The following is a 57,516-nucleotide window of genomic DNA, read 5'->3' as shown; positions in this document are numbered from 1 at the left end:
TCGTCGGTTATGACGGCAACTTCAGCCTCGAAGTCTATTCCGTAGTCTTCAGAGATGATTTCAACAGGAGCATGGGGACCGATCAGATGGTCAGATCCTCCCTGATACATCAGGGGATCGTGCCAGTAGCTTTCGGGCATGTCTGCGCCACGGGCTTTACGGACCAGTTCGACGTGATTGACATAAGCCGAACCATCAATCCATTGATAACAACGTGGAATGGGGGCCATACAGTCTGTGGCGTGAAAGGAAGCGTGTTCAGTTTCTTCCCCGGCATTCAGGCGGTGATATGCGCTTTCAAGACCAGGGGCTGTTGCTTCCCAGTCATCGAGGGCTTCTTGCATCGTGCCACATATTTCGGGCACTTCAATATAGCGGGAGAGCGTTCTGTCAACAACGACGAGCTTGCCATCCCGGGTTGGTTTCCCGTTTCTTCCTGTGTATTTCAGAGTAGCCAGTTTCATGCGGGTCCTCCAGTTATCTACTCCCCCGGCAGGAGTGAACGCCAGCCGGAGGAGCGGTTGTACTGTTCAGAAAGACTGATCAGACGGGTTACTCATCCTTGAGCACACCGCGATCAATCTGGTCCTGTTCCATGGATTCAAACAGGGCCTTGAAGTTTCCTTCCCCAAATCCTTCGTCTCCCTTGCGCTGGATGATTTCAAAGAAGATCGGACCAACACAGGTTTTGGTAAAGATCTGCAAGAGAATACCACCGTCTTCAGTCGGGGCACCATCCAGTAGAATACCGTGTTCTTTCAGACGGTTGACATCTTCGCCATGACCCGGAACACGTGTATCAAGATTGTTATAGTAGGCTTCAGGCGGTGCTGGCATGAAATCGACACCATTTTCACGCAGCTTGCGCACGGTTTCATAGATATCATCGGTTCCCATGGCAATGTGCTGGACACCTTCACCGTTGTAATCTTTCAGATACTCAGCGATCTGGGACTTATCATCGGCGGACTCATTAATCGGAATGCGGATGTTACCACAGGGGCTGGTCATGGCCCGGCTGTGCAGCCCGGTCAGTTTTCCTTCGATATCAAAATAGCGGATTTCGCGGAAATTGAAGAACTTCTCATAGAACTCGGCCCAGTAGTTCATCCGGCCCTGGAACACATTGTTGGTCAGATGGTCGATGTAGGTAAGGCCGACATCCTGCTGACTGCTGTCTTCACCAACGAGAGGAATAAAGTCGATATCATAAATCGTGCGGCTGCTCTGACGGTCCACGAGATAGACCAGACTCTCCCCCACCCCTTTGATTGCGGGGATGTTGAGCTCCATTGGCCCCACTTTACTTTCGTAAAGTTCAGCCCCAAGGGATTTGAGGTGTTTGGCTGTTTTTCCGGCATCCTGTACGGCAAAAGCAACAGCACAAACAGAAGAGCCATGCTCATTGGCAAACTCGGCAGCAAAGCTGTCAGGTTCTTCATTCAGGAGAAAGTTGATATTGTCCTGGGTAAAGAGGGTGACCTGTTTCGAACGGTGACGGGCTTTGGCCTTGAAGCCAAGGCTGGCCAGAAGTGCGCGCATGGGGGCTGGATTTTTGGTTGTGAATTCAACAAATTCAAAACCAAGCGTTCCGGCTGGATTGTCCCAGTGTGACTGTCCAACTGGTGTCGTTACGTTTTTTGAAGCTGTGTTAACCATTAAAATCTCCAACGGGAAGAGGAAAAACTAGTGTGTAAGAGTATTTGCGGAAGCGGGCAGGATCTCTTGATTGATGCTGCCAAGTGCCTTCGCTTCATCCATGATCGGAATCAGGTTTGATGTGATGGTTTCAAACAGCTGCTCGAAGCTGTCGATCACATAGTAGATCGGCTGGAATACATCGATCCGGTATTCGGTTCTGAAAATACTCAAGGGATCAAAATCCAGTTTGACCGGGACCGGACTGTCCATGCAGTAAACCGCCTCGCCGGAAGAAGAGGCCAGTCCAGCACCATAGATCCGCAGCCCTGCTGTGGTTCTGAGAAGTCCAAATTCGACAGTGAACCAGAAAAGTCGCTGCAACGACCACATGTATTTTTTGTCGACCGAGAGGGCAAGTTTGCCATACTCCTGAACGTAATCGGCGAAGGAATTGTTGGTCAGCATGGGGCAGTGGCCGAATATCTCATGGAACACATCAGGTTCCTTGATGTAATCAAAATCCTGGCGCAGACGGATAAAGGTTGCTGCGGGAAAACGTCTGTTCGCAAGAATGGAAAAGAAGTCTTTTGGCGGAATAACAGCGGGGACAGATTCAACGCCAAAACCTGTTGCCTCATAAAGGCGGGCGCTGACTTCTTTGAGCTGGGGAACCTTGTTGGCAGACAAACCCAGCAGATCAATTCCCCTGAGGAACTCTGGGCAAATCCGGCCATCAAGGATTTCGTGTTGCCGGGTTATCAGATCGTGCCAGATCTGGTTTTCTTCACTGTCGTAATGATACAAGCCCTGTTGGTCAGGTGTTTTTGATTCATAGACAGAGCCTTGATGCCCCATTTTATTCTCCCCAATGATCCAGCAGTTCTTCCTGGCCAATTCCGACTAAATTAGCTGGGTTTATTTTATGTTCAGCTTTGGGGAATGTTATTTCTATTATTGGGCGTTTATGTTTAAATACGCATAAAATATCCAATAATATATGGTAAATGGAATTGTGATTGATCTAGACCCCATCGATATTAAAATCCTGAGCCTGCTGCAGAAGGATTCTACCCTGCCGACAGCAGATATTGCCGAACGGGTTGGATTGTCACAGTCTCCTTGCTGGCGGCGGATTAAACGTTTTCGCGATGAAGGACTGATCCGCAAGGAAGTTTGCCTGCTTGATCCGAAAATTGTTGGCTTGGGTGTTACGGTTTTTGCGACGGTAACCCTGTTGCGTCATAGTGAGGAAAACGCGCGGCAGTTCGAGGCCATTGTTGCCCGGCGACCCGAAATCATGGAATGTTATACGGTAACTGGAGACAGAGATTATCTGTTGCGTATTGTGGCCAAAGATATTGAAGCCTATGACCGGATGATCACAGATCAATTCTTGCATCTGTCGATTATTCAGTCTGTCAGCTCACGCTTTGCCCTGCGTAGTCTGAAGTACACAACTGAATTACCACTTTAAAAAAGGTCTGTTACGGGTGATCGAGATACGACAGGAAGAACTGAAAGACCGGGGGGCGGTCTTACAACTTGTTCATGATGCTTTTGGGCAGTGGGATGAAAGCGACCTGATCAAGCGGCTCTATCAGGAAGAAGAGGTCTTGTTTGGTCTGGTTGCAGAAGAGGAGGGGAAAGTGCTCGGCCACATCCTCTTCAGTATTATGGAGGCCAAATCTCCGGAACTTATCCTTTCGGCTGCGGCCTTGGCTCCTTTGGCTGTGGATCCGGAGCGCCAAAAAGAAGGGATCGGCAGTAAACTGGTTGAGGCGGGGATTCAGGTCTGCAGGAATAATGAAGAACTGGCTGGAATTATTGTTCTGGGCGACCCGGATTATTATGAACGTTTCGGGTTTTCTTCAGAGTTGGCAGAAAAACTTGATGGACCTTTCACTGGCGAATGTTTTATGGCTTTGGAGTTTCGCAAGGGAGTTCTGCCGCTGGGGGCCAAAATCAGTTATGGCAAGGCCTTTGGCCTGGACGAAAAATCAGAGTAGGCGCGTCGCTGCTAGCAGCATTTGGGAAAGGCTTTGCTGAGCTCATCTTCCTGTTTACAGCGATTATTCAGCTCTTCCGGTGAAAGAGAAGGCCGGAGAGGGGGAATTATAACTTTTTTCCAGGTGCCTTGCTGACCTCGCTGTTTTGTTCCTCAGTTGGAGGGACGATATCGTCATCAAAAACTGCGCGATAGGCGGCACCGTCAAGATCGTCAAACTGCCCACTGCGCAGAGACCAGAGAAAAGCTGCCAGACCGAGCAGGCCCAATCCGAGGGCTACGGGAATAAGAAAGACAAGGGCAGACATGGTCAGCTTTCCTTTTCTGACAGGCGTAGACGCAGCGCATTCAAAGTGACAACAATCGAAGAACCAGACATGGCAAGTGCGGCGATCAGGGGGGTGACGTAACCGGCCATGGCAAGAGGTACCGCGACGGTATTATAGAGGATCGCCAGACCAAAGTTCTGAAAGATCAGAGCCTTTGCTTTTCGGGCGATAGAAATTGCCTCGATCATCGGTTTCAATCTGTTGCCCTGAAAGACAAAATCGGCGGCCGTTTGACTGATATCGGAGGCGGTTGCCGGAGATGCAGAAACAAAGGCTGTTGCCAGGGCAGGTGCATCGTTCAGGCCATCGCCGATCATCAGGACCTTTTTATTCTCCCGGGCGAGTTCTTCCAGCCGGATGATTTTATCTTTGGGATTGGCTTCTGCTCTCCAGATTTTTAATCCGAGTTCTTTTGCAGCAAGGGTGACTGTTGCCTTTCGGTCACCTGAAAGAAGTTCGGCAGACCCAAGATAATGTCTGGAAAGAGCAACGGCCCCGACGGCATCCTCCCGCAGACTGTCGGTAAAGGTAAAGCGTACCGATATCTTGTCACCACTGCTGAGCCAGAGTTCGCTGACTGTCTCGTTTTCATCAACTGCTTTGTCAAAACCACACCAGTGCCGATTACCTATTCTAACGCGTTGGTTATCCAGATACCCTTCCAGACCTTGCCCGGCTTCTTCATGAATATCTGTGAGGGGGATCAGCTTTCCAGTAAAAGCCTTCACCACTGCTTTTGACAGAGGATGTTTGCTGTGAAGGGCAAGAGAAGCAGCAAGTTGAAGATCGTTTTCTGTGACACTTTCCCGGTTGGTCAGGGTCGGTTTGCCTTCGGTAAGGGTCCCGGTTTTATCAAAGACGACGGCATCGGCATCGGCGAGACGTTCCAGCCCGTCCGCTGCCTTGACCAGAATTCCCCGCTTTAGCAACAGGCCACTGGCGACGACCTGAACCGTCGGCACGGCAAGCCCGAGGGCACAGGGACAGGTGATGATAAGAACGGCAACAGCGTTCATCAAGGCAGGGTGCCATCCACCGTCTCCCAGGATCCACCAACCGGCAAAGGTCAGGGCAGAAAGCAGATGGACAGCCGGGGCATAGATTTGGGCTGCCCTGTCTGCAAGCTGGACGTACCTGGCACGTCCCTGTTCCGCCGTTTCCATCAAACGGACAATCTCGGACAGAAGGGTCTGGTCATCCCTTGCGGTCACCTTGACCTCGATCGGGGCTGAAAGATTGAGTGTTCCAGCAAAGACGGCATCACCTGTTCCGGCGATCTGGGGCAGGGATTCCCCGGTTACCAACGCAGTGTCCAGTTCAGATTTGCCGCTAGTTATCTTGCCATCGACTGGAATTTTTTCCCCGACAGAGATGGCAACCTTCATCCCGGGTTCGATTGCCTCGACAGGCAGGGAAATTCTGCTGCCATCTTCTTTGATAACTGTCGCTGCGATCGCGCGGAGCGAGAGCAGATTTTGGGCCGCAGACTGGGCCCGGCTCCGCATCCGGCGATCCAAATAACGCCCGATAAGCAGAAAGAACAGCAGCATGACCGATGCATCAAAGTAGGCGTGTTTTGCACTTTGCAGGGTTTCGCTGACACTCATTCCGGCAGCCAGCAGCACCGCCAGGGAAATCGGCACGTCCATATTCAGGCTGCGGGCTTTCAAGGCTGCAAAGGCAGAGCGGAAAAAGGGTTGTCCGGAATAGGCCACGGTGGGCAGGGCGATCAGGGCAGATACCCAGTGCATGAGATCCCGGGTGGCAGGACCCATTTCATCCGCACCTGACCAGACAGCCACGGAAAGCAGCATCACGTTTGCCGCAGCAAAACCGGCAACCCCCATGGCTCGAAGCAGAGCCTTGTCTTCTTTTTCCGAAGCCGAAGTCAAAAGGGCAGGGTTGAAAGGTGTTGGAGGAAAATCCAGCTCGTCCAGCTTGTGGATGATTGCCTTGGCAGGGGTAACAGTTTCATCCCACAAAACAGAAAGCCGTTTGGTAGAAAGGTTAACCCGGGCAGATCTGATCCCGGGGAGTTTTTTCAGATTACCTTCAATCAGGCGGATGCAGGAGGGGCAGTGAATAGAGTCTATGATCAGGTTCAAAGACGAAAGCCCGTCTTCGGAGGTAAGGACATAGGCGGTAGGGTCAATACTGGGCTCGACGGCTGATTCGTACACAGCCTTGGCTGGAGATATCGGTGAAGCCGGTTGGGGCAGGGAAGAGGAGCAACCCGCTGTTGCTTCCATCATCTGACCTGTCTTTTCCTTTGAACAGCAGTTCTTGGCAGGCGGATGAGAGCCCGTCTGTGCAGGTACATTTTTCGATGTGTTGTTACCAGAGCAGCATTGAGACATTTGCGACCTACTTTACGATAAAGCGCTGTTCAAGTTGATAGCTTGTACCGCTCGGAGAAATTGCTTTCAGGCTGACATGCCATTGCCCTGGCAAAGGCAGATCAAGAATGGCCTGATACATACCTTTTGTGCTTTCACCAAGTGTGACGGTCTGGTCGTATTTCTGCAGGGTTGGGCGGCCGATAAGGGCCGTCACGGTGAAGCCGGAAAGGGCCGTTCCTTCCTGATCTGCCAGGGTGAAGTCAAGGCTGTGCTGCTGGCCTGTCTTTGCCAGTACCAGCGTATTACGCCATCCCAGAGCCTGCTGATTTTTGGCGGCTTCAAGCGTCTGATTGTATTTTAATCCATCAACATAGGCTGTCTTGCTCGATAAACCGGTCCAGGTATCTGTCGCCAGAAATATGAAGGCGATGTTTATTGCAATCACAACGCCAAAAAATCCCAGAATCCAGACCAGAAAATGCTTGCCGGTAAATCTTTCTTTTTCCCGATCCGAAGTTTTATTGGTCATAGGTGAGAAACTTTCCATTGAGGTCATTGTCATTTTTCCGGTCCGATAAAGACGCTGTCATAGGTAACAGAGTTCCCGTTTTCAGTATCAGTGACAGTGATGGTGACAGGCTCTGAAGCAGAGGCAAGATCTGCTTCATTAACAGAAATGAAGAGATGGACGCTCCGCAAACTATCTGGCTTGACCTCGACAATCGGTGCAGCTCCATTGTCTTCGATGTCATTTATCTTAAGTGTCTCGACTGGCAGGCCATCAACGGATACGGCAAATTGCCGGACGCTGCGTTCCTTGTTAAGAATCTTAACTGTATAGCCATTGCGGATGCTGCCATCCGACAGCTTGACGAAGATCGGGTTCCGATCTCTGAGAACATTGAGATCCAGAGAAGAGCGGGTCACCAGAACATAGCTCATCACGGCGCAGACGAACAGAATGGCGAAAGCATAGACTACTGTGCGCATGCGCAGGAGCGTAAATTGCTCCGCCTTACCGGCAATCCTCCGGGCGAGATTGGCATCAGTGTCATAGGCAATCAGGCCACGTGGTGTACCCATCTTGTCCATAATGGCATCACAGGCATCGATACAAAGGGCGCAATTGATACATTCAAGTTGGGAACCATCTCTGATATCAATCCCCATAGGGCAGACTACGACGCATTGTTTGCAGTCGATACAATCTCCAAAGCTTTCATCATCGTGGGCTTTTTTTGCCCGGCCCCGCGGTTCTCCGCGATCCAGTTTATAGGTAACCTGAAGTGAATCCTCATCCATCATGGCTCCCTGGATGCGGGGCCAGGGGCACATGTAGATACAGACCTGTTCACGCGCCAGCCCCCCAAGGGTATAGGTGGTGAAGGTCAACAGCGCGACAAAGCTGTAGGCCATTATGTCAGCCTGAAGGGTGAAAAGCTCGACAAACAGGGTCGGTGCATCAGCAAAATAGAAGACCCAGGCACCACCTGTGGCGATGCCGATTAACAGCCATATCGTGTGCTTGAGACAGTATTTTCCAATTTTTTCCAATGACCAGGGGGCCCGATGAAGCTTGATACGGGCATTGCGATCGCCTTCAACCCAGCGCTCGACAGCAATAAACAGATCAGTCCAGACCGTCTGGGGACAGGAGTAACCACACCAGACCCGGCCAAACAGACTGGTGAAAAAGAAAAGCAACAAGGCGGCAACAATCAGAATGCCTGTAATGTAATAGACTTCCTGTGGCCATAACTCGATAAAGAAAAAGTAAAAACGATTACCCGGAAAATCAATCAATACCGCCTGGTCAGGTGCGCCCGGACCACGATCCCATCTGAGAAAAGGAACAAGGTAATAGATTGAAAGGGTGATGATCATAATCAGCCATTTCAAGCGGCGGAACTGGCCTACAGCGCGCTTGGGGAAAATCGGTTCCCGCTTTTTATAAAGCGTCCGGTTTTCTTTTTTATTGACGGCATCCACTTCGATGGTGGCGTCTCTGACGATATCTTCCAGCTTGGTACTCATTCTCTGGCACGGTTCTTTTCTGACGGGTCGTGATTATTTTCTGATTTGAAAGTTCTGAGGGAGTGATCGTGTCACTCCCTCAGGTAAATCTTATTCACCGCCGCCAAGGGCATGAACATAGATACTGAGTGCCTTTACAGTGACAGGATCAAGCCGGGCTTCCCAAGTTGGCATGACGCCCTTCCTGCCATAGGAAATACTCTGAACGATGGTGGCTTTGTCGCCGCCATAGAGCCAGAGGCTGTCGGCAAGGTTCGGGGCACCAAGATCACGGTTTCCAAGACCGCCTTCGGAATGGCAGGCGACACAGTTGTCGACAAACAGTTCTTCACCGCGGCGAGCCGCCTGGGCATCAGTGGCTGTTCCGGAAAGGGACATAACATATTCAGCCACGTCCGAAATTTCGGATTTTTCCAGGATTTCGTCGCGCAGGAAAGCCGACATGTCGTTGACCCGGGTATCCTCATGTGTTGAACGGATGCCATAGGCAATGGTGGTATGGATATCTTCCAAAGAACCACCCCAGAGCCAGTGATCATCGTTCAGGTTGGGATAGCCTTTCCCGCCCTGGGCACCACTGCCATGACAGCCACTACAGTTGTCGCCAAAAGCAGCTTTGCCGGCAGCCAGCGCATACTGGTTCAGGGTGTCATCCTTAACGATTTCCTCCAGCGAGGAATTCAGGATCTGCTGGTCCCATTCTGCTCTGCTTGCTTTGACCGCAGCCAGTTCATTTTGAACGATACTCCTTTGGGAATATCCCAGCATACCTTTGGTGTAGTCGGAGATCCCGGGCCAGGCAGGCATGGCAATCCAGTAAACCACGGACCACAAAACAGAGGCGTAGAAGACCCATAGCCACCAGCGTGGCAGGGGATTGTTGAGTTCTTCGATATCGTCCCACTTGTGACCGGTGGTATCGACGCCGGAAATCTCGTCTTTTCTCGGAGTTCCTGCCATGACTAGTCATCCTCTAGTGGAATATTGGCGGCGTGATCGAACTTGTCCTTGTTCCGGGGCCAGAGGGCATAGACCACACCGGCGAGAAACATGATGACGAGATAAACCAGACCCCAGGTTTGTGAAAAATGTGAAACATCACTGTAATCCATGAAAATCTCCTAACGCAGGTCCGGGCCATCGGCTTTATAGGCCGAAAAGTCCACCAGGGTTCCGAGCATTTGCAGGTAGGCAATCAGGGCATCCATTTCAGAAAGAACCTTTGGATTTCCATCAAAATCACGTACCTGCGCCTTGGGATAACGGGCGAGAAGGCCATCAGTGTCTGCATCAGGATCAACCTGGCTGCGAACATCTTCCATGGCGGTTTCGATCATCTCGTCACTATAAGGCACGCCGACCATGCGGTTGGCTTCCAGATGTTCCTTCATGTCCTTGTAGTACAAAGGAGTATCCAGCAGGAATGGATAACCTGGCATAACCGATTCAGGAACGATCCCCCGCGGGTTGACGAGATGCTCGCGATGCCAGTCATCTGAGTATTTGCTGCCGACACGGGCGAGGTCGGGCCCGGTCCGTTTCGATCCCCATTGGAAGGGATGGTCGTACATGGATTCTGCTGCCAGAGAATAAGGCCCATATCGTTCGACCTCATCCTTCAGTGAGCGGATCATCTGGGAATGGCAGTTGTAACATCCCTCGCGGATATAGATGTTTCTGCCCGCGAGTTCGAGTGGAGAATAAGGGCGCATGCCCTTAACCTTTTCAATGGTGCTTTCCAGAAAGAACAGCGGTGCAATTTCGATCAGCCCACCGATGGAGACAACAATGAGAATGCCGATCAGGAGAATGATCGAGTTCTTTTCGAATACTTCATGTTTTATCATAACTCATACCCTCCTTATGCGGCTGCTACGGGGCTGGGAACAGCTTCAGGCGGTAACGAGCGGCTTTCCACTCTAAGATCGCCACGGGCTGTACGCCAAAGGTTGTAGGCCATGATCAGAGCGCCAACGACGAAGAAGGCTCCACCGATAGCCCGGATCCAGTAGAAGGGGTTCATTGCTTCGACTGTTTCCACAAAGGAGTATTCGAGGAAGCCCAGATCGTTATAGGCACGCCACATCAGCCCCTGAAGGATACCTGACACCCACATGGAGGTGATGTAGAGCAGGATACCGAAAGTCGAAATCCAGAAATGATAGCTTACGAGTTTCAGGGAATAGAGTTGTGTGCGATTCCAGAGCCAGGGAACAAGGCAATAAAGAGCCCCGAAACTGACATAGGCGACCCAGCCCAATGCACCGGAATGGACGTGACCGATGGTCCAGTCGGTATAGTGACTGAGTGAGTTCACGGCCTTGATCGCCATGACCGGTCCTTCGAAAGTGCTCATGCCGTAAAAGGCAACAGAAACGACGAGCATGCGCAGGACAGGATCAGTACGCAGTTTGTCCCAGGCACCTGAAAGTGTCATGAGGCCGTTGATCATGCCACCCCACGAGGGCATCCACAGCATGATAGAGAAAGTCATTCCAAGGGTCTGGGCCCAGTCAGGCAGGGCTGTATAGTGCAGATGGTGAGGGCCCGCCCAGATGTACATGAAGATCAGAGACCAGAAATGCACAATCGACAGACGGTAGGAATAAACCGGGCGTCCCGCTCGCTTGGGCACGAAATAATACATGATGCCCAGAAACCCGGCTGTCAGGAAAAAACCCACTGCATTATGCCCATACCACCATTGGGTCAGGGCATCCTGAACACCGGCAAAAAGAATGTAACTCTTGGAACTGGTCCAGGAGACAGGAACGGCGAGGTTGTTGATGATGTGCAACATGGCGATCGTCGCGATAAAAGCGAGATAGAACCAGTTGGCAACGTAGATATGCGGTTCCTGACGTTTCCAGAGAGTACCCAGAAAAACGAAGAGATACACAACCCAGACAAGGGTTAGCCACAGATCGGTATACCACTCCGGTTCTGCATATTCCTTGCCCTGTGTGGCCCCCATCAGATAGCCGGTGGCGGCAATCACGATAAAAAGCTGGTAGCCCCAGAACACAAACCAGGGGGCAAAGGTCCCTGGTAAGCGGGCCTTACAGGTGCGCTGAACAACATAGAAGGAAGTCGCAATAAGAACGTTTCCACCAAATGCAAAGATCACCGCCGAGGTGTGCAGAGGGCGCAACCGTCCAAAATTGAAAAAAGAAGTATCAAAATTCAGATCTGGATAGGCGAGCTGAAAGGCGATTGTGTCGCCAGCGAGAAATCCTGCGATGCCCCAGAATACGGAAGCAATGACACCCGCTTTGATAATATCAAGATTATACTGGATTGAGGTCCCGGCGGGCTGGTCTGCAAGGCGTTCCGAGTTGTCGAAGTATGCCTTGATGATTCCAAAAAGTCCGAGGATGAAAGCCCCTGCAAAGATGTATGCATGAACAGACATCACCGGGTCTTCTGTGCGTGCGGCTGTCAAGGTGGCATAAAAAGCACCTATAAGCAGCGCGCCGGCTGTTACCCATCCATCGACGGATAACCGAGCATTTGCGGTTATTTCCCGAGTCATTCCTGAAGTCGCCTTATTATTAAGAACGTGGTTTTATCTGGCCGAAGTGGACTTCCGGCACACGTTTACCCTACGCTCTATCTATAAAAAGGCATTGATCTAGGTCAATGTTACGGGTTGACGCACCCGCTAAAGCCATTTTGTAGCGGGTGGGATATATCAGTAGCGAAGCTGCTGTTGGTTAAAGGGATGATCAATTCAGTTTTTTGCACAACCTCGTTGCGTCACAAAGATAGCCTCTGTCTGACATCTGGCTTGGGATAGACTTACTGTAGCTGCTGTGTGGAATGGGACTGTGTTTAACATCTATGGTGATATGAATGGCCTGACAGTCTCGGCTTCTTGCCTGTTCTTCCAGCCAGTTCAGCAGAGTCCCCGAAATATCATTACGGCCTAAAATATCAGCGGCAACGTAGTTGGTAACATCCATAACCCTTTGATGCATAACATCTTCAATTATCTTATAACAGAGTACTCCCATATGATAATTTGTCGCATTCCTGACTGTGATAATACCACATTCCCGGGTGTTGCGGCCGGTGAAGCTGTCAACATACTGCTGCCATTGTTTAGCAGTGATGTCGCTCTTGACCATTTGTATCAGAGGCAGGACTTGTTGACTTTTACTTTGGTCAAGTGGGGTGATGGCAAATTGCACAGCAGTTACTCGCTCAGAGGTTGAACCTTATCAAACAAACAGCTAAGTTCAGGTGTGTCTTTGATGTAGGTCAATATGACGCATGCAAAATAAAGTCTTCACGGTTTGCCAAGTGATGCTGTGGTAGTATCACTGCGACATAACAATCTGTCAGGAATATCAGATATGAGAAGTCATTCTCACACGGCAAACGCTGTTACTGCTCAGTCTGAAGCTTATTCTCCCTGCGAGAATTGTAATGTTGCAGGAATGAGCCTTTGTCATGCGTTGTCCTGTGAAGAGTTGCGCGAGCTTTCTGCGATTTCGACCAGCCTGGAGGTTGGCCGGGGTGTGACAATTATTAACGAGACAGATCCCGCAGAATATTTGTTTAACGTGACCGCTGGCTCGGTCAAACTTTTCAAGCTCTTGCCAGACGGCCGCCGTCAGATGACAGGTTTCCTCTTTCCGGGTGATTTCCTCGGGATTGCCATGAACGATCTTTATGCCTATTCGGCTGAGGCGCTTGAAGATTCCAGACTTTGTCGTTTTCCCCGTGAAAAGCTTGAAGGACTTTTAAACAGATTGCCCCAGCTTGAGCACCGTTTGTTGAATATGGTGTCGCATGAATTGGTTCTTGCCCAGGATCAGATGCTGCTGTTAGGCAGGAAGACAGCTGTTGAAAAGGTCAGCAGCTTTCTGATTTCGCTTGTTAAGCGGGCTGGTAAGCCTTCAACAGAGCGACAACTGGTGGCGTTGCCCATGGGGCGTTCCGATATCGGTGACTATCTTGGCCTGACAACAGAAACAGTCAGCCGGACTCTGACTAATCTCAAGAAGCAGAAGATTATCGCCATTCCTTCGGGGGGCGGTATTGAAATTCTTGATCAGGAAAGTCTGGATGAACTGGCTGAGGGGCTGGATTAGACTATATCGCTGGATAAAGTTTACAGGTAGTCTTGACCAGATAGCCTTGGTTGTCGTGCATCCTTCCAAAAGCTCTTGCCTTTAAGTTTTGGAAATTCTTGAGCATTTATTGCAAATTTGCTACACAACTCAGATTGAGTTTCCGGGAATTTGTTCCCCGGTAAAAAGCTTCGGGAAAAGGTCCCTGTACGCTGCCGGTGGCGCGATTGGGGGTACTTCCTGAAGCAGGCTGCTTATCGTGCAATGTGTAAGCCACGATCCGGGGATGCAAGTGTCATCCTACGGGAGGATGTGTCTTATGGGCACATCCTCGGCAAGCTTGCAGATATTCTGCTGTGATCTTTATTATCACCTGTTTGAGCTATTCCTGGTGAACTTCCCAGTTTCTTTTATCTTTTTTGAAAATTATCCGCTTTCAATTTTAAAGTGTGCTTGTGCTGTAGCTGTGCAAAAAAAATATACGTATATAGCATTAGGATAAAATTATTGTCTTCATAGAGTTAGGGTTAATTTCGTAAAAGGTGTGCTTGTTCTCAGAGATTTTTTTTAATACCCTTGGTAGTGAAAAGGTACTGGGAAAGAACGTGATGTCATATGAAATCAGCAAGACAGCGGGAAAGCTGGAGCGCAGCCATATACGTGCGGTCATGGAGCATGGTTTTGGCAAAGATGGTGTTATCCCTCTCTGGTTTGGTGAGAGTGATGAGCCGACGCCTGAATTTATCAAAGAAGCAGGCAAGGCAGCGATTGACGCCAACTTTACAACCTATCCCCCAAGCGCTGGACTGCCGATCTTGCGACAAGCGATCAGCCGCTACATGACAGAGCTGTATGGAGCGCAGATTTCGGATGAACAGATCACGGTTGCTGCTTCGGGCATGCAAGGGGTGATGCTTTCCTTCCAGTGTCTGCTTAATCCGGGGGACAAGGTAAAGATTATCGGTCCGATCTGGCCGAATGCGGCGAATGCGGCAAGATTATTGGGGGCTGATGTCTCTTCGTTCCTGCTTGATCGGGATGAGGAGGGAAGGTGGTCTCTAAATCTGGAGCGGTTGTTTTCTGACTGTGATGCTGGTTGCAGGCTCCTTTATATCAACTCGCCGAACAATCCCACGGGCTGGGTTGCCACCCGGGAAGAGTTGGCTGCAATACTGGAGTATTGTCGCAATAGAGGCATTTGGCTGGTTTGTGACGATGTCTATGGCCGTATGGTGTACGAGGGAAACTCGGCTCCTTCTGTTGCAGAAATTATGACTGCCGAAGATCAGGTCATTCTGCTGAACAGTTTTTCCAAGGCATGGAACATGACCGGCTGGCGTCTGGGCTGGATTACTGCCCCGCCCGAGATCGGACTTTCTCTGGCCCGGATGACGGAATTCAATATATCCGGTGCGGCTCCCTTTATTCAGAAGGCTGGCCAGGCGGCGATAGAGCAGGGTGAGGAATTTATCCGGGCCAACCGGGCTGCCCTGAAACAGCGCCGGGATCTGGTTTGTAAGGGGTTGTCTGCTTTTTCCCGGGTTTCAATTGCCCTGCCAGAGGCAGCCTTTTATGCCTATTTCTCCGTTAGGGATGTCGAGGACCCCTTTGCTTATGCCATCGACATCCTTGATAAAACGGGTGTCGGGATTGTGCCGGGCAGCGCCTTCGCGCATGATGGCCCTTACTTTAGGATGTGTTTCGCCTGTAGCCCCGGGCTCTTGAGCGAAGCACTTGCGCGCTTGGAACCTCATCTTAACCGTTGAGGTCTTGTATTAAAGGGTAGGTTGATTATGAGCAAAGAACTGTTGCTGAAAAAGCTTGGGAAAAATCATCCGGCTTTCGGATGCTGGATTGATATGTTCAGTTCTCTGGCGACAGAAATTATCGCCCAGGCTGGCAATGATTGTCTCATGATTGATCTTGAACATGGTCCGGGCTCTATCCTGGATGCATTGGTCCAGATGCAGGCCGCTAGAGCATATGGTCCCAAAATTTATGTCAGGGTTTCTGGGAATTCATCTTCGAAAATCAAACGGGTACTTGATGCCGGAGCAGATGGGGTGATGATCCCTGCGGTGTCTTCTGCGGAAGAGGCTCGAAAGGCTGTGGAAGCAGCACTCTATGCCCCCTTGGGACACAGGGGAGTTGCCTCAACGATTATTCGTGCAGCGGACTATGGGGTGAAGGCGCGGGAATATCTTGAGAACTTCAATGATCAGGTCATGGTTATCTGCCAGATTGAAACGGCAGAAGGCGCCAAGAATGCTCAGGAAATTGTGACAACAGCCGGCGTTGATATGATTTTTATTGGCCCGGCAGATCTCTCGTCTGATCTCGGCTATCCCGGACAGCAGGATCATCCTGAAGTTATAAAGGTCATTTCCGAAATCGAGCAGACGGTCATACGAGAAGGTAAAGTTCTGGCAGGCTTGCCAACAGCCGGACGCACTGCGGCAGATCTTTACAAGGCTGGCTATGATGTTGTCTTCGATGGTGCGGACATTGGCTTTGTCGTCAAGGGAGCTCAAGCGAAGGCTGCTGAACTGCGCAAGATTCTTGGGCGGAAATAACACCAGAACCTTGTCTGCTTGTTCGGGGAAAAATTGCAGCAGGACTATCAAAGTTTACCGGAAATGAACCTGGCAACAGGCTGGAACGACATACTGATGTTCGTGTCCTTTGGGACAAAACTTCATTATATGAAAGGAACATATCATGTGTTTCAAAACAGCCTGTCGAACCGTCTCAATCGTTTTCTTGATCACTGCTGGCTCTGGTGGCGCTATTTCTTTTACGGCAGCTGCGGACAGTGTTGTACAGCAAAGTCAAAAGCTTGACCGATTGGTACTACAGGGAAATTCTGGCGGAGGTGTTTTAAAAAAAGAGCATAAGGTTAACTGTAGTGTGCCGCCTTACTTTGCCACTGTTTGCCCCTCGGTTCTCAAGACGTCCTGCAAGAAGCATGGGGGCACGATGAGCGAAAGCGGCGGTGTCCATACCTGTACGGTTGGTACAAAAAATTAGGTGTGGTTAAAGCTGAATGCCTTTGGCTTGAAAAAAATGTCAGGAGTGCTTTTCAAGGTGAAATTAAATTTTATGAAGAGCTCTCCTGTTTTTTCTAACTGGTTAATTTATTGAACAAAGTTACACCTTGTTCGGCAGTAAAACTATCAGACCTGTGGCATTGTGATTGATGGTAACAGTTGTTGGCGTCTCTTTATCAGGAACAGCATTGCTATAACAGGCAGCTGCCTGGATCCGGTTTTTATATTTTTAGAACTGAACAGTATTGTTTCTTCTTTTTCAGTGTCTCACAGGTCTTATCTGCAGCTTCTTTACTGCTAAAGGGGGCTGCCAGTACCCGAAAGAAAGTACCCTTGCCTGTAATTTCCACTTGTTTTGTCTGAAAGGTGAGGCCTTTGGTTTCGGCAGGAAAGGCATTTTGTAACTCTTTCCATTCCTTCTGGGCGCTTTCCTTGTTTTTATTGGAGGCCAGATGAATGGCGTAAGTGCCAGCCGTTGAAGATGGTTTGGGCGCTGTGACCGATTTTGCCGTCTTGGCATCTGCTTTGATTTTGTCGCTGGAGGGAACGCCAGAGGCTGGTTGCAGCGCTGTAACTTTGATTTCGTCGGCTCTTCCTTCCGGGGCAGGCGCAGCGGGTTGCATTGCCGTTTCATCAGGGGACGAGGCTTCTTTTGCATTCTTTTTGATTTCAGTTAAAAATCGGGGAGCCCAACCCTTGGTATCATCATAGATTTCGCCACAGCCAGCTAGAAAAACTGAGCTGACAAGAGCGAAAAAAAAGAGAGAGCGACAGGGTAAAGTCCGCATAAAAGAACACCAGATCGTGATAGCGATAAAGACTATCGCTTAGGCTAAAGCGATAGTCTTTATAAAAAGCTAACAAAATCTAAGACTTATTCTGATTTTTCTCAATAAAATCATTGATAACAGGGTAAATGTTCTCGCGCCATTTACGGCCATTGAAGATACCATAGTGACCAACACCTTTTTCAATATGGTTCTTGTGTTTTCCCTGGGCGAGTGAAGAGCAAAGATCATGCGCTGCCTCGGTTTGTCCGGGGGCAGAGATATCGTCAAGCTCGCCTTCGACTGTCAAAAGCGCGGTTTTCCTGATTTTTGACGGATCGACAGGAATGCCCTTCCAAACCATGGTGCCTTTGGGCAGGCTGCGTTCCTGGAAAACATGCTGGATGGTGTCGAGATAAAATTCTGCAGTGACATCCATAACCGAGAGGTATTCGTCATAGAATTTGGTGTGGCTTTCTGCTGAATCACCATCCCCGATAATCAGATTGTTAAAGTGTTGCATGTGCGCATCGACATGACGGAATGAATTCATCGAAATAAAGGCGGCCAGCTGCATAAATCCGGGGTAGACCCGACGCCCGGAACCGGGATATTGCATCGGTACACTGGCGGTCAGATTTTCCTTGAACCATGATAAGGACTGGCTGTCGGCCAGTTTGGTTACTTCTGTTTCTGCAGCGCCCGGATCAACCGGACCACCCATCAGCGTCATGCTGCTTGGCTGGCAGGGATCATTCTCTCCGGCAAGAAGTGCAACCGCTGCCAATACGAGTGGCGCAGGTTGACAAACGGCAATGACATGAACATCCGGACCGAGAAGACGGATGTAATCAACGATATACTGAATGTAGTCATCAAGCCCGAAGGCGCCATCAGAAGCGGGTACGGAGCTGGCGTCAGCCCAGTCTGTCACATAAACTTCGTGATCTTTGACCATTGTGAGTACGGTGCCGCGGAGCAAGGTCGCAAAATGGCCAGACATGGGCGAGACGAGCAGGATTTTCTTTGGGTTCTTGGCGAGATCATAGCGAAAACGGATCAGATCGGCAAAAGGCTTGTGGTCGACCCGAGCAAGATCAATCGGGTGAGTCCCGTTTTCATCGGTGAGGGCTTGAAAGCCCCATTCCGGTTTTCCGCGATGGCGGATAACACCCTCAAGGACGTCAGCACCGGCTGACATGATCTTCCCCAAATAGGTGCGGGAGAGAGGCATCATCGGATGACTGAAATAGGTCTTGGTCATTTGCGCCATAGCGCGCATCGGTCCCAAAGCGGCATTCTGCATGTCGAAATAGTTATAAAGCACTCTATCTTCCCCAATTCTTTTTGCTTTGTCTGGATGGTGCCCGGACTTGTTTCCGGATCTGTTTCTGTGTTTGTACTCCTGCACTTACGGAGTATTCCAAAGACAAAGTCAGTATTTGTGCGCTGCACAATCGATTTGAGGCTAAGCGGATTTGCCTGTCTCGTCAATCTTTCTGTCTAATTTTCACGAAGCTGTCACTGCAGTGCAATAGCGGGCAGTGCAATAGGAACCAGCGCACCAGGAAACAATACAATAGGAGGAGGGAGCAGAGAGTTTGTTCTGCTCGGGTTAATCAGAGCTGGGCATTGCCTTTGTACAGGCGGCACGACCATTTTCTGTCAGCTTGCAGACCAGCCAGTCAGGTTTGAGAGGGTTGTTAAACCAGGGTTCGGCCCAGCCGTGGGTGATACAGGCCTGGATCAGGCGGTTGTCATAATGTTTGCCACTTCTGTCAAACAGAGGGAGCTTGCCGCCAGCCTGTTGCAGACCGCGTTTGAGCCAGTTGAGCTGTTTTGTGGTGGGTTTTTTCACGCCGAAGCTCCGAGGGACAGTTTCTGGGACGCTGTTTTGCTATCGTTGAGCAAAGTTCGGCTATTCTAGCATTTTTGATCTGAAAGGCCAAAAGCCGAAAGGGATAGAGGCCGAGCAGCTGCTGGGAAGAAGATCCGGGAGTTCAGTGAAACAAGGGGGCAATCAGCGGGGCAGTTTTGTAGCAGGAATTCAGGCCTGTCGCTGGAGAGGGTAATAACCGCTTTCATCATTCTGGTTGGAAAGGTCCGATGGCGCAGAGCCACGCAGGGATTCCTTGATAACCTCGCGGTATTCCACATCCCAGACCAGGCGATCAACATCGATGTCTTCGAGAGCTCTCATCTGCTCGATCTGCGCCGCACCTGCCTGATCATTGGTGCTGTATATTTGGGTATAGTTTGCCATAGAGCTATAATAGGCCCGGTAATTGTCGCTGTGTTGGGGCAAAATAATGGTAAGAAAGTGACCGAGTTACTCAGGAAGGTGGCCGCACAAGCCTGATTGTTTTTAGTTTTGTTTTTATTCAATGGCTTATGCGGCATTAAGTTGGTTAATTATTAGATAACGTTGAGTTCTTTAACCGGTTTTTTTTGTAATATGCGCTCGAAATTGAACACAGAAAGATCAAGTTTTCGGAAACCGTCATAGAGGATCAATTCTGACAGAGCCCGTCCGACGGCAGGGGCCTGTTGCAGGCCGTGTCCACTAAAACCATTGGCAAAAAATAGATTGTTTATCTGGGGTGCTGTGCCCAGAATGACATTCTGGTCCAGCAGATTATAGGCATAATGCCCTGCCCAGGCATTGACCTGCTTGATACTTTCAAAAGCGGGGACGCGGTGCGCCAGAGTTGGCCACAGGACTTCTTCAAACAAACTGTGGTCGACGTCAAAATCTGTAGAGACAGGGTCATTCTCCTCCTGGGGGGAAATTCCGCAGATGAAGTTATGACCTTCCGGACGGAAATAGGCACCACTGATATCGACGACAAGCGGGCAGTGGGTGATTTCTTCTCGACAGTTGAAGACAAACACACAGCGTTTCCGGCTTTCTACTGGCAAGTCTATTCCGGCCATCGAGGCAACAGAGGCAGCGGCAGGCCCTGCGGCATTGATAAAGTATTTTGCCGAAATTATGCTGCCGCTTTTGAGTTCGGCATCCGTAATCTGTCCAGAGCCGTTTTGTCGTTCGGTTTTTAAGCCGATGACTTCATCATTGATGTAGCTGACCCCCAAGGTTTTGTTTTTGGCCTTGAAAAGCTGGAGCAGGGAATAGGCATCAAACCAGCCTTCTCCAGAATTACCCAAAGATCCCAGAGCAAGATCTTCACAGTTCATCCAGGGAAAGCGCTCTTTAAGCGCCGGAGGAGGCAGGAGAGAGATATCAGCTCCCAGCTCTGTTTGTAGTCTGTTGTTTCTTTGGAGAACATCCGTTCCGGCTTCGCTGGCCAGAAGCAGATATCCCTTTTCCTGCAGGCCAATATCGAGCTGGTTATTATTTGCCAGAGACTCTGCTGTGTCGAGATAACTGTCCAGGTTCTTCAGAAACTGAATGCCAAAAAGGGAAATCTCGATATTCTCCCGGGTGGAGAATTGCTGCCTGATTGAGGCTGCTGAAAGTGTAGTCGAACACTTTTGATAACTGCTATCTTTTTCGACCACTGTAACTGTGCCGTTAAAATCAGGAGAGCTTGCTAGAAAATAAGCTGCTGCACTCCCTATAATACCGCCACCGATAACCACAACATCAGAAGTGGATCGCATAAAGTCTCCATATTTTCTATTTTATACAAAGCAGCATATTTCACGGGAGGGTTATATCTTGCAACTGAATTCATCGATTGCAGGAAATAGCTCATTACTAAAGTCAAAAAAACGAATAAATGTGAGGTGTTTTAATACCTCATTTTTAAGTTATTGATTTTAAATGCATATTTTTTGGAGTGCTGGATTAAACTGTTTGACAGCATTGTCGGCTTGTATTAGAAACCAGCCACGCAAGAACACATTCAGTGTCTTGCCCCTTATTAAACAGTATGCAGTGGCTCTGTTATATGAAAACTTTTTCTGCTAAACCCGCAGATATCGAAAAAAAGTGGTTCGTGGTTGACGCTCAAGACGTCGTCCTCGGTCGCTTGGCCGTTGAGGTCGCGAAAATTCTGCGCGGGAAACACAAAACAACTTATACACCACACATGGATTGTGGTGATAATGTTATCATCATCAACGCTGAGAAAGTTGCTCTTACCGGCAACAAACTCGCTGACAAGAAGTACTACTGGCATACCGGCCACCCTGGCGGTATCAAGGAACGTACAGCCGGTCAGATCCTGGAAGGTCGTTTTCCTGAGCGTGTTGTATCAAAAGCTATCGAACGTATGGTTCCACGCGGACCTCTCGGTCGTCAGCAGATGCGCAACCTGCGTGTATACGCTGGTGCTGATCATCAGCACGAAGCGCAGCAGCCTGAAGTTTTGGATATCGCTTCCAAAAACGTCAAGAACAAGAGGAGCCAGTAATCCATGGCTAACGAAACTCTCAATTCCTTGAGCGATCTTGGTGGTGCTGCTCCTGTAGTTCAGGACACTACTGTTGTTGCCGAGCGTAAAGTTGATGCCCAGGGTCGCTCCTATGCGACTGGTAAGCGTAAAGACGCCGTTGCCCGTGTCTGGATCAAACCAGGTACTGGTAAAATCACCGTAAACGGTCGTGAAGAAGAAGTTTACTTCGCACGCCCTGTTCTGCGCATGATGATCGCACAGCCTTTCGAGACTGTTGATCGTACTGGCCAGTTCGATGTGATTTGTACCGTTAAAGGCGGCGGTCTCTCTGGTCAGGCTGGTGCTGTTCGTCACGGTATTTCCAAAGCACTGACTTACTTCGAGCCAACTCTGCGTCCTGCACTGAAAGCACGTGGCTTCCTGACACGTGATGCCCGTACAGTTGAACGTAAAAAATACGGTAAAGCAAAAGCGCGTCGTAGCTTCCAGTTCTCCAAGCGTTAATCTGCTTCAGAACAGCTTTACAGCTATCGAAAAGGGTCGCCTTCTGGTGGCCCTTTTTGTTTGCGCGATTTCTCTTTTCAGGTACCTTGATTGTCTTCGTTCCGGCAGGTCTGGCCGGACCAACCGTTTCAGGGACTTGGGCTGTTAGGGATATGATGCAGGGGAATGAAAAGACCGGCGGGTCTGAACTGTTTACACCGATATTGCTCTCCGGCTGCCTGATCCTGATGACCGGCTTTGCCATTCGCGCGAGTTTTGGTGTGTTTCAGATCCCGATTGCTGATCAATTCGGCTGGCTCAGATCCGAATTCTCCATGGCCATAGCCATCCAGAATTTAGCCTGGGGTATCGGCCAGCCGATCTTTGGCGCTCTGGCTGAAAAATTCGGGGACATCAAGGCTATTATTCTTGGTGCAGTCGTTTATGCCCTCGGGCTGGTCTTGAGCAGTTACGCTGTGACACCAGGGGCACATCAACTGCTGGAAATTCTGGTGGGCTTCGGGGTTGCGGGAACCGGGTTCGGTGTTATTCTCGCCGTGGTCGGACGCAGCGCCTCAGACGAAAACCGATCCCTTGCCTTGGGCATTGCGACAGCCGCAGGCTCTGCTGGCCAGATCGTTGGGCCTCTGGCGGCAAGCAGCCTGTTGGATATCATGCCCTGGTCTTCGGTGTTTTTGATCTTTGCGGCTGTAATTATTGCTGTCCTTCTTGTTCTACCCTTTATGCGTAGTAAAAGGTTCACCTCTACTACAGAGCTGCAGGAAAGCCTTGGGGCAGTGCTGGGCAAGGCTATGCGTGATCCAACTTATGGCATGATCTTCCTTGGATTTTTCTCCTGCGGCTTTCAGCTGGCTTTTGTGACAGCCCATTTCCCGGCCTATATCACTGAAGTCTGTGCTGCAATCCCGCCGAACTCTGTATTGCGCAGCCTTGGGGTAAACACGACTTCGGCACTGGGGGCCTTTTCCATTGCCATTATTGGCGCGACAAATATTGTTGGTACTGTTCTTGCTGGGTATTTGGGCAAGAAGTGGTCGAAGAAATATCTTCTTGCCCTTATCTATACCGGACGCACCATTGCCGCGGCACTGTTCATTCTTTTCCCGATGACTCCTACATCAGTGGTGATCTTCTCCATTGTCATGGGGTCACTCTGGCTGGCGACGGTGCCGCTGACTTCGGGGTTGGTTGCCCAAATCTATGGCTTGAAATATATGGGCACTCTCTACGGGATCGTCTTCTTCTCTCACCAGTTGGGCTCATTCCTCGGGGTTTGGCTCGGCGGCGTCATGTATGACGGTTATGGGTCCTATGACGCGGTCTGGTGGGTCGGTATCGGTGTCGGGGCTTTCTCCGCGATCATTCACCTGCCTGTGAAAGAGGGGCCATACGGGCAGCGGGTTGCTACGGCTTAAGGATTTTTGTTAAAGGGGCGAGAATTTTAAATTCTATCGCCCCTTTATGGTCTGACTTAAGGATGGTTCTCCAGAATACTGGGGGATATGGCCGTTGAATGGCTCCGCCGGAATCAGTTTTCCCTCCTTCCTGAAAGCAGAAACCTTTTAACTCTGGGCTCTGCTCCTGGGTTTTACACAAGGACCAGATAAACGGCGACAGCGGCGAGACCCGCCCCCATAACCAGGTTGAAAATCCGAAGGTGCCGTTCGGTTTGGACCAGCGCCTTCGCTTGTTGTCCGGCAACAGCCCAGGAACCAACACCAATGAAACAGATGAAAAAATAAAGCCCGCAAAACAGGAAGAGGGTGGAGATATCACCCTTGACCGTAAAGGCGGTTACACCAGCCAGGCTGGCGATCCAGGCCTTTGGATTGAGAATGTTCAGCAGGAAGCCCTGAAGAAATCCGGGTTTGTTTTCAGAGCCCAGTGATAAAGTGCCGCTGGAAAAGGCGATTTTGCAAGCCATATAGAGTATAAAAACCGCACCGATATAACCAATAACCCGCATGGCATCCGGGAAGCGGGACAGCAGTTCTGTTGCGCCTAATCCAATAGAAAAAAGCAGCCCGGTAAAGCCGATGGTCGCTCCGGCGACAAAAGGAACTGTTTTGCCCACCCCGTGATTGAGGCCAGATGTCAGGGTAATGATATTAACCGGGCCCGGGGAGATGGACATGGTCAGGGCAAAGATGCACATGGCAAGAATGATGGTCATATCAGATACTTTCAAAAGGAATTGAGGGAAGATATCAGAGAGCACCTCTTGAGATAATCTGCTATAATCAAAATTCATTGTTCTGAATTTTGGTGCAATCATGAATGCTCCAGATTGTTGTGGAGCATTCATGGGTGGTTATCTGAACTCTCCGGTTTACAGGGAGATCAGTTAACCTCGTAAACCTGTCCAGTCTGGTGACCTTCGACACTCTTGCTATAGGCAAGGGCTGCAAGTTCAGCTGATACAGGAGCAAAGCCTCTGAAATAAGGGGCGTATTTGCCCATTGCTTCTGTGATAACTGTCGGGCTGACACTGTTGATACGCAGGCCTTTGGGCATTTCAATCGCCGCGGCTTTGACAAAGGCATCCAGAGCCCCGTTGACCATGGAAGCCGAGCTGCCATAGCGGATCGGATCGCGATTCAATATGCCCGTGGTTAACGTAAATGAACCATTTGGGTTGATGAATTCCCGCCCGATCAGAACCAGATTGACCTGTCCCATCAATTTGTTAGCGATACCGATCTGGTACTCCTCTTCCTGCATTTCATTAAAGTCGCCAAAATGTACAGACCCTGTTGCCGAGACCAGAGCATCGAAGGCACCGACAGAAGCGAGGCCTTCGAGAATGGACTTTGTATCGCTGATATCTATCTGGATATCTCCGGACGTTCTGGACGCAGTAATAACGTCATGGCGTTGTTTGAGTTCGGCCAATACAGCCTTGCCAATAATGCCGCTGGCACCGACGAGTACGATTTTCATGTTCTGTCTCCTGTTAAGATATGTAACAAGATATTGTTTTTATCTGATATGATAAGTGTAAATTTTCTGAACGGATTGTTTTTAAATGAGTGATAATATGGCGCATCTTGAAGCCATGGCTGTGTTTGCTGCTGTGGTGGAAGAAGGAAGTTTTACCAAAGCGGCTCAGCGGCTTGGGTGCTCAAAAGCGCATGTCAGTCAGTTGGTGTCGCGGTTGGAGCAGCGCTTCTCGACCCAGTTTTTGTTTCGGACGACCCGCCGGCTGGATACAACTGAAGCCGGGAAGGCCTTTTTTGAATATTGCCGGGATATCACTCAGACAGCCTTGAAAGCGGAAAAAGCACTGGAGGCTTTAAAGGGAGATGTTTCGGGCAAGCTCCGTCTTTCCGCGCCGATATCTTTTGGAGAGGTCTTCCTCGGAGATATTACCTTTGGCTTCATGGCTGATTTCCCGGCTGTACGCTTTGAGCTGGACCTTGATAACCGGATCAGGGACCTACAGGCTGAAAAGATTGATGTGGCGCTCCGGGCAACCACGCAGCTGGATGATGACCTTGTTGCCATCAGGCTTGGGGAATGGCGAGACTATGTCTGTGCCGCACCTGAATATCTGGCGGGTAAAAAAGCGATAGAACAGCCAACTGATCTGGCTTTTCACAGCTGCCTGGTAAATGCGCGCAATCTGGATACGGCACTCTGGCGATTTTGGAAGGAGGAAAGCAGTCATGTCATCCCGATTGAGGGTAAAATGTCTGTACATCATTTTCCCATGTTGAAAAGTGCGGTCCTCAAGGGGGCAGGAGTGGCGAAACTTCCCTCTTATCTGGCTCGTGATGAGATTGAAAAGGGACGACTGGTAAGACTGTTGCCGGACTATGAGTTGGAGGCGTTCCCGATCTTTATTGTTTATCCTTATCAGAAGGATCTGCCACTGAAGCTCAGAAAGTTTGTTGATTATGTAAAGCGCTGGTTTGCCGATAATCCCCATTTCCAGTGATTGGCAAACCAGCGCTTCTTGTCCGCGACGAGAGTTAAGCGGTTTTTTTTGCGGGAACATTCCTGCCGGGAAGCAGTTTCCAACCCAGATTGACTGCAGCTGCACTGAGCAGAATAAGGACAATTCCCAAAATTTGCATCATGCTGAGATTCTGTTCGTAAAAAACATAGTCAACGATGATGGCAACAACCGGATAGATAAAAGACAGGACGGCAATAACCGGTGTCTGTAGTTTTTGAAAGGCTGAATACATGATGATGTACATGAAACAGGTATGAATTAAACCAAGGGCAATCAGGAATCCCCAGGGCGCAACATCACTCGGGGCTGCTGATAAATCAACGAAGGGGGCCAGCATCACAACCCCGAGGCTGACCTGCAGAAAAGCAATTAAATGAGGTTTCATCTGTTTCAGACGCTTGGTGACGATGGTGGTGATGGTATAGAGGACGGCAGCGCCCAGTGCCAGGCCAGCGCCTTTGAGCATCTCGATGTTTCCTGCAAATGATTCTGTATCCGGGTTGACGATCAGAACGAGGCCGCTAAAGGCGATAATCAACCAGATCATCTTGTTAAGACTGAAGGCTTCGCCCAGAAAGATGGCACCGAAAATCACCAGAAAAAAGGGCTGGGTGTGGTAAATGGTTGTACTGACCGAGATTGAAGCAAGCTCGAATGAGGAAAAGAGAAGTATCCAGTTACAGACAAGGGCGGCGCCGCCGAGCAGGGCTAGGGTGATGTTTCGCGCAACCCATACTTCTTTTGTTAGATAGCCCTTGTACCAGCAATAAAGGCCAAGTCCCGTAGCCCCGAAGACACAACGGAAGAAGACAACATTAAAGGGGGATTGTCCGGATTCAAAAACAAACAGGCCGATGAAACCGGAAAGGACCATCGCCAGAGACATTTGAAGTATACCGGAGTTGATCTGTGGCTGTTGCATTGTTTTAATTCCTGCTTGTTTGCGGGTAAAGTTCAGGTCTGTCATGACAAACAGGGGATCATTTCTTCGACACGGCGATGTCGTTGATGATTATCCCTCTATCATCCACTACAGGATCTGCTAGAACTAAGGTGGCGATAAACTCCCCGGATGTAAAAGCAGAAGATATTAGGCTGAATAAGATTTTCTTATGCTAAAGAAACGCAGACTTCCTCCCTTGAATGCCCTGAAAGCCTTCGAGGCAACAGCACGAACCGGAAGCCTTTCTTTGGCAGCCGAGGAGCTGTCTGTTTCGGCTTCTGCTGTTAGTCAACAGGTTCGCTCTCTGGAACAGTGGCTGGGGCTTTCGCTTTTTGATCGGGGGGCTAATTTCATCGAGTTGACAAAAACGGGTACATCCTATTTGTCCGGCTTAACCGTGATGTTTGATCAACTGGATGAAATGACCGAAAGTTTGCAAAGCAAAAAAGCACCGCGCAGGCTTCGTCTGTCCGTCTTACCTTCTTTTGCCGCAGAGTGGCTGGGGCCGCGGGTGAAAAAATTCAGGAAGGCGCACCCCTCGATACAGCTGGAGATTCTGACATCTGACCGTCTTGTGGATTTCTCTGATGGATCTGTTGATCTTGCCATTCGCTATGGACCGGGAAACTACAAAGGTCTGACGTCCGAACTGCTGATGGAGGAAATGGTCGGCCCTGCCTGCCATCCTGATTTGTTAACCGAAGAAGGCGCCTTCTCAGGGATCACCCTGTTACGAGATGCGGGAGGGCCTGAGGGCATCCGCTTGTGTCTTGAAGAATGGCTGGATGATTTTGCACAAGAAAATTCAGTTGATCATGACAGCTATTCTTTTAGTGATACACACCTATTGATCAATGCGGCGCGTAATGGCGAGGGCCTGATGTTGGGGCGCTCTGTTCTAATCGCAGATGACGTCCTTTCAGGACGCCTGGTCCCGGTCCTGAGTAAATGGACGAAGTCGCCTTTTTCTTACTATCTGGTGTCTTCTGCGGTGAGAGAGCTGACGCCGGATGGACGCTTGTTCCGTAAATGGCTGCTGGCAGAAATCAGTGAATTTGAGAACAAGATGCCCGATCGATTGAGAGGGCAGGAGTGACTTTGTCCTTATCACTCTGGTCAAACTGATTTATACTTCAGGGCCATGATCCGGATGAGGATGGGTGATGAACTTGAAATATTCTCGATCCCTTATCGTGATACTGCGATGTGTTTCTCTGTTTGCATTCTTTGCTGTTGGGGCCTGTGTGACGACCCAGCCGCAGAGTGACCGGATACTCGTCACAGAGACGGAACTGGTATCTGCCGGGGCCTACCTTCTACCCGAAAACGAGATTGTCGGGGCAATATCTGGAAATACTCTCTATGGCAAATATCTTTCGGAACCTGGGACACCCGGTAATGTTGCCAGGGAGACAGCAGCCCCCGGGGATGATCTGCCTGAAAAAGACACACGCTGGGTAGAATATATCAGCAGTGATGGTCGTGTGGCCTATTACGACTTTATTCAGCTGACCCAGGGGAACTGGCAGGTCAAGAATGAGCTGGTCTGTTTCTCCTACCAGACCCTGGTGCCGCAGCCAGATAATTGTTTTCTGGTTTATGCTCTCGGGGATAGACACTACTTTGTCTCGACCCGATCACAGACACGCGGACAGGTTGTTGCGGTCGTCCTTGGTCGCAAGAATGGAAATGCAGAAGGCTTGAAGTTGAAATAGTGCCTAACTGACTGAGTGTTGGAGAAGCTGCGGTTTTACTTCTTTCAGTTCCGTTTAACCGGGAAGCAGCCATGGCTTTGTAATCTGATTAACCTGGTAAAGAAAAACGGTTTCAGATTTTAATTTTCCTTGTAATTATGTTGGCTTGGCTACAGGTATTATGCTTGTTTTTTCAGTTACTGGTTCAGGACTTATTTCATGAGCACGGGCAAAAAAATATTCATTGATGGCGAAGCAGGGACAACCGGACTTCAGGTCAGGCAGCGTCTTGAAGCGCGTCAGGATCTTGATGTGCTTTCTATTGCTCCCGAGTTGCGCAAGGATAACGAAGCCCGCAAGCAGTTACTGAATTCTGCTGATCTGGTGATTCTCTGCCTGCCAGATGAAGCGGCTGTCGAAGCCGTTGCACTGGTTGAGAATCCTGATGTCCGGATTATTGATGCCAGTACAGCCTATCGGGTTGATCCTGAATGGGTTTATGGCTTTCCGGAAATGACAGAAGGACATCGGGAGCGGATTGCTTCTTCGAAACGGGTAAGTAACCCCGGTTGTTATCCGACTGGGGCGATTGCCCTGATCAAGCCACTGGTTGAACGGGGCATATTGCCTGACACCGCGCATATCAGTGTCCAGGGCGTTTCCGGCTATAGCGGTGGCGGCAAGGCCCTGATAGCGATTCATGAAGAAGGCGATGTTGAGCCTTATGGAACTTATGGCCTCGGACTGGGACACAAGCATGTCCCGGAGATGATGATCCACAATGGTCTGAAAAATCGTCCTTTATTTATACCTTCTGTCGGTCACTTTGCTCAGGGAATGCTGGTTTCTGCTCCCCTGCATTTTGCCCAGCTGAAATCAGGTACAACGGGTAAAGCCCTTCATGAGGCCCTCGTTGACCATTTCCGGCATTCCCGATTTGTTAAGGTTCAGGAGCTGAATACAGCTGAGGCTCTGGAACGTGGTGCCTTTCTGCGGCCCGACAGTCTCAATAACACCAATGCACTTGAACTTTTTGTATTTGCCAATGACCAGATCGGGCAGGCTGTATTGATTGCACGTCTTGATAATCTTGGAAAAGGGGCATCAGGGGCTGCTGTTCAAAATATGAACCTGATGCTGGGCTTACCAGAGGAAGCCGGGCTGGAAGTCGGGTAGTCTCAGGGGCAGCCATCAATAAAAAAGGACGGCAATGCCGTCCTTGCCGTCCTTTATTCTGGAAGATTTCCCCTTGTCTTGGAAGCTTCCCAAGGCAATCAGCCAACCGGATACCACTGTTCACAGAGCCGCGGGCCGCGGGCTTCACGATTGCCCTGGATGCCGAACTGCAGCATTTTCAAAGTGCGGTTTGCCAGTTCCCGAATATGTGAATCAGGAACACCCGCGCTGGCAAGTTTGCTTCTGGATTTTTTTGCCTTCGCGTTATGAGTTTCCGCTTTCTGCGGCTCATTTACTTCCTTATAGGCAGAAGCAAGGCAGACCTGTTGTTGATACCATCTGGGTTCATTGGTTCTTGCGTGACTGGGGGAGGAAAAAAGAAGGGTATTAAGGCCGATAACGGCAGCAAATGCCAAAATAAAAATATCGTGTTTGCCCCTAAACATATTCTCTGCGCTCCAGATTAATCTCGTATCGGGTGTTATATATGGATTTAAAGAGGTTGAAAAAGGGTAAAAATATGAATCCCCTTTTTGCTTATATAACAAAAGCATTTGTTTGTTAAGCTGGATTCTTGTCGGTTCATGAAACAAAAAAACAGAGAAAAAGAGGACACTGTGGCAGCTTTGATTCTTCCCTATCGGGGGATCTTCCCGAAAATTTCACCTGAAGCCTTTATTGCCGAGACGGCTGTCATCATCGGGGATGTTGAAATCGGCCCGGGCTCTTCCATTTGGTACGGTTGTGTTGTGCGGGGAGATGTTAATGCGATTCGCATTGGCAAAAATACGAATATTCAGGATGGTACCATCATTCATGTCAATCACGACCGTGAAGGCGGAGATTATCGTGTGACAGCTGGGGGACTTCCCACATTTATTGGTGATGGTGTGACTGTCGGTCATGCGGCACTGCTGCATGCCTGTAGTGTCGAAGACAACGCCTTTATCGGGATGCGGGCTGTCGTTATGGACAAGGCTACGGTCCAGAGTGGGGCGATGGTTGCGGCCGGGGCTTTGGTGACACCTGGCAAAACAGTGCCAACGGGAGAGCTCTGGTCCGGTTCACCAGCAAAAAAATTCAGAGACCTTTCCGACGAAGAGCAGAAGGGGATCCGTTATTCTGCTTCAAATTATGCCGAGTTGGGAAAAAGCTATCGAATGCCCCCTGAGTGAAGCCAACGGTTGAGTGAGGTGTATTGATTTGTCGTGTGACGATATGTACTCAATGAAAAACCGTCATGGCATTGTCTGCTGTGACGGTTTTTCTTTGAGGTATGTTTTTTGGGTATCTGAAAAGATAATAACACTCTTAGATCGGGCTACCTGATCCTGACGTAACTGCCGGGTGCAGGTTCAATAGTTTTGAGTTTGCCCGTCCCCGGTGTTTTGGCATCGACGAGTTTGCCGCTGTTCTTTTTTTCCCATTGGGCCCAGTGCGGCCACCAGGAACCCGGTGTTTCTGTTGCCTTGCCCAGCCATTCATCGGGATCTGCGAGGGTGTCTCTGTTGGTCCAATAAGAATATTTCCCGGCTGCAGGCGGGTTGATAATGCCAGCAATATGTCCCGAGGCTGACAGGACAAACTCTTTTTTTCCGGAAAAATGTTTTGTATTGGCATAGGTCGATTTCCACGGCGCGATGTGGTCTTCCTTGGCCGAAATGATAAAGCTGGGGACTGTTATCTTGCCAAGGTCAATCGGCACACCGTCGAGCACAATGCCGCCGGGCTGGGCCAGTTTGTTTTCCAGATACATTTTTCGCAGATAGAAGCTGTGCATGCTTTTTGGCATGCGGGTTGTATCCGAGTTCCAGTACAGCAGATCAAAGGGGAAGGGAGTTTTCCCCAGGAGATAGTTGTTTACAACAAAAGACCAGATCAGATCGTTGGCCCGGAGCATGTTAAAGGTGGTGCCCATTTCCGCGCCGTCAAGGTAACCCTTTTCTGTCATGCGCTTCTCAAGCGAAACCATCTGATCTTCGTCGATAAAGACCCGTAGTTCTCCGGCTTCGGAAAAATCGGTCATGGTGACAAAGAAGGTCCCGCTCTTGATCCGCTTGTCTTTTTTCTCTGCCATATAGGCCAGTGTGCTGGCCAGCAGTGTTCCGCCGAGGCAATAGCCGATGGCATTTACTTCCTTTGCTCCGATTGCCTGCTCGATGGCATCAAGTGCCGCCAGAGGTCCTAGCAACATATAGTCTTCAAAAGACTTTTCTGCCAGTTTGGCATCGGGATTGATCCAGGAGATCATGAAAACAGTGAAGCCCTGTTCAACCGCCCATTTCACAAAAGAGTTCTTGGCCTTCAGATCCAGAATGTAAAACTTGTTGATCCAGGGAGGAAGAATGAGTAGGGGGCGCTCGTGAACCTGCTCCGTCGTCGGACTATACTGGATCAGCTGCATCAGCTCATTTTGATAAATGACGCTGCCGGGGGTGGTCGCTACATTCTCCCCCAGGGTAAAGGCGTCTTCATCGGTCATCTTGACCCGGCCTTTTTCAAGATCTCCGATCAGATTTTCGAGCCCCTGGAGCAGGTTTTTCCCGCCGCTTTCTGTTGTTGCCCGCAAAATTTCGGGATTGGTCATCAGAAAGTTGCTTGGGGAAACCGCATCAAGAAACTGGCGTGTATAGAAATCAACCTTCAGGGCATCCTGTTTGTTCAGGCCATCAACACTGGTGACTGACTTGTGAAGGGTTTCAGAGGTGAGCAGATAGGATTGTTTGATGAAGTTGAAAAAGGGGTTGTTCTCCCAGGCTTCATCCTGAAACCGTCGATCACCCTTGGATTTGGTTCTCCCGGATTTGATCTCGGTTTTTTCGGTTGTCACTTCGGTATCTGTCTGCCCGGTCGCCTGGCTCGAAGCGAGGAAATTTTTCGCGGTTTCCTGCCATAAAGTGCTGTACCCCTGCCAGAGATCACTCTGCAGCTGCATGGCTTTTCCAGGGTCAGACCAGAATTTCTGCGACATTTCAAGGAAAGCTTGCCCGATCCGCAGGGGATCAGGATCATGTTCCTGAGGATTCAGCGGCTGTTGCCGGGCCATGAAGTTTTTAATCAACTCCTGGCTTTTTTCAGAGATTGCAGACATGGTTTCTGCCAGTTCGGCAGGATCCGGGAGGTTTATTTTCGGGGGGTGTTGATCGGCCATTCAGCCTTCCCTATGATCTGTTTGGTCTTTTTGTTGAATCGGATATCGCCTTGTCGGACTTTCAATGTTATACACGCATTGTTACAGCTGGAAGCACAAAGAACAACAAGTGAGGTCAATATCGTCAGCCTGTATTGTAAAGCTGGTGCTAATCAGTAGAGTACAGGTTACGGTTTTTTTGACGTATTCGAGGGGGAATGGTCATTCGTAATGACCAAGGACAGTCGTATGCCTGAGCAGAATAAAAAGAATTTCTATTGTAAAGGGGGCGTAAGCCGCTTCGCAGGGGTGATGTTGTTACCACTTTTGCTCGGTGCCTGCTCGTCAACACCGGATTGGGCCAACCCGATTGAGTGGTTCAGCAGTGATAACCCCGAACCGCCGACGAAAGTTACCTCAGCGGAAAATGTTGTACCTGCCGAAGGCTTTCCGAATCTGTCCAGTGTTCCGGGTGAATCTCCACAGACGACACCAGGAAACTTGAGAGATCAGGTGGCAGAAGGTCTGATCGCGGACCGGAACAATGCCGAGTACAGCAACCAGCCTCTGACCGCCCGTTCTACCCTGGTGCCACCAGCTCCGCCACCATCAGTACCTCAAGCACCAGTGACCGCTAGCTCGGCAGCTCCAGAATCACCGGCGGTGACCCAAAGTGAACTTCCTGCTGCTTCTCCTCAGGTGGCTTCTGCCCCTCAGCCTTCTCAGCAGACAACGGTGATTTCCTCACAGGGGGCTGTTCTGCCTCCGGCTTTTCCGAACGGGGCTCCTTCCTATGCCCAGCCGCAATATAGCGGCCCGGCATTCAACACGCCGAGTTGGGGTTCTCCCTATGCCCAGCAGGGTGGTTACGCGCAGCAGTCCAGTGGTTATTCCTCCACAGGGGGCACGGGTGGCCAACTTGTTGCTGTAATCTATTTTGCGCATGGTTCCTCACGTCTGAACCAGCAGGATATGCAGGTTATTCGGGATGTGGCTTCACTCTATGGTCAGCGTGGGGGGCAGATCACGGTATTGGGACACTCCAGCTCCCGCACCCAATTGACTGACGCGCTGACACATCAGCAGGTGAATATGGAAATTTCTTCCAGTCGTGCCCAGTCGGTTACCCAGGCTCTTGTCGAATCTGGGGTCAGCTCTTCGCAGGTGATAACCGATGCGCGTTCCGACACCAATCCGGTTTTTCATGAATTCATGCCGACAGGTGAAGCAGGGAACCGCCGCGTTGAGATCTATGTGAATTAACCAGGGTAAGTTAATCAGGAGAATTTCGGACTTTCCTGAGCAATAATGCGCATAAAAAGATTGGTCACGGAGCTGGTATTCTGCTATCTGCTTCGTGGCCTTTTTTATTGGGGTCGGGCGACAGCTCTGTCAGGGCGAAACGCAGACGCTCAGCGTCACGTTTATCCTGTTGGATGCCTGTTAAAAATCATCAGTGTTATCAAAAATATCGAGTTGGGAATGGTTCAGGAATTTCACCGCATCAAACGTCTGCCACCTTATGTATTTGCCGAAGTCAATGCACTGAAGGCGGCGGCCCGAGCGGCGAAGCGTGATATCATTGACTTTGGCATGGGGAATCCCGACCAGCCGCCCCCCCGGCACGTGATCGACAAGCTGACAGAGGTTGCCCAGAATCCAAGGGTACATGGCTATTCGACGTCCCGTGGTATTCCGGGATTGCGCAAGGCGGTAGCTGCTTATTACCAGCGTCGTTTTGGTGTTGATATCGATCCCAACAATGAAACCATCGTGACAATCGGCTCAAAAGAAGGCCTGGCCAACCTGGCCCAGGCGATCACGAGTCCTGGCGACATCATTCTGGCGCCGAACCCGAGCTATCCAATTCATGCCTTTGGTTTCATCATCGCGGGTGCAGCTATTCGTTCCATGCCGATGGGCCCTGATACCAGTATTATCGACCAGCTTGAAAAGGCTGTTCGACACTCGGTGCCGAAACCGCTTGCTGTTATCCTAAACTACCCGTCGAACCCGACAGCTGAAGTCAAGGACCTGGATTTTTATGCCGAGATCGTAGATTTCTGTCGCAAGCATGAAATCTACATCATTTCGGATCTGGCCTATGCCGAAGTCTATTTTGATGACTTTGTGCCGCCGTCAATCCTTCAGGTTCCCGGAGCCAAGGACATTGCCGTGGAGTTTCTGTCCATGAGCAAGACCTATTCCATGGCAGGGTGGCGTGTTGGTTTCTGTTCGGGAAATCAGAAGCTTGTCGCGGCTTTAGGACGGGTAAAATCCTACGTGGACTATGGGGCTTTCACCCCGATGCAGGTTGCTGCGGTTGCTGCACTCAATGGTCCGCAGGACTGCATTGACGAGATGCGTGATCGCTATCGCGGGCGCCGTGATGTCCTGATCAAGGGGCTTGCAGCGGCTGGCTGGGATGTCCCCAGCCCACCGGCAACGATGTTTGCCTGGGCACCGTTGCCTGAAAAATTCGCGCACCTTGGGTCGCTTGAGTTTTCCAAGCTCTTGCTTGAACATGCTAATGTTGCTGTGGCTCCCGGCGTTGGTTTCGGAGAGTACGGCGAAGGATTTGTTCGCCTGGGGCTGGTTGAAAACGAGCAGCGGACCCGCCAGGCGGTGAAAAACGTCAAGACAATGATGCAAAACGCTGATGCTATTCTAGAACAATACAACAAACGGAAATGAAGTCGTGAGTGAACCTCTTAAGATTGCTATTGCCGGCTTGGGAACAGTTGGTACCGGAACTGTAAAACTGATTCAGGAAAACCTCGGACTTCTGACACTGCGCACGGGGCGGGCAATTTCAATTGTTGCTGTTTCTGCCCGCAGCAAGAAAAACCGCGATTTTGATATGAGTGATATCACTTGGTACGATGACGCGGTTACCATGGCTGCTGAAAGCGATGCTGATGTGGTGATGGAATTGATCGGTGGTTCCGAAGGCATTGCGAAAGACGTTGTTGAGACAGCAATCGCCAAGGGGCGTCATGTTATTACCGCGAACAAGGCGCTGCTGGCCCATCATGGTGCCGAGCTGGCGCGCAAGGCCGAAGAAGCCGGTGTTGCGCTGGCCTATGAAGCTGCTGTCGCGGGAGGTATCCCGGTTATCAAGGGAATCCGTGAAGGACTGGCGGCGAATTCTTTTGATCTGGTTTATGGTATCCTTAACGGTACCTGTAACTTTATTCTCAGTAACATGCGTGAAACCGGCCGGGATTTTGAGGAAGTGCTTTTTGAAGCACAGGAGCTTGGTTATGCCGAAGCTGAACCCAGCTTTGATGTTGACGGGATCGATGCATCGCACAAGCTCTCCTTGCTTGCTTCTTTGGCGTTTGGCAGTGAAGTTGACTTTGATTCGGTCTATATTGAAGGTATTCGCGCAATCAGCTCCCTTGATATCGCCTATGCCGACGAACTTGGCTATCGGATCAAACTGCTTGGTATTGCACGCAAGACACAAGACGGCATCGACCAGCGTGTCCACCCCTGTATGGTTCCGGCAGAACAGCCGATCGCTCTGGTTGAGGGCGTATTGAATGCTGTCGTCTGCAAAGGCAACCATGTCGGCACTTCTGTGTTTGAAGGCGCAGGGGCTGGCGGCGGTCCGACTGCTTCCGCAGTTGTTGCTGATCTGGTCGATATTGCCCGTGGCACCATCTTGCCAACTTTTGGCATTCCGGCAACAAAACTGGAGAAGGCGATTGCCCAGCCTGTGGAGACCCGGGAAGGTTCTTACTATCTGCGCCTGACTGTCGAGGATCGTCCAGGGGTGATTGCCGATATTGCGGCTATTCTCAAGCGTGAGAAGATCTCGGTGAAGTCCCTGTTGCAGCATGAATCAAATCCGGGCAAGGCCGTGCCCCTGGTTATCACGACCCAGGAAACTGTTGAGCTGGCCATGATCCGCGCCTTGGAGAGTATCTCCGGGCTGGATTGTGTCCTTGAAAAACCGAATATGATCCGGATTGTCTCGCTCTGAAGCAAAGCAGTCTGAAGTTAAACCTGTTCAAAGTGAACACTATCAAAGTCAGAGGACAAAGATATGGAACGGAACTTGGCCCTCGAGACCGTCAGAGTCACCGAAGCAGCTGCGTTGGCAGCCTCGCGTCTGATGGGACGCGGGGACGAAAAAGCCGCCGATCAGGCCGCTGTCAATGCGATGCGTGATGCCCTTAATGGTATGGCCATCGATGGTACAGTGGTTATCGGTGAAGGCGAACGTGACGAAGCACCGATGCTGTACATCGGTGAAAAAGTTGGTCTCGGTGGACCGGGTATCGACATTGCGCTTGATCCGCTTGAAGGAACAACCCTGACAGCCAAAGGTGGCCCGAACGCGATGACGGTTATTGCCATGGCAGAGTCCGGCAACTTCCTGAATGCACCGGATACCTATATGGACAAGATTGCTGTTGGCGCTGGCTTGCCCGAAGGCGTGGTTGATCTTGATGAAACGGTTTTTAACAACCTGAGTAATCTGGCCAAGGCGAAAAAGATGGACATCAGTGATCTGGTGGTCTGCATCATGGATCGTCCGCGCCACGAAGAAAAAATCACCCAGGTTCGTGAATGTGGCGCCCGTATTGTTCTCATTGGTGACGGCGATGTTGCCGGAGCCTTGGCAACCAGCCGTTTTGACAGTGGGATTGATCTCTATATGGGGATCGGTGGCGCACCAGAAGGTGTTCTTGCTGCGGCGGCCTTGCGCTGTACAGGCGGACAGTTCCAGGGGCGTTTGGTGTTCCGGAATGATGATGAAGTTGCCCGCGCCAAGCGTTGGGGAATTGAAGATCTTGATCGCAAATACAAGATTGATGAACTTGCCAAAGGCGATGTCATGTTTGTCGCAACCGGCGTGACCGACGGATCTCTGCTACGCGGTGTTCGTCGCTATCAGGGTGGTGCTACGACGCAGTCTATTGTGATGCGTTCCAAAACGGGCACGTCGCGTATTGTTGATGCGACACACAATTTCTATCGCAAGACCTGGTACGACAATCTGGGTGTTTGACCGAGCGTTTGATCGGTATCTATACAAGAGGCGCCTTTGTGCGCCTCTTGTCATTTGTACCATTTTATTTTGGTGCCTTGTCTTTTTGATCCTGCAGGCTAGGCTTGTTCATTCATTTATTAAGGACAGTTGAACTGTGAAGAAGCCAGCGGAAGATCGTGTCGTTTTTCTTGGGGTTGAAAATTCTGTAACCGGAAAGCGCTGGGAAGACAGGCTACTTGATTCAAGAACTGCACTGGCTTTGAGTCAACGACTTGGCTTGCCCGAGATTATAGGACGTATTCTTGCTGCACGGGGCGTCGGATTGGATACGGCAGAAGCTTATCTGAAACCGACCTTGCGGGACTGGCTCCCAAATCCCTCTGATCTTAAAGGAATGGATGCGGCGACCGGGCGTATTCTTCAGGCCATTGAGGCCAGGGAAAGTATCGCTGTCTTTGGCGATTACGATGTGGACGGGGCAACATCAAGTGCCCTGTTGCTGCGGTATTTCGCCCAACTGGGTCTTGAACTGAAAGTTCATATACCGGATCGGGTAACTGAAGGATACGGGCCTAATCTCCCTGCGTTGCTGAAACTGCAAAAAGAAGGCTGTTCGCTGGTTATCACGGTAGACTGCGGTACCTCTGCGTTTGAGCCGCTTGAGGGGGCCAAGGAAGCTGGCCTGGACATCATTGTCATTGATCACCATGAAGCTGAGGCCAATTTACCCCCTGCAGTCGCGGTCGTGAACCCAAATCGTCAGGATGAAAGCCGCGAGTTTACGTCACTTGCTGCCGTTGGTGTTGTTTTCCTGGTCCTGGTTGCATTGAACCGTCAACTGCGCGAGGTCAGCTGGTTCACCAGACAGGGGGTAAGGGAACCCAACCTGATGAACCTGCTGGATCTGGTCGCTTTGGGGACTGTTTGTGATGTTGTGCCCCTGTCAGGTCTGAACCGGGCTTATGTCAGCCAGGGGGTTAAAGTTCTGGCAAAACGGAACAACCCCGGCATTGTGGCTCTTTCTGATGCAGCCAAGCTTTCTGAGCGTCCAGATAGTGGTCATCTCGGCTTTACGCTCGGCCCGCGGGTGAATGCGGGAGGACGCGTCGGACAATCTTGGCTGGGCGCGCGGCTGTTGTCGACAAACAGACTGGATGAAGCGGAAGCCATTGCACGACAATTGGAGGAACTGAACAGTGAACGTCGCCAGATCGAAGCCGAAGTACTTGATCAGGCGTTGGGGCAGGCAGCCGAACTGTCAGAAGGAACAGGTTGTGTTCTTGTTGCAGGTGAAGGCTGGCATCCGGGGGTGATCGGTATTGTCGCAAGCCGGTTAAAAGATCGCTATAACGCCCCTGCGTTTGTCATTGCCTTTGATGACCATGGGGTTGGCAAGGGATCAGGACGTTCCGTACCAGGTGTAGATCTGGGTGCCGCTGTTATTGCTGCCCGTCAGGCGGGGTTGCTGGAAAATGGTGGTGGTCATGCAATGGCTGCCGGCTTGACGGTAACCCGTGAACGCTATCAGGATCTCTGTGTTTTTTTGCACGAACGCCTTTCCAGAGAACTTGCTGACATTTCTTTTGTGCCTTCGGTAGGTATTGATGGTGCGTTACATCCGGGGGGCGCCAATGGTGATCTTGTCGAGCTTCTGGATTCCTGTGGCCCTTACGGTGTAGGGAATGCGCAACCGCGGTTTGTTCTGCCTCAGGTCAGAATACTGCGTCCGGCGATTGTTGGGGATAGTCATGTCCGCTGTATCCTGAGCGGGGCTGATGGCCGGACAATCAAGGGCATTGCCTTTCGTTGCCTTGATAATGATTTGGGGCAATTTCTGCTGAATAGCGGGGGGCTTCCTGTTCATGTCTGCGGCAAGCTTAAGAAAGACAGCTGGTCAGGGCCGGATGCCGTTCAAATAATTATAGAAGACGCCGCTTCTGCGACAGGCTAGAGTAGCTGGATGATCCAGCCGAATTGCCTCCAGAGATTGTTAAAATCTGTCTCCTGTTTCCCAGCCTTTATGGGGAGCTTGAGTATTGTTTTTAATGTCCTGACCGTTGGTTCTGTGCTGGCACAGGAAAGGAAAGTTCCGGTGCCAGTTGATCTGGAACTGGTTCTTGCGGTTGATGCTTCAACAAGTGTCTCGGCTCAGGAATTTGACTTGCAAATGCGGGGCATTGCCCAGGCCTTTCGGGAACCTTCCGTCATTCAGGCAATTGCGGTGGCTGGCGACCGGGGGATCGTTGTATCTGTGGTTCAGTGGGCGAACAATCTGTTGCAGGAAGTCGCGGTTGACTGGTTTTTGGTCAAGGACGAGGAAAGTGCGCGTGCCTTTGCTGATCTTGTCGATGAAACGCCCAGATTTATCTTTGGAGGCGGAACTTCGATTGGTGGAGCGATTACCTTTTCGACCCGGCAGATGGAAATCAATGATTTTGAAGGAAGCCGCCGGGTTATTGATATATCAGGAGATGGACGGTCCAATCAGGGAGCGCCCCCTGAAATGGTTCGGGATCGGAGTACGGCCCTGGGCATTGTCATCAACGGTCTCGCGATTGTGAACGAGGACCCTTTTATTGACAGCTATTACGAAAAGTTTGTTATTGGCGGTACAGGTGCTTTTGTACAGACCGCAACGACATATGAAGACTTTGGTGCTGCAATGATGGAAAAGTTGATCAAGGAGATTGGCGGGGTTCCTGTGGCTGGAAAAATATCCGATTTCCGCTTTGCCAGCAATGAAGATGAAAAAAGATAAAAGAATCGAATTTGCCGCTTGCAAAGGGGGGCTGAAATAGGTAAATCCTTGCTCACCGAAAGATGACCCCTTCGTCTAGAGGCCTAGGACACCGCCCTTTCACGGCGGCAACACGGGTTCGAATCCCGTAGGGGTCGCCATTTCGTTTCAAAGCCGCCTTGTGCGGCTTTTTTGATTCCTGGCTTAGTCCTGGCTTATTTTGGGAATCTCGAAACGGAGAGTTTTTATGATTGGTCTTTCTCATTTATCGATAAAATTTTTTGACGGATGTTTCTGTTTACCGGGAAGTGAATCAAATCAGCGATAAAGAGAAAAGATGTTCACGTATTTTGGAAACAGAGTGGGAAATTACCCTTTTCTCAACGGAATGTATTTGCGATTCTCTTGAAAAACATCTTTGGCTATCTGACTGATTCTTCAATGTGAATCGATTAATCTGGCAAATTTTTCAGAAAAAACTCAAAAATCACTCCCCCTGGGGAAAAAGGGCTTGCAAAGGGGAGCTGAAATAGGTAAATCCTTGCTCACCGAAAGATGACCCCTTCGTCTAGAGGCCTAGGACACCGCCCTTTCACGGCGGCAACACGGGTTCGAATCCCGTAGGGGTCGCCATTTCGTTTCAAAGCCGCCTTGTGCGGCTTTTTTGATTCCTAAACTTATGGTTTGATCTGCCCGTATCAAGGGGCATAGCTATCGAAATGATTTCCCGGCAGGAGAAGAATGACAAGACGATAGCTTGCTCACGGGTGTTGTAACTTGTCTTTGAAATGTCAAAATCTGAAGAGTTGCTATGAGAGCCTGAAGAACCTGGTTAAACATTTCAGATCTCCTTTCCCGATTATTGAAGCGCTTCTTTACCCTTTTTTCAAACGAGTTTACTGTGACCTTCATATAACTGGAGGTTATGGATGAGATTCGGCAAAATTTCCCTGGCATCTCTGCGTAGTTTTGAAGCTGCAGGCCGGTTGGCCAGTTTTACTGCCGCAGCAGACGAACTTTATGTTTCCCAGGCTGCAATCAGTAAGCAGGTTAGAGAGCTTGAGCTTTCCCTCGGTTACAGTCTGTTCCGTCGTAATCACCGCTCTGTGACGCTTACGGAAAAGGGGGAACAGTTGCTTGCCAGTCTGACGCCAGCTTTTGACCAGATCGACGCGTGCCTTCTGACCTTGCAACGACAACCAGAGGATACCAGGCTTACTCTGACAGTTGAGCCCAGTTTTGCCTCGGGATGGCTGGTCCATCATCTTAAAGATTTTCGAGAACAATATCCCGAGATCGGGGTTTCAGTAGAATCCTGTCATGATCTGATTGAGTTTCGCTCTCATGCAGCTGATATTGCAATCAGATTTAGCGCTACAGCACGGAGTTGGCCCAGAACTGAAGTACAGCATCTCTTTGATGTTGAAATGATACCTGTTGTTTCAAGAGACTTGCTAAATAACGGTCAAACTTTCAGGGAAATCAAGGATTTTGAACAACTAACCTTGCTACATGACGAAAATTTTAACCTTTGGAAACAGTGGTTTGAGAAAGCGGGGATTGCGGTAGAGAATATTTCCAAAGGACCGATTTTTGATGACGGCGGTCTGATTTTACAGGCAGTACTGGATCGACAGGGCGCAGCCCTCATTGATAAGATTCATGCGAAAAAATATCTGGCATCAGATCAGATACAACAGATTTTTCCAGTCTCTCTGCAACATGGTTCTTATTGGGTGGCCGTGCGTAACTTTGAAACACTGTCCGAGGCGGGTAAAATCTTTGTTGCGTGGCTTTCTGCTGCAGTCTGTCAGGAGTGAACAGTGATTTTGTAAAGAAAATGACTGTTGAGGCTTAACGGGTCTTTTTATCACTCTCGAGTTCGTTCATCAGCCATTTATAGAACAACCGTACTTTGGGGCTGTCGGCCAGTTCCGGTTTGCAAACCAGATACCAGTCGCCACTGTGACAGGTTTTGTCACCAAAAGGGCGGACCAAAGAAGAGGCTGGTGTTCGAGGGGTGGCAAAGGGGCTGTTGGTCATGGCAACGCCCCGGCCTTTACTGGCAGCTTCGAGGGCAAGAAGGTAGTTATCATAGGTAATAGCCTGATCAGGAGCCCAGTCCTCAATCCCCGCTTCTGCAAACCAGGTGGACCAGTCGTGGTTATGGTTGAACAGCTGCAGGATATCGTGATTGAGCAGGTCTCTTGGTTCTTTAATGGGAGATTTCCCTTTAAGCAGGTCGACATGACACATGGGAGAAAGCCTGGCTTCAGCCAGATGGAGATAAACCAGATCCGGGTCTTTCTTATTGGTCCAGATAATTCCGACATCTACGCCCTGACGATCAAAACTCCAGTCGAGATAGGAGGTTCCCAGCTGAGCCTGAATACCTTTGCTGACCCGATAGAATTCATGAATGCGCGGTAAAAGCCAGTACATCGCAACAGTAATGTATACCTGAACGATCAGTGTGTTTGGGCGTTCCAGAGATTGTACCAGGTTGGCTCCATCGGCAATCCGGTCGAAAGCTTCGCTCAGAATAGGCAGATAAAGTTTGCCGGATTCTGTCAAGACAACGTTGCGCCCGGTTCGGGCAAAGAGATTAACACTTAGCTGATCTTCCAGATTTCTGATGTGGTGGCTGATAGCCGAATGGGTAATATTCAGCTCTTCGGAAGCGACGCGAAAATTGAGATGTCTGGCAGCAGCTTCAAAGGCCCGCAGGGCATTGAGGTTGGGCAGTTGTCGCTTCTTCATCAAAATCAAAATCCTCAAGAGTCCTGTGGCACACACCTATGCGAGCCAAGAAATTAGCACGACTTTTGACAAACCGTCATGTCCTTTCGGTGAGTATAAGTGACCAGTCGGTGAAAAAGCATCATTTGTTCCTTTTTTCGCTGTTATCCAGAATGACACCAGAGATTTTTACTGGAGAGTGTGATGAGCGAGACAGCAGTAGTTTCCCGCCGCAAGGGTGGACGAGTAGCACGGCAGGCCATGCGTGCAGCCCCTTTGACCGCTGACAAACGGGCGATTGGTCCGGGGCTGGAAAGTGGAAGTTTCAAGGTTCTCAATGATTTGCAAATCAAACGCGTTCATACGGCGGTTCTGGATGTGCTGGAGAATATTGGCCTTGCTGATGCCATACCAAGTTGCATCGAGGTTGTTACTGCGGCAGGTGGTGTGCTCAAGGATAATGGTCGTTTGACTTTCCCCCGGGCGCTCGTCGAAGACACCATCGCCAAGGCCAACCGCAATGTTGTGCTCTATGGCCAGTCTCCTGAACACGATATGGATATCTCGGGCAGCAGAACCTATTTTGGTACGGCTGGGGCTGCGGTCCATATGGTCGATGCAGTAACAGGGGAGTACCGGGAATCAACAACCCGGGACCTCTATGACATTGCCCGTATGGTCGATAAACTTGAAAACATCCACTTCTTTCAAAGGGCAGTGGTTTGCCGGGATCTGGCTGATCCCTTCGATATGGATTTTAATACCTGTTACGCCTCCGTATCTGGCACCAATAAACATGTGGGGACCAGCTGGGTTGACCCCATGCATCTCGAAAAGTCTTTCGAGATGCTACACATGATTGCTGGGGGAGAGAAAAAATGGCGCGAGCGTCCTTTTGTCAGCATGTCCAACTGCTTTGTCGTGCCTCCGTTGAAGTTTGCCGAGGATGCCTGTCGTTGTCTCGAGGTCGGGGTGCGGGGCGGCATGCCGATACTTTTGCTCGCAGCCGGACAGGCTGGGGCGACTTCTCCGGCATCTCTGGCTGGTTCAGTAGTCCAGGAGGTTGCAGAGGTTCTGGCGGGGCTCTGTTATGTCAATGCCATTGAACCCGGTGCTCCGGCAATATTCGGGACCTGGCCTTTTGTTTCTGATCTCAGGACCGGTGCCATGAGTGGCGGCAGTGGAGAACAGGCACTGCTTGTTGCGGCCTGTGCCCAGATGGGACGTTTCTATGATCTGCCAACCGGTGTGCCCAGCGGCATGTGTGATTCCAAGGTGCCGGATTATCAAGCCGGAGCGGAAAAGGGCTATAATCACGCGATCACCGGAAACTCCGGAACTAATCTGGTCTATGAATCAGCAGGCATGCATGCCAGTCTCCTGGGCATGTGTATGGAAAGTCTGGTTCTCGACAATGATACCATTGGCTCGGTTCTGCGCACCGTCAAAGGCATTGAGATCTCGGAAGATACTCTTTCTGTCGAAGCGATCCGACAGGTCTGTGAAGAAGGACCCGGACATTATCTTGGTTCGGACCAGACTCTCTCAGTAATGCAGTCGGAATATTTTTATCCTGACACAGGCGAGCGCAGCAGTCCGAATGAGTGGGTAGAAAAGGGACGGCCAACGGCCCTGATGAAAGCCATGGAGATCGTCAGGGAAACCATGGCCGGGCACCATCCGCGTCATATCAGTGATGAACTTGACAGGGAAATCAGACAAAAATTTAATATCAAACTGCCGCGAGAGCAGATGACCCCTTGAGTCAGCCCTAACTTTTGGGATCTCATATCGAGGAAGATCATAAGCTGGCCTGTTAAAGGCCGCGATTGAAAAGAGGGAAGAGGTCGTCGGGAACTCCTCCCCAAATAACAGGAACAGGTTTTATGAAAAGTCACGCAAGAATAGTTGTTATCGGCGGTGGTGCCGTTGGCTGTAGTGCGGCCTACCATCTGGCCAAAATGGGCTGCCGCGATGTGGTTCTGTTGGAAATGGACGAGCTGACCTCTGGCTCGACCTGGCATGCTGCTGGAAATTGCCCGACCTATTCCGGTAGCGTCAATATCATGAAGATGCAACGCTATGGGGTGGAGCTATACGGACGTCTGGCAGAAGAGGTCGACTATCCGATGAACTACACCCGGACAGGCTCGATCCGTCTGGCCCAGAGTGATGAACGGATGTTCGAGTTCGAACATGTCCGCTCCATGGCCAAGGCCCAGGGGCTTGAGTACGAAATGCTGACCTCAAGCGAGATGAAGGACTATTACCCCTTCCTTGAGACTCATAATCTGGAAGGTGGCCTCTGGGACCCGCTGGACGGAGATATAGATCCCAGCCAGCTGACACAGGCCTATGCCAAGGGCGCAAGGGATCTGGGAGTGAAGATCGAGCGCTTCAACCGGGTGACAGCGATCACCCAAACCCCGACCGGGGAGTGGCGCATTGAATCAGCCAAAGGCTCTATTACCTGTGAAAAGGTCATTAATGCCGGTGGTTATCGCGGCGGTGAGATTGCTGCGATGGTCGGTCAGTACATTCCGATTGTCACGCTGTCGCATCAGTATCTGGTGACAGATGCGATTCCTGAACTGGAGAGTCGAGACAAAAAACTGCCTCTGCTTCGCGATCCAGATGACAGCTATTATCTGCGGCAGGAACGCGCTGGCCTGATCCTTGGCCCCTATGAATGGAAAGCAACGCCTTACTGGCTTGATGGCCTGCCAGAGAACTTTGCCTCCCAGCTCTGGGGCGATGATCTCGACCGGATTGAATGGTATATCGAACAGGCCATGGCCCGGGTGCCCATTTTGGAAAAAGGGGGAGTGGCGCGGGTTATCAATGGTCCTATTCCCTATACTCCGGACGGACTCCCATATATCGGTCCTGCCTACGGGCTGGAGAACTTCTATCATTGTTGCGGCTTTAGCTTTGGAATCACTCAGTCAGGTGGCGCCGGAAAAATTATTGCTGAACAGGTCCTTGAAGGCGAGAGTGAGTGGGATATGTGGGCGCTCGATCCCCGGCGCTACAGCGACTATGCAACCCAGAAGTACGTCGTGGCCAAGGCAATTGAAGTTTACCAGAACGAATATGCCATTCCCTTCCCGCATGAAGAGCGTCCGGCTGGACGACCTGCCAAAACCACACCGGTTTATGAGAAGTTGAAACAGAAAGGAGCCTTCTTTGGCTCCCGCGGTGGCTGGGAGAGAGCGGTCTGGTTCCCGCTTAATGAACGCCCGGAAGAGCAGAGCGTTTCTTACCTCGGTGAAAGACGGAACTGGAACGCGGCGGTCAAGGCCGAATGTGATGCCGTGCGCAACCGGGTCGGGGTTCTGGATCTCGGCGGTTTTACCAAATATGAAATCAGCGGTCCGGGGGCAACAGCCTGGCTTGATTATATGATCGCTGGAAAAATGCCGAGGGTCGGCGGGATGTCTTTGTCCTACTTCCTCTCCCGCAAGGGCCATGTGATGACAGAGATGACCATCACCCGCCTGGAGGAGGACCGTTATTGGCTGGTCTCTGCTGCGGCCGGGGAATGGCATGATGAGGACTGGTTGCTTTCCCACATGCCGGGCGATGGCTCGGTACAGTTCGAGAATCTAACGGATCGTTTCGGCACCCTGATTGTTGCCGGGCCAAGGTCCCGAGATCTGCTGTCAAAAGTCACGAAAGCTGATCTGTCAAACAAGGCCTTTCCCTGGTTGACCATTCAGAACATTGAAGTGGGTTATGCGGCTGATATTCTGGCCATGCGGGTTAACTATGTCGGTGAACTGGGCTGGGAACTGCATGTGCCGATGGAATACCTCGGCTCTGTTTATGACGAGGTTATGGAAGCCGGTCTCGAGTTTGATGTGGCTGACTTTGGTCTTTACGCCATGGACTCCTTGCGGCTTGAAAAGTGTTATCGCTCCTGGAAGGTTGATATCATCCACGAATACACTCCTTTCGAACTTTCGCTGGATCGCTTTGTCGATATCGACAAAGGACCATTTTTGGGACAAGAGGCTTTGAAACAGCATCTTGAAAATGGCATCAAGGAGCGCTTTGTGCCGCTGATTATCGAGGCAACACATGCCGAAGCCCCTTACTGTTCTCCGGTTTATCTGGGCGAAGAGATTGTCGGCATTACCTCATCCGGTGGTTATGGCCACACGATCGAGAAGAATATCGCCCTGAGCTTTATTCGAACCGATCTGGCCGTCGAAGGCAGCCGACTGGAAGTCTCCATTCTGGGAGAGCGTTATCCGGCAGTGGTTTCCAAAGAGCCGCTGTATGATCCTCAAAACAAAAAGATGCGAGATGTCGAATAAAGCAAAGAGCAGGCGGGAATAATCCTGCCGTTCAAGAAAAACGGAGAAGCAAACTCTTGGGTTTTCTTCTCCGTTTTGTTGCCCTGTCTTCTTAAGGTTATTCGGCTTTTTCCGGCAGAGGGATAAACTCCTTTTCATCACCGGGAACCTTGGCAAAGCGCCCCGCCCGCCAGTCCTCTTTGGCCTGTTCCAACTGGTCCTTTGAAGAAGAGACAAAGTTCCACCAGATAAAGCGCGGGCCATCCATTGCGGCACCGCCCAGTAGCATCATCCGGACGTCTTCAAGCGCTTTGATCGTGATCCTGTCACCGGGGCGCAGAACCATCATCTGTTCAGGTGCATAGATTACACCTGCGATCTCTATTTTTCCCTTCAGCACATAAATCGCCCGTTCTTCGGTTGTTGCCGGAATGGGCAGCCGGGCGCCTGCAGAAAGATTGAGATCAACATAAAGGGTTTCCCACTGGGTCGAGGCGGGTGATTTGATGCCGTCAAACTCGCCAAGGATGACCCGTCCGTTGATACCTTCAGATTCAAAAACGGGCAGCTTTTGCGCGTCTGTATGTTCAAACGCTGGAGCTCCATTTTCGTGGGTTTTAGGTTGGGCAATCCAGCTCTGGATACCATAGAGGTTTGAAGGTGTCTGACGGATATCCTGCCCGGTGCGCTCGGAATGGACAATGCCGGAACCGGCAGTCATCAGATTGACATCACCAGGGACAATCCGCATGTCGTTGCCCAGTGAATCCTTGTGATCCATGGTGCCGTTAAAGAGATAGGTGACTGTCGAGAGACCGATATGGGGATGGGGACGCACGTCAATCCCCTGACCTGTCAGGAACTCGCCGGGTCCCATCTGGTCCCAGAAAATGAAGGGGCCAACCATTCTTTTGCGGCGAAAGGGCAGGGCGCGTTTGACCTCAAAATTACCGATGTCTCCGGTCCGGGGAATGATGACCATTTCTACAGACTGTGGATCGTCCAGCGAACTTGAATCTGTACCAGGGAGCCAACTCATTATATTTTCCTTTTGTATCAAAGGGATGCAGGTCAATTTTGATGTAATTTTTATTGAATAATCATACGACTGGTTCGGGGAGCCTGCCCATACCTGTTCCGGTAACTTCTGGCAAAGGAAGTTGCTGAATTGAACCCGCAGCGGATTGCGACATCCAGTATAGAGAGATCCGTCTGTTTTAAAAGTCGTTGGGCAACATCCAGGCGCAGATTACGGTAATAGGTTCCTGGAGAAGACTTGAGATACTTCTTGAACAGCCGCTCCAGTTCCCGGACCGAGGTTTCAATTTCCTGGGCCAGCTCCGGTATCAGATAAGGTGTTTCGATATTGGCTTCCATCATCTCGATGGTTCTGGACAAAACCGGGTTGTTCATGATCAGGGGGTTTTGTGAAGCAAGGCGCTGCGGGTTATTTCCTTCCCTGAACCGCTGATAGATGAACTGGTCCGCGACTTCTGTCGATAGCTTGAGCCCGTATTGTACCCGAATCAGCTGCAGCATCATGTCCAGGCTGGTGGTGCCGCCGCCCGAGGTGAAGCGGTTGCGGTCAACGACATAGAGATCCCGCTCGGCCTGGACGTTGGGAAAGGTTTCAGTGAAGCTTTCAAAGTTCTCCCAGTGGACCGTTGCTTTATAACCGTTAAGTAGCCCGGCTTTGGCCAGAATTTCACTTCCTGTATCCATGCCTCCGAACTCGGTTCCTTTGGAACGCAGTTTGCGCAGATTGGATGCGAGTGTTTCGCTGTAGCTTTTTTCTACATCATAGCTGGCACAGATGATCAGGACCGGAATCTGGAGGCCTGGGGAAAGTTCAGCGTCGACATTGATATCCATATTGTTGCTGGCGCGCACGGATGAACCTGAAATCGAGTATATTTTCCATTCATAGAGTTTTTCTCCGGCCTTGATGTTGGCAGCGCGCATCGGCTCCAGCGCAGAAGAAAAGCAGAGCAGGGAAAATCCCGGAACCAGAAGAAAGTCGATTTTTTGCGGTTTCTCGGTTGCTGGCTTGCCAAACAGATACATCTGATCGCTCCCGTGATGTTTGGGAAAAATGTTTCATATCTTGTGCGAAATGTAAAATTGTTATCCAGATTCGTCATACACTGTTTGTCAGATTCCCGGGGGCGGTTTCCGCTGGGTCGCCAGAAATAAAGACCAGATAGCAAAAAAGAGAACGATACGATGAACAATGAAGTGATCATTACCTGCCCCGTTACCGGATCCGGCGTAAAAAAAGACAGACATACAAATGTTCCGGTAACACCGGAAGAAATCTCGGATGCGGCGATTGAAGCAGCTAAAGCTGGTGCTGCTGTCGCGCATCTGCATGTCCGTAATCCTGATACGGGCCAGGCCAGCAACGATATCAATCTTTACGCAGAAACCGTTGGTCTGCTCCGCGACAAGATGAATAAATCTGGGGTTGATGTTGTCATCAATATTACGGCTGGTATGGGCGGGGAGTTTGTTCCCGATCCGGCCAATCCGAACAATGGTGGCCCAGGCACAGACATGCTGTCACCCGTTGATCGGCTGAAGCACATTGATCTGCTGCGCCCGGAAATCTGTACGCTGGATTGCGGCTCCCTGAACTTCAGTGATTACGCCTATGTATCCACACCGGGTATGCTGCGCGAGATGTGCGCGCTGATCCAGAAGATGGAAGTAAAGCCCGAAATTGAGGCGTTTGAGCTGGGGCATATCTGGATGGCAAAACAGCTCATGTCCGAAGGGCTGATTGATGCTCCACCGCTATTCCAGCTTTGTCTGGGTATCCCTTATGCTGCTGAAGCCAATGGGGAGACTATGCTGGCAATGCGCAACATGCTGCCCGAAGGTGCCAACTGGGGCTCTTTTGGTGTCGGTCCAACACAGATGGGCATGGCAGCCCAGTCGGTGATTTTTGGCGGGCATGTCCGTGTCGGTCTTGAAGATAACCTCTATCTGGAGCGTGGTGTCCTGGCGAGCAACGGCCAGCTGGTTTCCCGGGCCAAGGAGATCATTGAAAGAATGGGGGCCCGGACCCTGAGCGCAGAAGAAGCGCGTAAAAAATTCGCAGCAAAAAAACAGCGTTGAAATCAATTTCTGGTCAGATAGGACACTAAGAATGAGCCGTGAAATCAAGACAGTTGCTATTGTTGGCGCTGGTGTTATCGGTGCTGGCTGGGCCGCACGTTGCCTCCATCGAGGCATCAATGTTGTTGTGACAGATGTTACTGCTGCGGCAGAACGCGGGCTGCGCGAGGTTATCGCCAATGCCGAGCCTGCTTTGGCAAATCTCAGTCTTGCGCCCCGCCGGAAAAAAGGGATGCTCAGCTTCACCACAAATCTCGCCGAAGCAGTGGCCCAGGCGGATTTTGTTCAGGAAAACGCGCCGGAACGCGAAGACCTCAAGCGTGGTCTTCTGGCCGAGATCAGCAAACATGTAGGGCCGGATGTGATTATTGCCTCCAGTTCTTCTGGTCTCTTGCCAACCCGAATTCAGGCCGACTGTATCAGACCTGAGCGGGTCCTGATCGGCCATCCGTTCAACCCGGTCTACCTTTTGCCACTGGTTGAGGTTTTGGGCGGAGAGAAAACCGAAGAACGCTATATCACTGAAGCGATGGCGTTTTATACCTCTATCGGGATGCACGCGCTCAAGGTTCGCAAGGAAATCGAAGGCTATATTTCCGATCGTCTGCAAGAAGCTCTCTGGCGCGAAACCCTGCATATGGTTGCCGAAGGTGTCGCCACAACCGATGAAATTGATCAGGCCATTATCTATGGTCCGGGTTTGCGCTGGGCCTTTATGGGCACTTGCCTGACCTTCCATCTTGCTGGCGGTGAGCAGGGCATGCGTCACATGCTGGAACAGTTCGGACCAGCCTTGCAGCTCCCCTGGACCAAACTGAAAGCGCCAGAACTGACAGACCAGCTTATTGACCGTATGGTTGAAGGAACGCAGGAGCAGTCAAAAGGCTATTCCATCCGCGACCTAGAGCAGCTCAGGGATAACTGTCTTGTTTCGATCATGCAGTCCCTTCGGACCTTTAATTACGCTTCCGGACGGACGCTGAAAGAAGATGACGAGCGCCAGTATCAGGAGATGAACGGTGCAACTGAATGGGCCCCTTCTGACGACCTGAGCCGTCCTCTGGAACTGCACAGTGACAAGGTTCATCCGGAATGGGTGGACTATAACGGTCACATGACAGAGTCCAGATACCTCCAGGTCTTTGGCGATGCTTCGGATGCACTTTATCGCTATGTCGGGGTGAATGACGTCTACCATGCCCAGGGTAATTCCTATTACACGGTAGAGACCCACATCTACAATGTTAAGGAAGTTGCTGCGCAGGCACCGCTGAAAGTTACAACCCAGTTATTGGGCCTTGATAACAAGCGGCTGCATTTTGTCCACAATATCTATCACGCCAAAGACAATACGCTTTTGGCAACAGGCGAGCAGATGGTGCTGCATGTGGATACAGCTGCAGGAAAGGCCTGTCCGGCCAAACCAGAAGTGCTGGATATCCTGCAGAAGATTATGGACGCCCACAGCAAACTGCCGCAACCGGACTATCGCAGTCGCGAAATGGCGGTGCCTCCGGCCAAGGGGTAACGTTTATGGCTCCGGGACAAGGACCTGCTGTTGTTGACCCGGAGCCTCTTCGCCGGAGCCTCTTCGAGGTTTTAGTGAACAAATTTGATCCCTGATCAACAATTGATCCTTGGGAAATGGTGTCTTGTGTCTATTGCCCACAAAGTTTGAAATTTCGGGTGAGTAGATCACAAAGTGAGTGATGAACGGGAGCAGCTTATGGAATTCGGCCTTACGCAAGAACAGCAAATGGTCGTGGACACTGTCCGGGATTTTGTTGAAAAAGAACTCTATCCGCACGAGGCAATCGTTGAGTCCAAGGGACATGTACCACCGGAAATCACCAGAGATATCCGGCAAAAGGTCTTGGATATGGGGTTCTATGCCGCGAACATTCCCGAAGAGTTTGGCGGCGGCGGTCTCGATCATGTGACCATGACCCTACTGGAACGAGAACTCGGCAGGGCTTCTCAGGCACTTAGTGTGATCTTTGGCAGGCCATCAAATATTCTGTGCGGTTGTAAGGGGGAACAGGTCGAGAAGTATCTCAAGCCGGCGATACGGGGCGAGAAAATCGATTGTATTGCCCTGACTGAACCAGACGCCGGATCAGATGTCCGATCCATGAAAGCCTCTGCCATAAAAGACGGTGATGACTGGATCATTAACGGGACAAAACACTTTATCACCCATGCCGATGAGGCCGATTTCGCGATCGTCTTTATTGCCACGGGGGAAGAGCAAACGCCCCGGGGACCGAAAAAGCGGATCACCTGTTTCCTGATTGACCGCGATACAGCCGGATTTGAAATTAGGGACGGGTATCAGTGCGTATCACACCGGGGTTATAATAACTCGATCCTGAATTTTGATAACTGTCGGGTATCTTCGGCCCAGATCCTGGGGGAAGAGGGAACAGGCTTTGACGAAGCCAATACCTGGCTTGGGGCGACCCGCCTGACGGTTGCGGCGCTGGCAGTAGGCCGGGCGCAACGTTGTTTTGATATGGCTGTTGAATGGGCAGCCGAGCGCAAACAGTTTGGTCAGGCCATTGGCAAGTTCCAGGGGGTTTCTTTCAAGCTTGCCGACATGGCCACAGAAATTCAGGCCGCCGAGTATCTTACTCTCGGAGCGGCCTGGAAACTGGATCAAGGGTTGCCTGCGGATCAGGATATTGCCATGGCCAAGCTCTATGCCACCGAAATGCTGGGGCGGGTTACAGATGAAACCCTGCAGATTTTTGGCGGCATGGGCCTCATGACCGAACTGCCGATCGAACGTTTCTGGCGCGATGCCCGGGTAGAGCGGATCTGGGACGGGACCAGCGAAATACAACGCCATATTATTTCTCGTGGTTTGTTGCGTCCTCTCGGTGCTTAGGCCCCATTAATATCTTTCCTCAGGGTTAGCTTGTCTTTCGGAGTATAAAAGAGCCATGTCCCGTCTTTCGAATATAAGGCGTCTCCTCAGTCCCAAATCCATCGCTGTTGTCGGCGGCCGGGAAGCTGCGGAAGTGATCCGGCAATGCAGGCTTATGGGATATACGGGGGATATCTGGCCGGTTAACCCCAAGCGTGCAACCCTTGGCGATTTGCCCTGCTTTGCAGATGTTGCCAGTTTACCTGCTGCGCCGGATGCGGCCTTTATTGCCATACCCCGTGGCCCGGCGGTTGAAACAATTGCCCAGTTGGCCGATAGAGGGGCGGGAGGCGCTGTCTGTTATGCTTCGGGCTTTTCCGAGACGGCTGATGGACAGCCTTATCACGAGGCTTTGTTGGCAAAGGCGGGTGATCTGGCCGTTGTCGGGCCGAATTGTTACGGTCTTCTGAATTATCTTGATGGTGCAGCACTCTGGCCTGATCAGCACGGCGGTGAAAAGATAGAACGCGGTGTTGCCATTATTTCCCAGAGCGGAAACATAGGGATCAGCCTGACGATGCAGGAAAGATCGCTGCCTCTGTCCTATATGATCTCGGTCGGTAACCAGACGATCCTTTCTTTTTCCGATTATATCGAAGCGCTCTGTGAAGATGAACGGGTCACGGCAATCGGCCTGCATGTTGAGGGAATAGATGATATTCCGGCTTTCTGTCGTGCCGTCGAAAAAGCCCGTCAGAAAAAAGTCCCTGTTATTGTATTGAAAGCCGGAGGGTCTGAGATTGGGGCTCAGTTGACCATGAGCCATACCTCCTCCCTGGCTGGATCAGATACGCTTTACAGCACGCTTTTTAACCGGATTGCTGTTGCCAGGGTCTTTACACTTTCTGAACTGATCGAGACCCTGAAGTTCCTTCATGTTGCCGGTCCGGCCAAAGGAACCAATATTGCTTCCCTCAGTTGCTCCGGGGGCGAGGCAGCTCTGATGGCCGATCTTGGCAGCAAACTTGACCTGCAGTTCGGGGTTATTCCAGAGCAGCAGAAAGCCGAACTCGAAACCCAGATGGGCGAGAAGGTCACAGTTTCTAATCCTTTTGACTATCACACCTATATCTGGGGGGATCTTGAGGAGAAATCAGCCTGCTTTACCCGTGTTATGCAGGGGGGATACGATGTTACCCTTCTGGTGCTGGACTATCCCAAGGCAAAACTTGGGGGCGCGCCGGACTGGGACAAGGCCTTGCAGGCGATGATCGCAGCTCAGGAGACATCAGGAGGTCAGGCGGCAGTTATCTCTACCTTGCCCGAGAATTTGCCTGAACATGCAAGAGCGCTGCTTCTGGAAAAAGGCGTGGTTCCGCTCCAGGGACTGGAAGATGGATTAAAAGCGATCAAATCAGCCGCCTGGATTGGTCGGCGCTGGCAGGAAATTTCCAGCAAAAATCGGTCAACATCCCTGCGGCGTTGTCCGCAGCTGGAAGGTGAAGTTACCATGCTGGACGAGGCCAGGGCCAAGTCCTTGCTGAGTGGTTATGGCTTAAAAGTGCCGAACAGCAAGACTGTGGCAATCAATGAAGCGGGCAGGGCTGCTGAAGAAATAGGTTTTCCTGTGGTTGTCAAAGCCGTCAGTGCGAATCTGGCACACAAGACCGAGGCAGGAGGAGTTGCTCTTAATCTGACATCTGTGGCCTCGGTTCAGGCCGCGGCAGTGGGGATGGCGCAACTCTCGGACAGAGTTCTGGTCGAGCAGATGATTACTGATTCTGTTGCTGAAATTATTATCGGGGTGACCCGGGATACGCAGTTCGGTCTCTCTCTTGTTATCGGTACAGGCGGGGTTCTGGTTGAATTGATCAAGGATTCCTGCGCTCTGTTACTCCCGGCTTCACGCGATGATATTGACGCTGCTCTGCGCAGTCTCAAGCTCTTTCCCCTGATCGACGGATATCGGGGCAAGACCCGCGGTGATATTACTGCTCTGTTGGACGCTGTCGAAGCTGTCGCCCGCTTTGTTGTCGAGAATGATAACAATCTAGCCGAGCTGGATATTAACCCTGTTATGGTCTTGCCAGAGGGACGGGGTGTCATTGTTGCCGATGCCATGATCCGCATGGTTGAAAGGGAGAGAGAACATCATGTCTGAAGTACTTAAAGTTCATCATCAGGACGGAATTCTGGAAGTTGTGCTTGATCGACCCAAGGCCAACGCCATCGATGCGACAACCAGTAGGGCAATGGGCGAACTTTTTTGTGCATTCCGCGATGATCCGGATCTGCGTGTCGCGATCATTACCGGCGGGGGAGAAAAATTCTTTTCCGCTGGTTGGGATCTGGTGGCCAGCAGTGAAGGGGAAGCACCAGACAGTGATTATGGCCCCGGTGGCTTTGCCGGGATAACCGAACTGAAGGGATGTTATAAGCCGATTATTGCCGCTGTGAATGGTATGGCCGTTGGTGGTGGTTTCGAGCTGGCGCTCTCTGCCGATCTTGTTATCGCAGCTGAGCATGCCCAGTTCTTTTTGCCTGAAGCCAAAGTCGGTCTGATTGCCGATGCTGCCTCCTTTCGCTTGCCAAAGCGTCTGCCTCGGGCGCTGGCGTTGGAGCTTTTATGGACTGGAAAACGTCTTTCTGCTGAAGAAGCCGCAAGCTGGGGGCTGGTCAACCAGGTTGTCCCGGGCGATCAGTTGATGTCAGCCGCCAGAGTACTGGCCCGACAAATTCTTGAAGCGGCTCCCCTGTCGGTACAGGCCGTAAAGGAAGTCTTGGAAAAAACAGAAAATCTGGATGTGGAAGAGTGTTATCGGGATATGAGAGGTGGGCAGTGGCCTTTTTATGAGCGGATGTTGGCAAGTGAAGATGCCAAAGAAGGGTCTGTAGCTTTTGTTGAAAAAAGATCTCCCGTCTGGAAAGGGCGGTAAAATTTTAGCGGTTATTAGGCACTTTTGCTTCAAAGAGATCTGTTTTTGATGGTTTACGACATCTTTGCCTGCCTTTCTTGACGGTTTTGAGCAAGCATAAGAGGCATAGCTTGAAGAGGATAGAGCTCTAAAAAGAAGACCGAATCAGTTGCCTGACCGGAATGTCCGGCATAATAAAAGCAGCAACAGCCTGTGAAAGCTGATATCGGAAAATCCAGTCCAGAGAAGACTGGGAACAAGCTGAGAGGCTAGAGTTTGGTCCGGAATAATTAGTTGCACCACTGAAGAGGGCTTCAGGGTGTGTTGTGTTATTTTTACCGGATACCCCTGTTACGGCAGGGACCAGGGAGATATGAGATGCCTGAAAGAACGGAGCTTGATAGCTCTTTTCTGTATAAGCGGCTGTGCAATATCGTGAAAGAGCAACTCGCTCTTGTCGCGGTTCTGCTGGGCAGCTTTCGAATTTCCGGGCCTTTTTCCCTTTCTCTTTGTATCCTTCAGAAACAAAATAATCAAAGCAGCTGTCCTGCGGTCACTTTTCCGGGCTGTTTTTAGACAGTTTGGGGCTGGAAGGCCTGGGAAAATCATACCTATGGGACAAGGTTTTGGGGCAATAAGAAAATTGGCAATAACAATGATTCGGGTGGATTGATGGGTGATTTGATAGGTCTGATTACCAAGCGGTTATCGTTTGGTGTTCTGACGTTGCTGGTGATCTCCGTGCTCATATTTATGGGCACGGAGGCGCTTCCTGGTGATTTGGCTGAGGCGATATTGGGTCAGTCAGCAACGCCGGATGCTTTGGCAGCGATCCGCGAGAA

The 57,516-nt window shown here is 50.7% G+C and carries 53 protein-coding genes, 2 tRNA genes and 1 pseudogene (1 of these 56 only partly in view); 31 read left to right on the top strand and 25 right to left on the bottom strand.

Features of this window, described 5'->3' with window-relative positions; genetic code table 11:
- From B152_RS0115270 to phhA, 3 genes are all read right to left on the bottom strand, one after another.
- Positions 1-464, bottom strand: partial view of a fumarylacetoacetate hydrolase family protein gene (locus tag B152_RS0115270; RefSeq protein WP_020593299.1) — the 5' portion only. 577 nt of this gene lie to the left of the window's left edge; only the first 464 of its 1,041 coding nucleotides appear in the window; it begins with the start codon at positions 462-464; its stop codon lies beyond the left edge, outside the window.
- Between the two features lie 88 nt (positions 465-552).
- Entirely contained in the window at positions 553-1,659 is a 1,107-nt protein-coding gene (gene hppD / locus B152_RS0115265) for a 4-hydroxyphenylpyruvate dioxygenase (RefSeq protein ID WP_020593298.1), read from the bottom strand.
- Positions 1,660-1,686: 27 nt separating this feature from the next.
- A complete protein-coding gene (gene phhA, locus B152_RS0115260; RefSeq protein WP_020593297.1) occupies positions 1,687-2,496 on the bottom strand; it encodes a phenylalanine 4-monooxygenase in 810 nt (269 codons plus the stop codon).
- A gap of 157 nt (positions 2,497-2,653) precedes the next feature.
- Between phhA and B152_RS0115255 the strand changes: the two genes are divergently transcribed.
- Complete coding sequence (locus tag B152_RS0115255; protein ID WP_245549972.1) at positions 2,654-3,115, top strand: Lrp/AsnC family transcriptional regulator; 462 nt, start codon at positions 2,654-2,656, stop codon at positions 3,113-3,115.
- A gap of 16 nt (positions 3,116-3,131) precedes the next feature.
- Positions 3,132-3,647, top strand: a complete 516-nt coding sequence (locus B152_RS0115250; RefSeq protein WP_020593295.1) for a GNAT family N-acetyltransferase — start codon at positions 3,132-3,134, stop codon at positions 3,645-3,647.
- 106 nt (positions 3,648-3,753) lie between these two features.
- Here B152_RS0115250 and ccoS read toward each other — a convergent pair whose 3' ends face one another.
- The 9 genes from ccoS to B152_RS26060 form a co-directional block, all read right to left on the bottom strand.
- On the bottom strand, positions 3,754-3,954 hold the full coding sequence (gene ccoS, locus B152_RS0115245) for a cbb3-type cytochrome oxidase assembly protein CcoS (RefSeq protein WP_020593294.1): 201 nt from the start codon (positions 3,952-3,954) through the stop codon (positions 3,754-3,756).
- A gap of 2 nt (positions 3,955-3,956) precedes the next feature.
- Positions 3,957-6,227 carry a cation-translocating P-type ATPase gene (locus B152_RS0115240; RefSeq protein ID WP_020593293.1) on the bottom strand — a complete coding sequence of 757 codons (2,271 nt, stop codon included), beginning with the start codon at positions 6,225-6,227 and terminating at the stop codon, positions 3,957-3,959.
- A 112-nt stretch (positions 6,228-6,339) separates the two neighbouring features.
- Positions 6,340-6,843: a FixH family protein gene (locus tag B152_RS0115235; RefSeq protein ID WP_157231115.1), complete on the bottom strand. Its 504-nt coding sequence runs from the start codon at positions 6,841-6,843 to the stop codon at positions 6,340-6,342.
- A 29-nt stretch (positions 6,844-6,872) separates the two neighbouring features.
- On the bottom strand, positions 6,873-8,348 hold the full coding sequence (ccoG, locus tag B152_RS0115230; RefSeq protein ID WP_020593291.1) for a cytochrome c oxidase accessory protein CcoG: 1,476 nt from the start codon (positions 8,346-8,348) through the stop codon (positions 6,873-6,875).
- A gap of 90 nt (positions 8,349-8,438) precedes the next feature.
- Positions 8,439-9,308, bottom strand: coding sequence for a cytochrome-c oxidase, cbb3-type subunit III (gene ccoP / locus B152_RS0115225; RefSeq protein ID WP_020593290.1), 870 nt, complete (start codon positions 9,306-9,308; stop codon positions 8,439-8,441).
- A 2-nt stretch (positions 9,309-9,310) separates the two neighbouring features.
- Complete coding sequence (locus tag B152_RS0115220; protein WP_020593289.1) at positions 9,311-9,460, bottom strand: cbb3-type cytochrome c oxidase subunit 3; 150 nt, start codon at positions 9,458-9,460, stop codon at positions 9,311-9,313.
- A gap of 9 nt (positions 9,461-9,469) precedes the next feature.
- Positions 9,470-10,195, bottom strand: coding sequence for a cytochrome-c oxidase, cbb3-type subunit II (gene ccoO / locus B152_RS0115215; protein ID WP_020593288.1), 726 nt, complete (start codon positions 10,193-10,195; stop codon positions 9,470-9,472).
- A 14-nt stretch (positions 10,196-10,209) separates the two neighbouring features.
- Positions 10,210-11,880: a cytochrome-c oxidase, cbb3-type subunit I gene (ccoN, locus tag B152_RS0115210; protein ID WP_020593287.1), complete on the bottom strand. Its 1,671-nt coding sequence runs from the start codon at positions 11,878-11,880 to the stop codon at positions 10,210-10,212.
- 193 nt (positions 11,881-12,073) lie between these two features.
- Positions 12,074-12,538, bottom strand: coding sequence for a hypothetical protein (locus tag B152_RS26060; protein ID WP_157231114.1), 465 nt, complete (start codon positions 12,536-12,538; stop codon positions 12,074-12,076).
- Between the two features lie 165 nt (positions 12,539-12,703).
- Here B152_RS26060 and B152_RS0115195 point away from each other — a divergent pair, with 165 nt between their 5' ends.
- The 4 genes from B152_RS0115195 to B152_RS26055 all read left to right on the top strand — a co-directional run bounded on the left by B152_RS0115195 (position 12,704) and on the right by B152_RS26055 (position 16,450).
- Positions 12,704-13,444, top strand: a complete 741-nt coding sequence (locus tag B152_RS0115195; protein WP_157231113.1) for a cyclic nucleotide-binding domain-containing protein — start codon at positions 12,704-12,706, stop codon at positions 13,442-13,444.
- A gap of 587 nt (positions 13,445-14,031) precedes the next feature.
- Entirely contained in the window at positions 14,032-15,189 is a 1,158-nt protein-coding gene (locus tag B152_RS0115190; RefSeq protein ID WP_020593283.1) for a pyridoxal phosphate-dependent aminotransferase, read from the top strand.
- A 27-nt stretch (positions 15,190-15,216) separates the two neighbouring features.
- On the top strand, positions 15,217-15,996 hold the full coding sequence (locus B152_RS0115185; RefSeq protein ID WP_020593282.1) for an HpcH/HpaI aldolase family protein: 780 nt from the start codon (positions 15,217-15,219) through the stop codon (positions 15,994-15,996).
- 145 nt (positions 15,997-16,141) lie between these two features.
- Positions 16,142-16,450, top strand: coding sequence for a hypothetical protein (locus B152_RS26055; RefSeq protein ID WP_157231112.1), 309 nt, complete (start codon positions 16,142-16,144; stop codon positions 16,448-16,450).
- A gap of 241 nt (positions 16,451-16,691) precedes the next feature.
- Here the strand turns inward: B152_RS26055 and B152_RS0115175 are convergent, their stop codons facing one another.
- The 5 genes from B152_RS0115175 to B152_RS0115155 form a co-directional block, all read right to left on the bottom strand.
- Entirely contained in the window at positions 16,692-17,258 is a 567-nt protein-coding gene (locus tag B152_RS0115175; RefSeq protein ID WP_020593280.1) for an SPOR domain-containing protein, read from the bottom strand.
- A gap of 79 nt (positions 17,259-17,337) precedes the next feature.
- Positions 17,338-18,564: a polyhydroxyalkanoate depolymerase gene (locus tag B152_RS0115170; RefSeq protein WP_020593279.1), complete on the bottom strand. Its 1,227-nt coding sequence runs from the start codon at positions 18,562-18,564 to the stop codon at positions 17,338-17,340.
- A gap of 288 nt (positions 18,565-18,852) precedes the next feature.
- Entirely contained in the window at positions 18,853-19,095 is a 243-nt protein-coding gene (locus tag B152_RS0115165; RefSeq protein ID WP_020593278.1) for a hypothetical protein, read from the bottom strand.
- Positions 19,096-19,284: 189 nt separating this feature from the next.
- Positions 19,285-19,500 carry a hypothetical protein gene (locus tag B152_RS0115160; RefSeq protein ID WP_020593277.1) on the bottom strand — a complete coding sequence of 72 codons (216 nt, stop codon included), beginning with the start codon at positions 19,498-19,500 and terminating at the stop codon, positions 19,285-19,287.
- Between the two features lie 152 nt (positions 19,501-19,652).
- Entirely contained in the window at positions 19,653-20,858 is a 1,206-nt protein-coding gene (locus B152_RS0115155) for an NAD(P)/FAD-dependent oxidoreductase (protein ID WP_020593276.1), read from the bottom strand.
- A 290-nt stretch (positions 20,859-21,148) separates the two neighbouring features.
- Here B152_RS0115155 and rplM point away from each other — a divergent pair, with 290 nt between their 5' ends.
- The 3 genes from rplM to B152_RS0115140 are packed head-to-tail and all read left to right on the top strand — an operon-like array spanning position 21,149 to position 23,514.
- Positions 21,149-21,613 (top strand): 50S ribosomal protein L13, encoded by a 465-nt coding sequence (gene rplM / locus B152_RS0115150; protein WP_026261598.1) that lies wholly within the window; start codon positions 21,149-21,151, stop codon positions 21,611-21,613.
- A gap of 3 nt (positions 21,614-21,616) precedes the next feature.
- Positions 21,617-22,099 (top strand): 30S ribosomal protein S9, encoded by a 483-nt coding sequence (gene rpsI, locus B152_RS0115145; RefSeq protein WP_020593274.1) that lies wholly within the window; start codon positions 21,617-21,619, stop codon positions 22,097-22,099.
- A gap of 56 nt (positions 22,100-22,155) precedes the next feature.
- Positions 22,156-23,514, top strand: coding sequence for an MFS transporter (locus B152_RS0115140; RefSeq protein ID WP_020593273.1), 1,359 nt, complete (start codon positions 22,156-22,158; stop codon positions 23,512-23,514).
- 173 nt (positions 23,515-23,687) lie between these two features.
- Here B152_RS0115140 and B152_RS0115135 read toward each other — a convergent pair whose 3' ends face one another.
- Positions 23,688-24,272, bottom strand: coding sequence for a LysE family translocator (locus tag B152_RS0115135; RefSeq protein WP_026261597.1), 585 nt, complete (start codon positions 24,270-24,272; stop codon positions 23,688-23,690).
- Positions 24,273-24,439: 167 nt separating this feature from the next.
- Positions 24,440-25,039, bottom strand: coding sequence for a short chain dehydrogenase (locus tag B152_RS0115130; protein WP_020593271.1), 600 nt, complete (start codon positions 25,037-25,039; stop codon positions 24,440-24,442).
- Positions 25,040-25,124: 85 nt separating this feature from the next.
- Here B152_RS0115130 and B152_RS0115125 point away from each other — a divergent pair, with 85 nt between their 5' ends.
- A complete protein-coding gene (locus B152_RS0115125; RefSeq protein ID WP_020593270.1) occupies positions 25,125-26,036 on the top strand; it encodes a LysR family transcriptional regulator in 912 nt (303 codons plus the stop codon).
- Positions 26,037-26,070: 34 nt separating this feature from the next.
- On the opposite strand, the gene B152_RS0115120 is transcribed toward B152_RS0115125, so the two are convergent.
- Positions 26,071-26,979 (bottom strand): DMT family transporter, encoded by a 909-nt coding sequence (locus tag B152_RS0115120; RefSeq protein WP_026261595.1) that lies wholly within the window; start codon positions 26,977-26,979, stop codon positions 26,071-26,073.
- Positions 26,980-27,169: 190 nt separating this feature from the next.
- Between B152_RS0115120 and B152_RS24000 the strand changes: the two genes are divergently transcribed.
- The 3 genes from B152_RS24000 (at position 27,170) to argC (ending at position 29,870) form a co-directional block, all read left to right on the top strand.
- On the top strand, positions 27,170-28,096 hold the full coding sequence (locus B152_RS24000; RefSeq protein WP_020593268.1) for a LysR substrate-binding domain-containing protein: 927 nt from the start codon (positions 27,170-27,172) through the stop codon (positions 28,094-28,096).
- A gap of 148 nt (positions 28,097-28,244) precedes the next feature.
- Positions 28,245-28,715, top strand: coding sequence for a hypothetical protein (locus B152_RS0115110; protein ID WP_157231111.1), 471 nt, complete (start codon positions 28,245-28,247; stop codon positions 28,713-28,715).
- Positions 28,716-28,913: 198 nt separating this feature from the next.
- Complete coding sequence (argC, locus tag B152_RS0115105) at positions 28,914-29,870, top strand: N-acetyl-gamma-glutamyl-phosphate reductase (protein ID WP_020593266.1); 957 nt, start codon at positions 28,914-28,916, stop codon at positions 29,868-29,870.
- Between the two features lie 98 nt (positions 29,871-29,968).
- Here the strand turns inward: argC and B152_RS0115100 are convergent, their stop codons facing one another.
- Positions 29,969-30,316 carry a hypothetical protein gene (locus B152_RS0115100; RefSeq protein WP_020593265.1) on the bottom strand — a complete coding sequence of 116 codons (348 nt, stop codon included), beginning with the start codon at positions 30,314-30,316 and terminating at the stop codon, positions 29,969-29,971.
- Between the two features lie 138 nt (positions 30,317-30,454).
- On the opposite strand from B152_RS0115100, the gene B152_RS0115095 reads away from it, so the two are divergent.
- Positions 30,455-31,045 (top strand): gamma carbonic anhydrase family protein, encoded by a 591-nt coding sequence (locus tag B152_RS0115095; RefSeq protein WP_020593264.1) that lies wholly within the window; start codon positions 30,455-30,457, stop codon positions 31,043-31,045.
- Positions 31,046-31,191: 146 nt separating this feature from the next.
- Here B152_RS0115095 and B152_RS0115090 read toward each other — a convergent pair whose 3' ends face one another.
- On the bottom strand, positions 31,192-33,021 hold the full coding sequence (locus tag B152_RS0115090) for a PHA/PHB synthase family protein (protein ID WP_020593263.1): 1,830 nt from the start codon (positions 33,019-33,021) through the stop codon (positions 31,192-31,194).
- A gap of 210 nt (positions 33,022-33,231) precedes the next feature.
- On the opposite strand from B152_RS0115090, the gene B152_RS0115085 reads away from it, so the two are divergent.
- The 9 genes from B152_RS0115085 to B152_RS0115045 all read left to right on the top strand — a co-directional run bounded on the left by B152_RS0115085 (position 33,232) and on the right by B152_RS0115045 (position 42,559).
- On the top strand, positions 33,232-34,263 hold the full coding sequence (locus B152_RS0115085) for an OmpA family protein (protein ID WP_020593262.1): 1,032 nt from the start codon (positions 33,232-33,234) through the stop codon (positions 34,261-34,263).
- 219 nt (positions 34,264-34,482) lie between these two features.
- Positions 34,483-35,694: an LL-diaminopimelate aminotransferase gene (locus tag B152_RS0115080; RefSeq protein WP_026261593.1), complete on the top strand. Its 1,212-nt coding sequence runs from the start codon at positions 34,483-34,485 to the stop codon at positions 35,692-35,694.
- Between the two features lie 4 nt (positions 35,695-35,698).
- On the top strand, positions 35,699-36,988 hold the full coding sequence (locus B152_RS0115075) for a homoserine dehydrogenase (RefSeq protein WP_020593260.1): 1,290 nt from the start codon (positions 35,699-35,701) through the stop codon (positions 36,986-36,988).
- A gap of 63 nt (positions 36,989-37,051) precedes the next feature.
- Positions 37,052-38,020 carry a class II fructose-bisphosphatase gene (gene glpX, locus B152_RS0115070; protein WP_020593259.1) on the top strand — a complete coding sequence of 323 codons (969 nt, stop codon included), beginning with the start codon at positions 37,052-37,054 and terminating at the stop codon, positions 38,018-38,020.
- A 136-nt stretch (positions 38,021-38,156) separates the two neighbouring features.
- Positions 38,157-39,953, top strand: coding sequence for a single-stranded-DNA-specific exonuclease RecJ (gene recJ / locus B152_RS0115065; RefSeq protein ID WP_020593258.1), 1,797 nt, complete (start codon positions 38,157-38,159; stop codon positions 39,951-39,953).
- 78 nt (positions 39,954-40,031) lie between these two features.
- On the top strand, positions 40,032-40,760 hold the full coding sequence (locus B152_RS23995) for a DUF1194 domain-containing protein (protein ID WP_157231110.1): 729 nt from the start codon (positions 40,032-40,034) through the stop codon (positions 40,758-40,760).
- A 64-nt stretch (positions 40,761-40,824) separates the two neighbouring features.
- Positions 40,825-40,900, top strand: a tRNA-Glu gene (locus B152_RS0115055).
- Positions 40,901-41,296: 396 nt separating this feature from the next.
- Positions 41,297-41,372 (top strand) — tRNA-Glu (locus B152_RS0115050).
- Positions 41,373-41,668: 296 nt separating this feature from the next.
- A complete protein-coding gene (locus B152_RS0115045; RefSeq protein ID WP_020593256.1) occupies positions 41,669-42,559 on the top strand; it encodes a LysR substrate-binding domain-containing protein in 891 nt (296 codons plus the stop codon).
- A gap of 34 nt (positions 42,560-42,593) precedes the next feature.
- Here the strand turns inward: B152_RS0115045 and B152_RS0115040 are convergent, their stop codons facing one another.
- The gene (locus B152_RS0115040; RefSeq protein WP_020593255.1) at positions 42,594-43,499 is read right to left on the bottom strand and encodes a LysR substrate-binding domain-containing protein; all 906 of its coding nucleotides are present in this window, start codon (positions 43,497-43,499) and stop codon (positions 42,594-42,596) included.
- Between the two features lie 183 nt (positions 43,500-43,682).
- Here B152_RS0115040 and B152_RS0115035 point away from each other — a divergent pair, with 183 nt between their 5' ends.
- Positions 43,683-45,242, top strand: coding sequence for a trimethylamine methyltransferase family protein (locus tag B152_RS0115035; RefSeq protein ID WP_020593254.1), 1,560 nt, complete (start codon positions 43,683-43,685; stop codon positions 45,240-45,242).
- A gap of 122 nt (positions 45,243-45,364) precedes the next feature.
- Positions 45,365-47,797, top strand: a complete 2,433-nt coding sequence (locus B152_RS0115030; RefSeq protein WP_020593253.1) for a GcvT family protein — start codon at positions 45,365-45,367, stop codon at positions 47,795-47,797.
- 97 nt (positions 47,798-47,894) lie between these two features.
- Here the strand turns inward: B152_RS0115030 and B152_RS0115025 are convergent, their stop codons facing one another.
- Complete coding sequence (locus B152_RS0115025) at positions 47,895-48,815, bottom strand: pirin family protein (RefSeq protein ID WP_020593252.1); 921 nt, start codon at positions 48,813-48,815, stop codon at positions 47,895-47,897.
- Between the two features lie 50 nt (positions 48,816-48,865).
- Positions 48,866-49,840: a GlxA family transcriptional regulator gene (locus B152_RS0115020; RefSeq protein WP_020593251.1), complete on the bottom strand. Its 975-nt coding sequence runs from the start codon at positions 49,838-49,840 to the stop codon at positions 48,866-48,868.
- A 159-nt stretch (positions 49,841-49,999) separates the two neighbouring features.
- Between B152_RS0115020 and B152_RS0115015 the strand changes: the two genes are divergently transcribed.
- The 6 genes and pseudogenes from B152_RS0115015 to B152_RS26345 all read left to right on the top strand — a co-directional run.
- Positions 50,000-50,893 carry a beta-keto acid cleavage family enzyme gene (locus B152_RS0115015; RefSeq protein WP_020593250.1) on the top strand — a complete coding sequence of 298 codons (894 nt, stop codon included), beginning with the start codon at positions 50,000-50,002 and terminating at the stop codon, positions 50,891-50,893.
- A 31-nt stretch (positions 50,894-50,924) separates the two neighbouring features.
- The gene (locus B152_RS0115010) at positions 50,925-52,421 is read left to right on the top strand and encodes an L-carnitine dehydrogenase (protein WP_020593249.1); all 1,497 of its coding nucleotides are present in this window, start codon (positions 50,925-50,927) and stop codon (positions 52,419-52,421) included.
- A gap of 198 nt (positions 52,422-52,619) precedes the next feature.
- Positions 52,620-53,780, top strand: a complete 1,161-nt coding sequence (locus tag B152_RS0115005) for an acyl-CoA dehydrogenase family protein (protein ID WP_020593248.1) — start codon at positions 52,620-52,622, stop codon at positions 53,778-53,780.
- A gap of 55 nt (positions 53,781-53,835) precedes the next feature.
- Positions 53,836-55,920 carry an acetate--CoA ligase family protein gene (locus tag B152_RS0115000; protein WP_020593247.1) on the top strand — a complete coding sequence of 695 codons (2,085 nt, stop codon included), beginning with the start codon at positions 53,836-53,838 and terminating at the stop codon, positions 55,918-55,920.
- Entirely contained in the window at positions 55,913-56,695 is a 783-nt protein-coding gene (locus tag B152_RS0114995; protein ID WP_020593246.1) for a carnitinyl-CoA dehydratase, read from the top strand. The genes B152_RS0115000 and B152_RS0114995 overlap by 8 nt, the downstream gene beginning before the upstream one ends.
- Positions 56,696-57,346: 651 nt before the next feature.
- Positions 57,347-57,516, top strand: a pseudogene (locus B152_RS26345) (ABC transporter permease); the annotation flags it as partial.

The sequence above is a fragment of the Kiloniella laminariae DSM 19542 genome (assembly GCF_000374005.1).
Classification (GTDB): domain Bacteria; phylum Pseudomonadota; class Alphaproteobacteria; order Kiloniellales; family Kiloniellaceae; genus Kiloniella; species Kiloniella laminariae.
This window is presented reverse-complemented; position numbering and strand designations above follow the sequence as displayed.

What these genes read in the sequence shown, in the direction of transcription:
- hppD (WP_020593298.1), bottom strand. Translation starts at nt 1,659, where the DNA reads ATGGTTAACACAGCTTCAAAAAACGTAACGACACCAGTTGGACAGTCA.
- phhA (WP_020593297.1), bottom strand. Translation starts at nt 2,496, where the DNA reads ATGGGGCATCAAGGCTCTGTCTATGAATCAAAAACACCTGACCAACAG.
- ccoS (WP_020593294.1), bottom strand. Translation starts at nt 3,954, where the DNA reads ATGTCTGCCCTTGTCTTTCTTATTCCCGTAGCCCTCGGATTGGGCCTG.
- B152_RS0115240 (WP_020593293.1), bottom strand. Translation starts at nt 6,227, where the DNA reads ATGATGGAAGCAACAGCGGGTTGCTCCTCTTCCCTGCCCCAACCGGCT.
- B152_RS0115235 (WP_157231115.1), bottom strand. Translation starts at nt 6,843, where the DNA reads ATGACCAATAAAACTTCGGATCGGGAAAAAGAAAGATTTACCGGCAAG.
- ccoG (WP_020593291.1), bottom strand. Translation starts at nt 8,348, where the DNA reads ATGAGTACCAAGCTGGAAGATATCGTCAGAGACGCCACCATCGAAGTG.
- ccoP (WP_020593290.1), bottom strand. Translation starts at nt 9,308, where the DNA reads ATGGCAGGAACTCCGAGAAAAGACGAGATTTCCGGCGTCGATACCACC.
- B152_RS0115220 (WP_020593289.1), bottom strand. Translation starts at nt 9,460, where the DNA reads ATGGATTACAGTGATGTTTCACATTTTTCACAAACCTGGGGTCTGGTT.
- ccoO (WP_020593288.1), bottom strand. Translation starts at nt 10,195, where the DNA reads ATGATAAAACATGAAGTATTCGAAAAGAACTCGATCATTCTCCTGATC.
- ccoN (WP_020593287.1), bottom strand. Translation starts at nt 11,880, where the DNA reads ATGACTCGGGAAATAACCGCAAATGCTCGGTTATCCGTCGATGGATGG.
- B152_RS0115195 (WP_157231113.1), top strand. Translation starts at nt 12,704, where the DNA reads ATGAGAAGTCATTCTCACACGGCAAACGCTGTTACTGCTCAGTCTGAA.
- B152_RS0115190 (WP_020593283.1), top strand. Translation starts at nt 14,032, where the DNA reads ATGTCATATGAAATCAGCAAGACAGCGGGAAAGCTGGAGCGCAGCCAT.
- B152_RS0115185 (WP_020593282.1), top strand. Translation starts at nt 15,217, where the DNA reads ATGAGCAAAGAACTGTTGCTGAAAAAGCTTGGGAAAAATCATCCGGCT.
- B152_RS26055 (WP_157231112.1), top strand. Translation starts at nt 16,142, where the DNA reads ATGTGTTTCAAAACAGCCTGTCGAACCGTCTCAATCGTTTTCTTGATC.
- B152_RS0115175 (WP_020593280.1), bottom strand. Translation starts at nt 17,258, where the DNA reads ATGCGGACTTTACCCTGTCGCTCTCTCTTTTTTTTCGCTCTTGTCAGC.
- B152_RS0115160 (WP_020593277.1), bottom strand. Translation starts at nt 19,500, where the DNA reads ATGGCAAACTATACCCAAATATACAGCACCAATGATCAGGCAGGTGCG.
- B152_RS0115155 (WP_020593276.1), bottom strand. Translation starts at nt 20,858, where the DNA reads ATGCGATCCACTTCTGATGTTGTGGTTATCGGTGGCGGTATTATAGGG.
- rplM (WP_026261598.1), top strand. Translation starts at nt 21,149, where the DNA reads ATGAAAACTTTTTCTGCTAAACCCGCAGATATCGAAAAAAAGTGGTTC.
- rpsI (WP_020593274.1), top strand. Translation starts at nt 21,617, where the DNA reads ATGGCTAACGAAACTCTCAATTCCTTGAGCGATCTTGGTGGTGCTGCT.
- B152_RS0115135 (WP_026261597.1), bottom strand. Translation starts at nt 24,272, where the DNA reads ATGACCATCATTCTTGCCATGTGCATCTTTGCCCTGACCATGTCCATC.
- B152_RS0115130 (WP_020593271.1), bottom strand. Translation starts at nt 25,039, where the DNA reads ATGAAAATCGTACTCGTCGGTGCCAGCGGCATTATTGGCAAGGCTGTA.
- B152_RS0115125 (WP_020593270.1), top strand. Translation starts at nt 25,125, where the DNA reads ATGAGTGATAATATGGCGCATCTTGAAGCCATGGCTGTGTTTGCTGCT.
- B152_RS0115120 (WP_026261595.1), bottom strand. Translation starts at nt 26,979, where the DNA reads ATGCAACAGCCACAGATCAACTCCGGTATACTTCAAATGTCTCTGGCG.
- B152_RS24000 (WP_020593268.1), top strand. Translation starts at nt 27,170, where the DNA reads ATGCTAAAGAAACGCAGACTTCCTCCCTTGAATGCCCTGAAAGCCTTC.
- argC (WP_020593266.1), top strand. Translation starts at nt 28,914, where the DNA reads ATGAGCACGGGCAAAAAAATATTCATTGATGGCGAAGCAGGGACAACC.
- B152_RS0115100 (WP_020593265.1), bottom strand. Translation starts at nt 30,316, where the DNA reads ATGTTTAGGGGCAAACACGATATTTTTATTTTGGCATTTGCTGCCGTT.
- B152_RS0115095 (WP_020593264.1), top strand. Translation starts at nt 30,455, where the DNA reads ATGAAACAAAAAAACAGAGAAAAAGAGGACACTGTGGCAGCTTTGATT.
- B152_RS0115090 (WP_020593263.1), bottom strand. Translation starts at nt 33,021, where the DNA reads ATGGCCGATCAACACCCCCCGAAAATAAACCTCCCGGATCCTGCCGAA.
- B152_RS0115085 (WP_020593262.1), top strand. Translation starts at nt 33,232, where the DNA reads ATGACCAAGGACAGTCGTATGCCTGAGCAGAATAAAAAGAATTTCTAT.
- B152_RS0115080 (WP_026261593.1), top strand. Translation starts at nt 34,483, where the DNA reads ATGGTTCAGGAATTTCACCGCATCAAACGTCTGCCACCTTATGTATTT.
- glpX (WP_020593259.1), top strand. Translation starts at nt 37,052, where the DNA reads ATGGAACGGAACTTGGCCCTCGAGACCGTCAGAGTCACCGAAGCAGCT.
- B152_RS0115045 (WP_020593256.1), top strand. Translation starts at nt 41,669, where the DNA reads ATGAGATTCGGCAAAATTTCCCTGGCATCTCTGCGTAGTTTTGAAGCT.
- B152_RS0115040 (WP_020593255.1), bottom strand. Translation starts at nt 43,499, where the DNA reads ATGAAGAAGCGACAACTGCCCAACCTCAATGCCCTGCGGGCCTTTGAA.
- B152_RS0115035 (WP_020593254.1), top strand. Translation starts at nt 43,683, where the DNA reads ATGAGCGAGACAGCAGTAGTTTCCCGCCGCAAGGGTGGACGAGTAGCA.
- B152_RS0115030 (WP_020593253.1), top strand. Translation starts at nt 45,365, where the DNA reads ATGAAAAGTCACGCAAGAATAGTTGTTATCGGCGGTGGTGCCGTTGGC.
- B152_RS0115025 (WP_020593252.1), bottom strand. Translation starts at nt 48,815, where the DNA reads ATGAGTTGGCTCCCTGGTACAGATTCAAGTTCGCTGGACGATCCACAG.
- B152_RS0115020 (WP_020593251.1), bottom strand. Translation starts at nt 49,840, where the DNA reads ATGTATCTGTTTGGCAAGCCAGCAACCGAGAAACCGCAAAAAATCGAC.
- B152_RS0115015 (WP_020593250.1), top strand. Translation starts at nt 50,000, where the DNA reads ATGAACAATGAAGTGATCATTACCTGCCCCGTTACCGGATCCGGCGTA.
- B152_RS0115010 (WP_020593249.1), top strand. Translation starts at nt 50,925, where the DNA reads ATGAGCCGTGAAATCAAGACAGTTGCTATTGTTGGCGCTGGTGTTATC.
- B152_RS0115005 (WP_020593248.1), top strand. Translation starts at nt 52,620, where the DNA reads ATGGAATTCGGCCTTACGCAAGAACAGCAAATGGTCGTGGACACTGTC.
- B152_RS0115000 (WP_020593247.1), top strand. Translation starts at nt 53,836, where the DNA reads ATGTCCCGTCTTTCGAATATAAGGCGTCTCCTCAGTCCCAAATCCATC.
- B152_RS0114995 (WP_020593246.1), top strand. Translation starts at nt 55,913, where the DNA reads ATGTCTGAAGTACTTAAAGTTCATCATCAGGACGGAATTCTGGAAGTT.